This is a genomic window from Streptomyces albidoflavus (assembly GCF_000719955.1).
GTDB classification, from domain to species: Bacteria; Actinomycetota; Actinomycetes; order Streptomycetales; family Streptomycetaceae; genus Streptomyces; species Streptomyces albidoflavus.
On record NZ_JOII01000009.1, the window covers coordinates 114,728 to 169,692 of the forward strand.

Below are 54,965 nucleotides of genomic sequence, written 5' to 3' on the forward strand. Positions count from 1 at the left end.
CCCTGGAGCGGGGCCGTTACCAGGGCACCGACACCTTCCTCGTCGTTCTGCCCGACCACCGCGACAGCGCCCGCGTCACCGCCTACCTGGTCGACGCCGCCTGTGTGGGCGCCGGGAACGAGCCCGGTGACGTGCTGCTGACCCGCACCTACCCCCGGTCCTGACCACCGGCTCTCCGAAGCTCGAAGCCCCGGCGTCCTCCCGGCCGCCGGGGCTTCAGCTGTGCCCCGCCCTCTCCCCGCGTGGGAGGCGGGCGGCGCGGGAATGCACGGCCCGTAGGATCGGTTGGGTGGGGTGAGAGCCCCGGCAGGGATCAGGCCCCTGGCAACGCAGCAGTCCGCAGAGACGAGGAATCAAGCCGTGACCGACGTCCGTAACGTGATCATCATCGGCTCCGGGCCCGCCGGCTACACAGCCGCGCTCTACACCGCACGTGCCTCCCTCAAGCCGCTGGTCTTCGAGGGTGCCGTCACCGCGGGTGGGGCCCTGATGAACACCACCGAGGTGGAGAACTTCCCCGGCTTCCAGGACGGCGTGATGGGCCCCGAGCTCATGGACAACATGCGCGCCCAGGCCGAGCGCTTCGGTGCCGAGCTGGTCCCCGACGACGTCGTCTCGGTCGACCTCTCGGGCGAGATCAAGACGGTCACCAACACCGCCGGCACCGTGCACCGCGCCAAGGCGGTCATCGTCACGACCGGCTCGCAGCACCGCAAGCTGGGCCTGCCCAACGAGGACACCCTCTCCGGGCGCGGTGTCTCCTGGTGCGCCACCTGTGACGGCTTCTTCTTCAAGGACCAGGACATCGCCGTCATCGGCGGCGGCGACACCGCGATGGAGGAGGCCACCTTCCTCTCGCGCTTCGCCAAGTCGGTGACGATCGTCCACCGCCGCGACAGTCTCCGTGCCTCCAAGGCCATGCAGGAGCGCGCCTTCGCCGACCCGAAGATCAAGTTCATCTGGGACAGCGAGGTCGCCGAGATCCACGGCGACCCGAAGCTGACCGGGCTGACCCTGCGCAACCTCAAGACCGGCGACACCGAGCTGCTCTCCGTGACCGGCCTCTTCATCGCCATCGGTCACGACCCGCGCACCGAGCTCTTCAAGGGCCAGCTGGACCTGGACGGCGAGGGTTACCTGAAGGTCGCCGCTCCCTCGACCCGCACCAACATCACGGGCGTCTTCGCCGCCGGTGACGTGGTGGACCACACCTACCGTCAGGCGATCACCGCCGCCGGCACCGGGTGCTCCGCCGCGCTGGACGCCGAGCGCTACCTCGCCGCGCTGGCCGACGCCGAGGGCCAGGAGAAGACCGAGGTCGTCACCGCCTGAGGCTTCGGCCCCATCAGCTTTCTCCCCACACTCCCCCCAAGACTAAGGAGCCCACAGTGGCCGGCACCCTGAAGAACGTGACCGACGCCTCCTTCGAGCAGGACGTGCTCAAGAGCGACAAGCCCGTACTCGTCGACTTCTGGGCGGCCTGGTGCGGCCCGTGCCGTCAGATCGCCCCTTCGCTGGAGGCCATCGCCGCCGAGCACGGTGAGCAGATCGAGGTCGTGAAGCTGAACATCGACGAGAACCCGGAGACCGCCGCCAAGTACGGCGTCATGTCGATCCCGACCCTCAACGTCTACCAGGGCGGCGAGGTCGCCAAGACGATCGTCGGCGCCAAGCCGAAGGCCGCCATCGTGCGCGACCTGGACGAGTTCATCGGTGAGGGCGCCAAGGGCTGAGCCCAGGCGCGGCCGACGATGTTTCACGTGAAACATCGCCCCGATGCCGCCTCAATGTTTCACGTGAAACATGGCCACCCCCTCGGGGTGGCCATGTTTCGTTTCCGCCGCGCGCTCGCACCCCGACCGCGCGCTCCCTACAAGGGGCGCGGTACCGGGTCCTTCTTCACGGCGCCGAGCAGGCGGTCGAGCGCCTGCTCCATGTCCTCTTTCCAGGAGAGGGTCGCCCGCAGCTCCAGCCGCAGCCGCGGATGACGACGGTGTGGCCGCACCGTCTTGAAGCCCACGGCGAGGAGATGGTCGGCGGGAAGCAGACAGGCGGCGTCACGCCACCTCGCGTCGCCGAACGCCTCGATCGCCTTGAAGTCGCGCCGCAGCAGATCCTTCGCCACGGTCTGCACAAGGACCCGCCCCAGCCCCTGCCCCCGGTACTCGGGAAGCAGCCAGCCCGTCATCAGCTGGACCGCGTCCGGCGCCACGGGGCTGGTGGGGAAGGCGAGCGAGCGCGGGACGTAGGCCGCCGGAGCGTAGAGGGCGAAGCCGGCCGGGACGTCGTCCACGTAGGCGATGCGGCCGCAGGAGCCCCATTCCAGCAGAACGGCCGAGATCCACGCTTCCTTCTCCGCCTCCGCCCGGCCCTCCCGGACCGCGGCCTCACCGCGGACCGGGTCGAGTTCCCAGAAGACGCAGGAGCGGCAGCGTGCGGGGAGCGCTCCGAGGTTGTCCAGGGTGATCGGTGCGAGGCGTCGCCCCATGGTGGCCGCTCCTCTCGGAAAGCACCCGGGTGCATCGGTGCCCTGTGCATCGTAGTCACCGGACTTCTGCAGATCCGGGGAGCGGAAACAGAGAGCGGGCCGTGTTCCGGTCGGTTCCGGAACACGGCCCGCTCACGGCCGGAGGAGGGCGGTCAGCCGGCGTCCGGGGTGTCGTCCCCGTCCTCGGCGTCATCGGCCTCGGCGCTCCGGAGCACCGGGCCCTCCTCGGGAGCCAGCGACTGGAGGATGCGCTGGAGGTCGTCCATCGAGGCGAACTCGACGACGATCTTCCCCTTCTTCTGCCCCAGGTCGACCTTGACCCGCGTCTCGAACCGGTCCGAAAGCCGAGTGGAAAGTTCGCTCAGGGCGGGGGAGAGGCGGGAGCCGGCACGCGGACCCTTGGAGCGGGCGGGCGACGCCTGCCGGGACCCCATCAGCGTGACGACCTCTTCGACCGAACGGACCGAGAGCCCCTCGGCGACGATCCGCAGGGCGAGCCGCTCCTGCTCCTCCGAGTCCTCGACCGAGAGCAGCGCCCGTGCGTGACCGGCGGTCAGCACCCCGGCCGCGACCCGGCGCTGGACCGCGGGAGCCAGCTTCAGCAGACGCAGCGTGTTGGACACCTGGGGCCGCGAGCGGCCGATCCGGTCGGCCAGCTGGTCGTGGGTGCAGTTGAAGTCCTGGAGCAGCTGGTCGTAGGCGGCGGCCTCCTCCAGCGGGTTGAGCTGGGCGCGGTGGAGGTTCTCCAGCAGCGCGTCGAGGAGGAGCTTTTCGTCCTCGGTGGCCCGCACGATGGCGGGGATGGCCTCCAGGCCCGCCTCGCGGCAGGCGCGCCACCGGCGCTCGCCCATGATCAGCTCGTACCGGCCGGGGCTCAGCTGGCGGACCACGACCGGCTGGAGGAGGCCGACCTCCTTGATGGAGGTGACCAGTTCGGCGAGGGCGTCCTCGTCGAAGATCTCCCGGGGCTGGCGCGGGTTGGGGGTGATGGAGTCGAGCGGCAGCTCGGCGAAGTGCGCGCCGACCGGGCTCGGGGGCAGCGCCTCCGCCGTGGAACGCGTCGATGTTTCACGTGAAACATTGCCGCTCGGCATCCCCGTCACCTTGGCCGCGGCGATGCCGCGTTCCGCGGTGAGGACCGGTGCGGCCCCGGACACCGAACCTCCGGGGGCCGGTACGGACTTCTCCGGTGTAGGCGCTGCGGGAATCAAGGCTCCCAGGCCCCGCCCCAGGCCCCTCCGTCGCTCGCTCACTGCATTCCCTCCGCCATGTTCTGCTGCTCGTGGGGCGCGGCCAACTGGTGCTGGTGCGCCTCGTAGTGGATTCCGACTCCGCGCAGGGCGATCTCCCGTGCCGCCTCGAAGTACGAGAGCGCGCCGCTCGACCCCGGGTCGTAGGTGAGCACGGTCTGGCCGTAGCTGGGAGCTTCGGAGATGCGGACGGAGCGGGGGATGCTCGTCCGGAGAACTTCCTTGCCGAAGTGGCTGCGCACCTCTTCGGCGACCTGCGAGGCGAGCCGCGTCCTGCCGTCGTACATGGTGAGCAGGATCGTGGAGACGTGGAGCGCCGGGTTGAGGTGACCCCGGACCAGTTCGACGTTGCGGAGGAGCTGGCCCAGCCCTTCCAGGGCGTAGTACTCGCACTGGATGGGGATCAGCACCTCGGCTCCGGCCACCAGGGCGTTGACCGTGAGCAGGCCGAGCGAGGGCGGGCAGTCGATCAGGACGTAGTCGAGCGGCTGCTCGTACGACTTGATGGCGCGCTCCAGGCGGCTCTCCCGGGCGACCAGCGAGACCAGCTCGATCTCCGCACCGGCGAGGTCGATGGTGGCCGGTGCGCAGAAGAGCCCCTCGACGTCCGGTACGGGCTGGACCACCTCGGAGAGCGGGCGGCTGTCGACCAGCACGTCGTAGATCGACGGCACTTCGGCGTGGTGGTCGATCCCCAGCGCGGTGGAGGCGTTGCCCTGCGGGTCGAGGTCGATGACCAGGACCCGGTTCCCGTGCAGCGCCAGCGAGGCCGCAAGGTTGACGGTCGTGGTCGTCTTGCCCACGCCGCCCTTCTGGTTGGCCACCACCATGACCCGGGTCTGTTCGGGGCGTGGCAGACCTTCTCCGGCACGGCCCAACGCCTGCACTCCCAGATGGGCGGTGTGAGCGATGGGGGTGTCGTCCATCGGCGGCGGTGTTTCACGTGAAACATCCGCCCCCACTGTTTCGACACGGGGACCGGGGACCGGATCGGTCATCGGTCCCGCGATGTTGGCGTCGGACCGCAAGGATTCACTCTCCTCGACTTCAGACTCGCAATGAACAGAGCGTGCCATGGTTTCGGGTGCGGGAACCAGCGGGGCCCGGTGTTCTGTGGATGAATCCGCCTCTGTGGACAACTTCGTGACCCGTCCGAGAGGTTTCCGGTCGCGGGGAGTGGCGGCAGCGCGGCCGCGGCTGATGATTCCTTGCAGCGGTGAGCGACGTTTCACGTGAAACACGATGGCTCACCACGTCCGAGGGGTCCGCCCGACACTCCGCGCCACGCCCGCCCGTGGCCCCAACGAGCCGGGACCGGCAGCCACCTGGCTGCCGCCACCTCCACGCACGAGGGGCCGGCCCCTGTGACGGGACCGGCCCCTCGGTGAAAGGACGCGGGTGTCTCAGCGCCTCCGGCGCGCCCGCGCGGCCTTGGCCTTCTTGGTGGCGAAGCGGACGCCGCCCGGGCTCTCCCCCACCTCGACACGCACCACGGTCGAGAGGGGGTCGACGACGCCCTCGCCGACCTGGACGACGGAGGTGCTGACCGCCCCGAGCTTGCTCAGCGCGGCCGAGGCCGCCTTCACTTCCTCCTCGGCCGTGTCCCCCTTGAGCGCCAGCATCTCGCCGTAGGGCCGCAGCAGGGGCACGCCCCAGCCGGCGAGCCGCTCCAGCGGGGCGACCGCGCGGGCGGTGACGACGTGCACCGGCGGCAGTTTGCCGAGGACCTCCTCGGCACGCCCGCGGACGACCGTGACGTGGTCGAGGCCGAGCAGCTCGACCACCTCGGTGAGGAAGGTGGTCCGCCGCAGCAGCGGCTCCAGCAGCGTGATGGTGAGGTCGGGGCGGACCAGCGCCAGCGGGATCCCCGGCAGTCCGGCGCCCGAGCCGACGTCGCAGACGGAGACGCCCTCGTCGATCGCCTCGGAGAGCACGGCGCAGTTGAGCAGATGGCGTTCCCAGAGGCGCGGCACCTCCCGGGGACCGATGAGCCCACGCCGCACCCCCGCGTCGGCCAGCAGCTCCGCGTACCGGACGGCATCCGGGAAACGCTCGCCGAACACCTCCCTGGCCACTGCGGGCGCCTCGGGGAGTTCCGCTGCCTCCGTCACGGGGACCGTCCTTCCGTACCGCGAACTCGAACGTACTGATGTCTGACGAACAAAGGGGCGCCCAGAGCGCGAACCCCCTGTCCTGGGAGAACGCTAGCGGCAAGATCCCGCACCGTGCAGCCCGGCCAGGAGGAATGCGCCACACTCTCACCGCCGCCCCGACCAGGACCGGCCCCGCCTGTTCGCACAGACGGGGCCGGGAAGCGGACGCCCACGGGCGTCCCGAGGTCAGGCGGGGAGGACGACGACGAAGCGCTGCGGCTCCTCGCCCTCGGACTCGCTGCGCAGTCCCGCGGCCTTGACGGCGTCGTGGACGACCTTGCGCTCGAACGGCGTCATCGGGTCGAGGCGGACCGCCTCGCCGGTGCTCCGCGCGTCGGCCGCGGCCTTGGCGCCGATCTCGGAGAGCTCCTCGCGCTTCTTGGCGCGGTAGCCGGCGATGTCCAGCATGAGGCGGCTGCGGTCGCCGGTCTCGCGGTGCACCGCGAGACGGGTCAGCTCCTGAAGCGCCTCCAGGACCTCACCGTCACGGCCGACGAGCTTCTGGAGATCGCGGCTACCGGAGTCGCTGATGATCGAGACAGCGGCCCGATCGGCCTCCACGTCCATGTCGATGTCGCCGTCGAGATCGGCGATGTCGAGCAGCCCCTCCAGGTAGTCGGCGGCGATCTCGCCCTCCTGCTCCAGGTGGGACAGCTCGTCGCCGGCCTTGGCGGCGGTGGTGCCTTCCGTCACGGGATGGACTCCTCTACTTCTTGGACGGGTGCTTGGGCTTCTGGCCCTTGCGTCCGGACTTGGCTTGGCCTGTGGAGCCGGACTTGCCCGCCTGGCGGCCGGAGGACGTGTCCTCGCTCCCGCCCTGCGACTTCTCCAGCGAGGTGGTGGATTCGCCGGCGGCGCGGCCCGAGGAGGCCCGGGTGCGCTGGCCGGGGCGCTGCGGAGTGGTGGGCTGCGCCTGGCGCTGGGACTTGCTCTGCCGCTTCGGCTGCTGGCGGCGCGGCTGGGCCGGTGCCTCCTCGGCCGGCTCGCCGTCCTCCTCCACCACGGCGGTCCCGCTCTTCGGCCCGATGGTGCCGTCCGCCTGGGCGGCGAGACCGGCCTTGGTCAGCCCGTTGATGAACTTGCGCTCGTACTCGTTGCGGTCGCGGCCCTTGGCGACGATGGCCTTGACGAGGTTCCGCTCGCGCTTGTTGCGGACCTTCGGGTTCATCGTGATCCGCTTGAGGAAGCGCTCCAGGAAGGCGGCCTGCGCCTTGCTGCCGGGGGTCGGGTTCTGGCGGATGACGTACATCTGCTGGCCCATGGTCCACATGTTGGTGGTCAGCCAGTAGACGAGGACACCGACGGGGAAGTTGATGCCGAAGACGGCGAACATGATCGGGAAGACGTACATCAGCATCTTCTGCTGCTGCATGAACGGGGTCTTCACCGTGGTGTCGACGTTCTTCGTCATCAGCTGGCGCTGGGTGAAGAACTGCGAGGCCGACATCAGGACGATCATGACCGCGGTGACGATGTGCACGTTGGTCGTGGACGAGCCGAGGGCCTCGATCTTGTCCGCGTTGTCGGTGAACTTCGCGGCCAGCGGGGCGCCGACGATGTGCGCCTTCTGCGCGCTGGCGAGGAGCGCCTCGTCGATGAAGCCGATGGTCTTGTTCGACGCGATGCTGTTGAGCACGTGGTAGAGCGCGAAGAAGAACGGCGACTGCAGAAGGATGGGAAGACACGAGGCCAGCGGGTTGGTGCCCGCGTCCTTGTAGAGCTTCATCATCTCTTCGGACTGGCGCTGCTTGTCGTTCTTGTAGCGCTCCTGGATCTTCTTCATCTCGGGCTGCAGCGTCTGCATCGCCCGGGTGGCCTTGATCTGCTTCACGAAGAGCGGGATCAGGCAGATACGGATCAGGATCACGAGGGAGACGATGGACAGTCCCCACGCCCAGCCCGTGTCATCGCCGAAGAGGGCTCCGTACAACTTGTGGAACTGGACGATCACCCATGACACAGGTGTCGTGATGAAACTGAAGAGACTGGCGATCGTATCCACTGATCAGGCTCCTTGAGCATGGGGCGAGGTCTCGGCGGCCGGGCTCGGGGCCGGCTGGGGGCCCGTCGTGGAGGAGGACGTGTCGCCGCTCCCTCCGGAAGGGGCGTCGGCGTTTCCGCCCTTGCTGGTGCCCCTGTCTCGCCAGGCGTTGCGCAGCATTTCGTGCCACCGCGGTCGCTTGCGCGGCGGCACATGGTCGACACCGCCGAGGGACCACGGATTGCACCGCAGGATCCGCCAGGCGGTGAGCGCCGTTCCCTTGATCGCTCCGTGCCGGTCGATGGCGCCGTAGCCGTAGTGGGAACACGACGGGTAGTACTTGCACACCGGGCCGAGCAGCGGACTGATCGTCCACTGGTACAACTTGATCAAAGCGAGCAGCGGATACTTCATCGCGCACCCCCTCCCAGGAGCCGCTCCAGGGCGGCGTCCAGGTCTCGGGCCAGCTGTGCGTGGTCTGCGTCACCGGCTGGGGGCAACGCGCGGACGACGACCAGACTGCCCTCGGGCAGCCTGGAGAGTCGTTCCCGCATGAGGTGGCGAAGCTTCCGCTTCACCGCGGTACGGACGACGGCACCGCCGACAGCTTTGCTCACGACGAAACCCGCACGGGTCGGGGGAGACTCCTCCCCTGACGCGTGCGGGTCCGTGACACCGCTGCGGAGATGGACGACGAGGGCCGGGCGACCGGCCCGACGTCCTCGGCGTACCGCGGTCGCGAAGTCCTCGCGCCGCCTCAGCCGATTCTCGGAGGGCAGCACGACACGACCTGTACGCGATCAGGCGGACAGGCGGGCGCGACCCTTGCCACGGCGGGACGCGAGAATCGCGCGGCCGGCACGGGTACGCATACGCAGGCGGAAACCGTGGGTCTTGGCGCGACGACGGTTGTTCGGCTGGAAGGTGCGCTTGCTCACTCGGGGGCTCCAGAAATGATGAGGTAGTTGCGGGATGCCTTGGCTGTCACCGTGCGCCCACGAGTAGCTCGCTTACGCCCGAGTGCAACCGCTCCACGATCACCCAGGGTGATCTATGCCCATCGGAGGCAGGCGGCAGCAGCCATCGACAACTCGACCTGGTCACGGTACGCGCGGCTGCGCCATTCGGTCAAACCAGCTCCGGCAGGGGACACTGTGCACAGGCTGTGGACAACGACTTGTACCGCAGTGGTCACGCTGACTACCGTGGCCAGACTCCGGATTCGTGGGCTTCCCCCCTGATCCGCCCCGATCCCGCCCGGATCGGACCACACCGACCCGTCCCAGAACCACTCCTTCGTGGGACCCGTGAGAGAGCGTGCCCTGTGGCTGATGTACCCGCCGATCTTGCCGCAGTCTGGCCGCGCGTACTGGAGCACCTCCTCGGGGACGGGCGCGGGCAGGGTGTCGAGGCCAAGGACGAGCAGTGGGTCCGGCGCTGCCAGCCGCTGGCGCTGGTCGCCGACACGGCGTTGCTCGCGGTGCCGAACGAGTTCGCCAAGGGGGTCCTGGAGGGCCGGCTCGCCCCGGTGGTGAGCGAGACGCTGAGCCGGGAGTGCGGCCGCCCGATCCGGATCGCCATCACGGTCGACCCGACGATGGGCGACCCCGCTCCCCCGCAGCGCTACCCGGAGCCCCCGTCCCGCCCCGCCCAGGAGCGCGGCTACGGCTACCCCCCGTACGGCGCGGCCGGCGAGCGGCGCGTCGAGGAGCCCGAGCCCGAGGAGCAGCAGCCGCCCCGCGAGGAGGAGCGCCGCCCCGGCGCGTTCCCCTTCCCCCAGGACCACGGCCGCTACGAGTACGAACAGGAACCCCTCGGCGGCGAACGCTACGAGGCCGGCCGCTACGACCAGGACCGCCACACCGCCGAGCCGTACCCCCAGGAGCAGGGCTACCCCCAGGAGCAGTACGGGGACGGCTACGGCCAGGACCGTTACGACGGGCAGCGCGGCCAGGAGCAGGGCGGCGGGGAGCTGCGGGACCGGGACGAGGAGCGCCGGGGCCGCGACGGTCTGCCGCAGGCCCGTCCCGCCTACCCGGAGTTCCAGCGTCCGCGGCCCGAGCCGGGTGGCTGGCCGCGCGCCCAGGACGACTACTGGCAGCAGCCCCGCCTCGGCTACCCGGAGCGGGACTCCTACACCGGGCCCTCGCACAGCGGTTCCGGCCAGCACGACTTCCGGCCCTCGGGGTCCGAGCGCGGGGACTACGGGCGGCGCGAGCCGCTGGACGACGGGCACGACCCGCGCGGTCCCCGTGAGGGGCGCGGCGCGCACGGCGGCCACGGGGTGCACAGCGGCGGGCCGGTCGGTTCGGCGCTCCCCGCCTCCAGCGGCGCGCCCGGTCCGCTGGCGGCCCAGCCGGCACCGGCGACCGGGCCCGGCGAGCCGACGGCGCGGCTGAACCCGAAGTACCTCTTCGACACCTTCGTCATCGGCGCCTCCAACCGTTTCGCGCACGCGGCCGCCGTCGCGGTCGCCGAGGCGCCGGCCAAGGCGTACAACCCGCTCTTCGTCTACGGGGAGTCGGGGCTCGGCAAGACGCATCTGCTGCACGCCATCGGGCATTACGCGCGGAGCCTCTATCCGGGGACGCGGGTGCGGTACGTCAGCTCGGAGGAGTTCACCAACGAGTTCATCAACTCGATCCGTGACGGCAAGGGCGACAGCTTCCGCAAGCGGTACCGCGAGATGGACATCCTGCTCGTCGACGACATCCAGTTCCTGGCGGACAAGGAGTCGACGCAGGAGGAGTTCTTCCACACCTTCAACACCCTGCACAACGCCAACAAGCAGATCGTGCTCTCCTCGGACCGGCCGCCCAAGCAGCTGGTGACGCTGGAGGACCGGCTGCGGAACCGGTTCGAGTGGGGGCTGATCACCGACGTCCAGCCGCCCGAGCTGGAGACGCGGATCGCGATCCTGCGCAAGAAGGCGGTCCAGGAGCAGCTCAACGCGCCGCCGGAGGTCCTGGAGTTCATCGCCTCGCGCATCTCGCGGAACATCCGCGAGCTGGAGGGCGCGCTGATCCGGGTGACGGCCTTCGCCTCGCTCAACCGGCAGCCGGTCGACCTCGGCCTCACCGAGATCGTGCTCAAGGACCTGATCCCCGGCGGCGAGGACGCGGCCCCGGAGATCACCGCCACCGCCATCATGGCCGCCACCGCCGACTACTTCGGGCTGACCGTCGAGGACCTCTGCGGCTCCTCGCGCAGCCGCGTGCTGGTGACGGCCCGGCAGATCGCCATGTACCTCTGCCGGGAGCTGACCGATCTGTCGCTGCCTAAGATCGGGGCGCAGTTCGGCGGGCGCGACCACACCACGGTCATGCACGCCGACCGCAAGATCCGCGCCCTGATGGCGGAGCGCCGCTCGATCTACAACCAGGTCACGGAGCTGACCAACCGCATCAAGAACGGCTGACCGGCCGCACGCGCCCTTCTCCTTATTACTAGGGCCTGTACCGCCGTCCCGGCTCTCCCCGGCCCCGTCCGCGCCTGTCCCCAGGCCGTGGACGGGGCTTCGTCGTGGACGGGGCTTCGTCGTGGGCGGTGTGCGTCCGGAAGAGGGCTCCCACGGCCCCGAATCCGCCTCCGGGGAGCCCTTCTCGCCCCTCCCGGGACGCCGTCCGCCTCGGTTTTCGCGACTCGGTCCCGCGCCCGTCGTTCGAATAGTGATCTGTGCGGGGGAGTTCTCCACAGATTCGTCAGGTTCATGGCGTCCACAGCTTGGGGACTGGGGAGTTGTCCAGATCCTGTCCACAGGCGGCCCGAGTGAGAGATCATCAGTCCAGGTCGGAAGGGTGGGGATTAGTGGACAGAAGATATCCACAGGCTGTGGATCATTTTTCGTCCACAGGGAGGTGTTGACGGTTGTCCACCGGCGGCCCACAGGCAGGCCGGTGTTGTGCACAGCTTTCGCGGGCTTTCCCACAGGGCTGTCCACTGTTCGGCAACCCAACGCGCCCACTCACCAGTCGGAGTGAACCGCGTCACACGAAGTTGCCGAAGTGCCCTGTGGGGAACTCGTCCAAACCTGGGGACGCAGCTGGGGAGAACTCACCCTCCGCTGTGGACCGTGTGTGGGTAACTTCGGGCCGTCCACAGGAACCCCCGGTTGTCCACCGGCTCCATGCACAGGACCGGTGGACAAAAAACCGCCTCCGACCTGCGAAGACGGGGTTATCCACGGAATCCACAGGCCCTACTACTACGTCCATGAGTAGAGAGCTAGGAATCCGTTTCGAAGTGGGTGCTGTGCACAACTCGGCCCGAGCGCCGATCCGGGCCGATCTCGCGATTTGACCCGGGGCCGCACGGACTGTCGGTGGTGTGCGTCAGACTGGTGCACGGCGGCAGGACGCCGGGACGGCATCGACGAGGCAGCGGCACCTGAGCCGGAAGCACTCACCGACTCCTCCTCCGGTACCCACCGCCGCCGACTTCATCCGTGGCCCGCCCGCCGCGGAGAGCGGCCGGGCCCCGCCCGCCGCAGCAGGACCAGCAAGACGACCAGACAGACGACGGCCAGCAGGGCGAGAGCAGCCAGCAAGCGCAGGAGGCGGCTTACGGTGAAGATCCGGGTGGAACGCGACGTACTCGCGGAGGCAGTGGCCTGGGCGGCCCGCTCCCTCCCGGCCCGGCCGCCGGCCCCGGTTCTCGCGGGCCTGCTGCTGAAGGCGGAGGACGGCGCCCTCTCCCTGTCGAGCTTCGACTACGAGGTCTCGGCGCGGGTCTCCGTCGAGGCCGAGACCGAGGAGGAGGGCACCGTCCTCGTCTCCGGCCGGCTCCTCGCCGACATCTGCCGCGCCCTCCCCAACCGCCCGGTGGAGATTTCCACAGACGGTGTACGGGCGACGGTGAACTGCGGCTCCTCGCGCTTCACCCTCCACACCCTGCCGGTGGAGGAGTACCCGGCGCTGCCGCAGATGCCGACCGCCACGGGCACCGTCCCCGGCGACGTCTTCGCCTCGGCCGCCGCCCAGGTCGCCATCGCCGCGGGCCGTGACGACACCCTCCCGGTGCTCACCGGTGTCCGCGTCGAGATCGAGGGCGACACCGTCACCCTCGCCTCCACCGACCGCTACCGCTTCGCGGTCCGCGAGTTCCTGTGGAAGCCCGAGGACCCGGAGACCTCCGCCGTCGCCCTGGTCCCCGCCAAGACCCTGCTCGACACCGCCAAGGCCCTGACCAGCGGCGACAGCGTCACCATCGCGCTGGCCGGCTCCGGTGCGGGCGAGGGGCTCATCGGCTTCGAGGGCGCCGGCCGCCGCACCACCACCCGGCTGCTCGAAGGCGACCTGCCGAAGTACCGCACGCTCTTCCCGACCGAGTTCAACTCCGTCGCGGTGATCGAGACGGCGCCCTTCGTGGAGGCCGTCAAGCGCGTCTCCCTGGTGGCCGAGCGGAACACCCCGGTCCGCCTCAGCTTCGAGGCCGGCGTGCTCACCCTGGAGGCCGGCTCCAGCGACGACGCACAGGCTGTGGAGAGGGTCGACGCCCAGCTGGAGGGCGACGACATCTCGATCGCCTTCAACCCGACCTTCCTGCTGGACGGCCTCTCCGCGATCGACTCGCCCGCCGCCCAGCTCTCCTTCACCACCTCGACCAAGCCGGCCCTGCTCAGCGGCAAGCCCGCCGTCGACGCCGAGGCGGACGAGGCGTACAAGTACCTGATCATGCCCGTACGACTGAGCGGCTGAGCCCACAGGTGTGCGGCGGGGGACGGCAGTAGGCTCGGGCAGCGTCACGCAATGCCCGAACGCAGCGAAGGAACACTGATGGAGCTCGGTCTCGTCGGCCTCGGCAAGATGGGCGGCAACATGCGCGAGCGCATCCGCCGCGCAGGCCACACCGTCATCGGATACGACCGCAACCCCGATCTGGCGGACGTCCAGAGCCTGGAAGAGCTGGTGGGCCGCCTCAAGGGCCCGCGCGTCGTCTGGGTGATGGTCCCGGCCGGTGCCGCCACCCAGGCGACCATCGATGAGCTGTCCGAGCTCCTGGAGCCCGGCGACATCGTGGTCGACGGCGGGAACAGCCGCTGGACCGACGACGAGAAGCACGCCGTGCAGCTCGGCATCAAGGACATCGGCTTCGTCGACTGCGGCGTCTCCGGCGGCGTCTGGGGCCTGGAGAACGGCTACGCCCTGATGTACGGCGGCACCGAGGAGAACGTCGCCAAGGTCCAGCCGGTCTTCGACGCGCTCAAGCCCGAGGGCGAGTTCGGCTCGGTCCACGCGGGCAAGGTCGGCGCCGGCCACTTCGCCAAGATGGTCCACAACGGCATCGAGTACGCCATGATGCAGGCGTTCGCCGAGGGCTGGGAGCTGCTGGAGAAGGCCGACTCGGTCACCGACGTCCGGGAGATCTTCCGCTCCTGGCAGGAGGGGACCGTCATCCGCTCCTGGCTGCTCGACCTCGCGGTCAACGCGCTCGACGAGGACGAGCACCTGGAGCAGCTGCGCGGCTGGGCCGCCGACTCCGGGGAGGGCCGGTGGACGGTCGAGGCCGCCATCGACAACGCCGTGCCGCTCCCCGCCATCACCGCCTCGCTCTTCGCCCGCTTCTCGTCCCGCCAGGACGACTCGCCGCAGATGAAGATGATCGCCGCGCTGCGCAACCAGTTCGGCGGCCACGCGGTCGAGGCGAAGAAGTAACCCAGTACACCTCCGGGGAGGTCGGCTTCCGTCCATGCACGTCTCGCACCTGTCGTTGGCCGACTTCCGCAGTTACGCCCGGGCCGACCTCGCGCTCGACCCGGGCGTCACCGCCTTCGTCGGACCCAACGGCCAGGGCAAGACCAACCTGGTCGAGGCCGTCGGCTACCTCGCCACCCTCTCCAGCCACCGGGTCTCCTCGGACCAGCCCCTGGTCCGGGCCGGGGCGGAGCGGGCGGTGATCCGCGCCGCCGTCGAGCACGGCGAGCGGCGCCGCACCATCGAGCTGGAGCTCAACCCGGGCAAGGCCAACCGCGCCCGGATCAACCGCTCCTCGCAGGTCAAGCCGCGCGACGTGCTCGGCATCGTGCGCACCGTGCTCTTCGCCCCCGAGGACCTCGCCCTGGTCAAGGGCGACCCGGGCGAGCGCCGCCGCTTCCTCGACGAGCTGGTCACCGCCCGCAGCCCCCGGATGGCCGGGGTCCGCTCCGACTACGACCGGGTCCTCAAGCAGCGCAACACCCTGCTGAAGACCGCCGCGCTCGCCCGCCGCCACGGCGGCCGGACCATGGACCTCTCCACCCTCGACGTCTGGGACCAGCACCTCGCCCGGGCCGGCGCCGAACTGCTCGCCCAGCGCCTCGACCTCATCGCCACCCTCCAGCCGCTCACCGACAAGGCGTACGAGCAGCTGGCCCCCGGCGGCGGCCCGGTCCACCTGGAGTACAAGCCCTCGGCGGCCGGCACCGGCACCACCCGCGAGGAGCTGCACGGCTCGCTCCTGGAGGCCCTGGCCGAGGTCCGCAAGCAGGAGATCGAGCGCGGCGTCACCCTCGTCGGCCCGCACCGCGACGACCTCCTCCTGCGCCTCGGCGACCTCCCCGCCAAGGGGTACGCCTCGCACGGCGAGTCCTGGTCGCTGGCGCTCGCCCTGCGCCTGGCCAGCTACGACCTGCTGCGCACCGAGGGCGGCGAGGCGACCGGCGAGCCGGTGCTCGTCCTCGACGACGTCTTCGCCGAGCTGGACGCGCGGCGCCGGGAGCGCCTGGCCGAGCTGGTCGCCCCGGGCGAGCAGGTCCTGGTGACCGCCGCCGTCGACGAGGACGTCCCGCCGGTCCTCGCGGGCGCCCGCTTCCGCGTCACCCGGGGCGAGGTGGCGCGGGTATGACCGACCCCGAGAAGGGCGCCCAGCCGGCCGGTGTCGACCTTGCCCGGGTGGCGCTGCGCGCCGCCCGCGAGCAGGCCCGGGCCCAGGGCGCGGCGGCCCAGCAGAAGAAGCAGGCCCGGCGCGGCGGCGTACGCTCCGGGGCGCGGGCGGACGGGCGCGATCCGCTGCCGCTGGCCTCGGCGATCACCCGGCTGATGACCGAGCGGGGCTGGGAGAAGCCGGCCGCGGTCGGCGGTGTCATGGGCCGCTGGCCGCAGATCGTCGGCCCGGACCTGGCCAACCACTGCGTGCCCGAGCGGTACGACGAGGAGGCCCGGGTCCTGACCGTGCGCTGCGACTCGACGCCCTGGGCGACCCAGGTCCGCCTGCTCGCCCCCCAGCTGGTGGCCCGCCTCAACAAGGACATCGGCCCCGGCACCGTCACCTTCCTCAAGGTCATGGGCCCCGCCGGCCCCTCCCGCCGGTACGGCCCGCTCCGGGCCCCGGGGAGCAAGGGGCCCGGGGACACGTACGGGTGACCGGGGGCTGAACGTTCCCCGGCCCGGGACCCTGTCCGCCGGCATGTGAGCTTGTGCACGCCGCTGCCCGGTGAGGCGCCCGCCCGGCGCTCCCCGGGGCGGCGGCGGTGGCCCGTCTCCGGGAGCCCCGGCCGTCACTCGCGCCCCCCGCACCCCGCCCCCCGTACTCCTCGCGGCGTGCGAAAGCCCCTTCCGCCACCCCCGGAAACCGCCTCCCACCAGGGCTTTCTCCCTCCTGTCCGGGGGCACCCGAACGACCCCCGCGCACCCCCGGTCCGCAGGTTGACGCGACGGAGCCACCCCGAAGCGCTGAGTGCCACTGTGAGCCTCCTGAAGCCCTGGGCCGCATATGGGGAGTCGAAAGTGGGCGGTTCAGTGCCGCAGATGCGAACTCAGGTACCGGCAAGGCCCCATTACCGTCGGCGCTAGCGGTAGACTGGGCTCGATTCGCGCCTCCTTCACCGGGAGGCCGGACAGAGACGCACCGCAGGCCCCACCCGGGTGCCGGACAGCGCGCCTCGCCCCAGCAACCGCTGACCGAGACCGAACGACGCAGCCGCATCCCGGCTCTCCGGGGATCAAGGCTTGAGCTGTGCCAGAAAGGGCGCTTCGTGGCCGATTCCGGCAACCCCAACGAGAACATCCCGTCCACCGGCCCGGGCGAGGAGGACGCGTCCGGCACCCCGCAGACAGCGGAGTCGGTCATCGCGGCACCCGAGGGCGCGGCGATCGAGGCGCCCGTGTCGTACGACGCCAGTGCGATCACGGTCCTGGAGGGCCTGGACGCGGTCCGCAAGCGGCCCGGCATGTACATCGGCTCGACCGGTGAGCGCGGCCTGCACCACATGGTCCAGGAGGTCGTCGACAACTCCGTCGACGAGGCGCTGGCCGGCCACGCGGACTTCATCGATGTGACGATCCTGGCCGACGGCGGCGTCCGCGTCATCGACAACGGCCGTGGCATCCCGGTCGGCATCGTCCCCTCCGAGGGGAAGCCGGCCGTCGAGGTGGTCCTCACCGTGCTGCACGCGGGCGGCAAGTTCGGTGGCGGCGGCTACGCGGTCTCCGGCGGTCTGCACGGCGTCGGCGTCTCCGTGGTCAACGCGCTCTCGACGCGCGTCGCCGTGGAGATCCGCACCGACGGCCACCACTGGTCCCAGAGCTACGAGCGCGGCGTCCCGACCGCGCCGCTCGCCCAGGGCGAGGCCACCGAGGAGACCGGTACCTCGGTCACCTTCTGGGCCGACTCCTCGATCTTCGAGACCACCGACTACTCCTTCGAGACGCTCTCCCGGCGCTTCCAGGAGATGGCCTTCCTCAACAAGGGCCTCACCATCAAGCTCACCGACGAGCGCGCCTCCGCCAAGGCGACCGCCGGCGCCGACTCGGACGAGGCCACGGCGGGCGAGCCCGAGGAGCCGCGCACCGTCACGTACCACTACGAAGGCGGCATCGTCGACTTCGTGACGTACCTCAACTCCCGCAAGGGCGAGGTCATCCACCCGACGGTGATCGACATCGAGGCGGAGGACAAGGACCGGCTCCTCTCCGTCGAGGTCGCCATGCAGTGGAACGGCGGGTACAGCGAGGGGGTCTACTCCTTCGCCAACACCATCCACACCCACGAGGGCGGCACCCACGAGGAGGGCTTCCGCGGCGCGCTGACCACCCTGGTCAACAAGTACGCCCGGGACCGCAAGCTGCTGCGCGACAAGGACGACAACCTCACCGGCGACGACATCCGCGAGGGCCTGACGGCGATCATCTCCGTCAAGCTCGGCGAGCCGCAGTTCGAGGGCCAGACCAAGACCAAGCTGGGCAACACCGAGGCCAAGACCTTCGTGCAGAAGGTGGTCTACGAGCACCTGGCCGACTGGTTCGACCGGAACCCGAACGAGGCCGCGGACATCATCCGCAAGGGCATCGCCGCCGCCACCGCCCGTGTGGCGGCCCGCAAGGCGCGCGACCTGACCCGCCGCAAGGGCCTGCTGGAGACCGCCTCGCTCCCCGGCAAGCTCTCGGACTGCCAGTCGAACGATCCGACCAAATGCGAGATCTTCATCGTCGAGGGCGACTCGGCCGGCGGCTCCGCCAAGTCCGGCCGTGACCCGATGTACCAGGCCATCCTGCCGATCCGCGGCAAGATCCTGAACGTCGAGAAGGCCCGTATCGACAAGATCCTGCACAACCAGGAGATCCAGGCGCTCATCTCGGCCTTCGGCACCGGGGTCCACGAGGACTTCGACATCGAGAAGCTCCGCTACCACAAGATCATCCTGATGGCCGACGCCGACGTCGACGGCCAGCACATCAACACCCTGCTGCTGACCTTCCTCTTCCGCTTCATGCGGCCGCTGGTCGAGGCGGGCCACGTCTTCCTCTCCCGCCCGCCGCTGTACAAGATCAAGTGGACCCGGGACGATTTCCAGTACGCCTACTCCGACCGCGAGCGCGACGCGCTGATCGCCCTCGGCCGCGAGCAGGGCAAGCGCATCCGCGACGACTCGGTCCAGCGCTTCAAGGGTCTCGGTGAGATGAACGCCGAGGAGCTGCGCATCACCACGATGGACCAGGAGCACCGCGTCCTCGGCCAGGTCACCCTGGACGACGCCGCCCAGGCCGACGACCTCTTCTCCGTCCTCATGGGTGAGGACGTCGAGGCCCGCCGCCAGTTCATCCAGCGCAACGCCAAGGACGTCCGCTTCCTCGACATCTGACGGCGCCGCCGCCTCCGCCCGCCGGGGCGGGGGCGGCGCCACGACTTCGTCCTCGTAACCGAACCGCCCGCCCCGTCCACCGCGGCGGCCGGCTGCGGGGGATTCGCTCCCGAAGGGAACCAGCACGGCCATGGCCGACGAGAACAACCCCAGCACTCCCGAGATCGAGATCGACGCCGAGGGCCTCCCGCTGGCCATGCGGGTCGAGCCCGTCGGGCTCGAGACCGAGATGCAGCGCTCGTACCTCGACTACGCGATGTCCGTCATCGTCTCGCGCGCCCTGCCCGACGTCCGCGACGGCCTGAAGCCGGTCCACCGGCGCGTGCTGTACGCGATGTACGACGGCGGCTACCGGCCCGAGAAGGGCTTCTACAAGTGCGCCCGCGTCGTCGGCGACGTGATGGGCAACTACCACCCGCACGGCGACTCCTCGATCTACGACGCCCTGGTCCGCCTCGCGCAGCCCTGGTCGATGCGGATGCCGCTGGTCGACTCGAACGGCAACTTCGGCTCCCCGGGCAACGACCCGGCCGCCGCCATGCGGTACACCGAGTGCAAGATGGCGCCGCTGTCGATGGAGATGGTCCGCGACATCGACGAGGAGACCGTCGACTTCACGGACAACTACGACGGCCGCTCCAAGGAGCCCTCGGTCCTCCCGGCCCGCTTCCCCAACCTGCTGATCAACGGCTCGGCGGGCATCGCGGTCGGCATGGCCACCAACATCCCGCCGCACAACCTCCGCGAGGTCGCGGCCGGCGCCCAGTGGTACCTGGAGAACCCGGAGGCCGACCCGGACACCCTGCTGGACGCGCTGATCGAGCGGATCAAGGGCCCCGACTTCCCGACCGGCGCCCTGGTCGTCGGCCGCAAGGGCATCGAGGAGGCGTACCGGACCGGGCGCGGCTCCATCACGATGCGCGCGGTGGTCGAGGTCGAGGAGATCCAGAACCGCCAGTGCCTGGTCGTCACCGAGCTGCCCTACCAGGTCAACCCGGACAACCTCGCGCAGAAGATCGCCGACCTGGTGAAGGACGCCCGGATCGGCGGCATCGCCGACGTCCGCGACGAGACCTCCTCGCGGACCGGCCAGCGCCTGGTCATCGTCCTCAAGCGGGACGCGGTCGCCAAGGTCGTCCTCAACAACCTCTACAAGCACACCGATCTGCAGACCAACTTCGGCGCCAACATGCTGGCCCTGGTCGACGGCGTGCCGCGCACCCTCTCGCTCGACGCCTTCATCCGGCACTGGGTCGCCCACCAGATCGAGGTCATCGTCCGGCGGACCCGCTTCCGGCTGCGCAAGGCCGAGGAGCGCGCGCACATCCTGCGCGGTCTGCTGAAGGCGCTGGACGCGATCGACGAGGTCATCGCGCTGATCCGGGCCAGCCAGACCGTCGACGTCGCCCGCGGCGGCCTGATGGAGCTGCTGGAGATCGACGAGATCCAGGCCAACGCGATCCTGGAGATGCAGCTCCGCCGGCTCGCCGCCCTGGAGCGCCAGAAGATCGTCGCCGAACACGACGACCTGCAGGCCAAGATCGACGAGTACAACGCGATCCTCGCCTCGCCGGAGCGGCAGCGGCAGATCATCAGCGAGGAACTGGCCGCGATCGTCGACAAGTTCGGCGAGGACCGGCGTTCGGCGCTGGTGCCCTTCGACGGGGACATGTCCATCGAGGACCTGATCGCCGAGGAGGACATCGTCGTCACGATCACCCGTGGCGGCTACGTCAAGCGCACCAAGACCGACGACTACCGCTCGCAGAAGCGCGGCGGCAAGGGCGTGCGGGGCACGAAGCTCAAGGAAGACGACATCGTCGACCACTTCTTCGTCTCCACCACCCACCACTGGCTGCTCTTCTTCACCAACAAGGGCCGCGTCTACCGCGCCAAGGCGTACGAGCTGCCCGACGTCGGCCGGGACGCCCGCGGCCAGCACGTCGCCAACCTCCTCGCCTTCCAGCCGGACGAGTCCATCGCGCAGATCCTCGCCATCCGCGACTACGACGCGGCGCCGTACCTGGTGCTCGGCACCAAGGGCGGACTGGTCAAGAAGACGCCCTTGAAGGATTACGACTCGCCCCGTTCCGGCGGTGTCATCGCGATCAACCTCCGCGAGACCCCGGACGGTTCGGACGACGAGCTGATCGGCGCCGAGCTGGTCTCGGCCGATGACGACCTGCTGCTGATCAGCAAGAAGGCCCAGTCCATCCGCTTCACCGCGACCGACGAGTCGCTGCGCCCGATGGGCCGTGCCACCTCCGGTGTGAAGGGGATGAGCTTCCGCGAGGGCGACGAGCTGCTCTCGATGAACGTCGTCCGCCCGGGTACCTTCGTCTTCACCGCCACGGACGGCGGGTACGCGAAGCGCACAGGCGTCGACGAGTACCGCGTGCAGGGCCGTGGCGGACTCGGCATCAAGGCTGCGAAGATCGTCGAGGACCGCGGAGAGCTGGTCGGCGCGCTGGTGGTCGAGGAGACCGACGAGATCCTCGCCATCACGCTCGGCGGCGGTGTGATCCGCACGCGCGTCAACGAGATCAGGGAGACCGGCCGTGACACCATGGGCGTCCAGCTGATCAACCTGGGCAAGCGCGATGCCGTGGTGGGCATCGCCCGCAACGCCGAGGCCGGCCGCGAGGCCGAGGAGGTCGACGGTGACCTCCCCGCCGACGGAGCCGACGGCGAGGCGGCCAGTGGTACGGACGGGGACACCCAGTCCCCGGCCGAGGGCACCGAGCCCTCGGCGGAGTAGCACGAGGAGAGAGTCAACGTGAGCGGAGCCACGGGCGCCGGAGCGAGTGGACCCGGAAACGGCGTTCGTGGCTCCGCCACGCACCAGGCCGAGGCCGGAGGCACCGCCTCCGCCGGTGGGGGGAGAACCGTGACGGACACGCGCGAGCCCGATTCCCTGGGGGCCCAGCCCTACCCGGGCACCCAGGGCGGCGGCCGGCAGTACCAGGGGTACGACCAGTACGAGGCGGGTCCGCTGCCCGGCGAGCGCCCCGGCGCCGACGCGGGGCCGGCGCAGCCCTACACCCCGCCGCAGGCGTACGCGACGCCCGAGCAGGCGGGTGTGCGGCGGCCCCGGACGGGGGCGCGCACCCAGCCGCGTACCCGCAAGGCGCGGCTGCGGGTGGCCAAGGCCGACCCGTGGTCGGTGATGAAGGTGAGCTTCCTGCTCTCCATCGCGCTCGGCATCTGCACGATCGTGGCGGCGGCGGTGCTGTGGATGGTCATGGACGCCATGGGCGTCTTCTCCACGGTCGGCGGCACCATCGCCGAGGCGACCGGGTCGAGCGAGTCCAACGGCTTCGACCTCCAGTCGTTCCTCTCGCTCCCCCGGGTGCTGATGTTCACCTCGATCATCGCGGTGATCGACGTGGTCCTGGCGACGGCCCTGGCCACGCTGGGCGCCTTCATCTACAACCTCTCCGCCGGCTTCGTCGGCGGGGTCGAGCTGACGCTCGCCGAGGACGAATGAGCGGTGGCCCCTGCTGGGGCCGCTGAACACCGCCGAGGGCGGGACCGGATTCCGGTCCCGCCCTTCGCGCTGCCGGGGGCCTGGCGCGGTGCCCGGGCATCCGCCGAGGTGGGCGGAGTCCCGGGGCGCCGGGGTGGTGGACAACCGATTTTGGGACTGGCCCCGAGGTGCGCTAATCTTCAGGGGTCAGCGCGCGGAGCGAGAGCCCGCAGAGCGCGGCGGGGCTATAGCTCAGTTGGTTAGAGCGCATCCCTGATAAGGATGAGGCCACAGGTTCAAATCCTGTTAGCCCCACAGACATGAAGGCCCCCACCGGGAACGGTGGGGGCCTTCGGCGTGTGGGACGGGGCGGAGAGTGGCAGGCCGAGGGGGAGGACACAGCCATGACGGATGAGCCGGGACGGCCTCTCGGCGAGCTGCGTAAGGGCGAGGCGGTGCGGGCGACGGTCACCAGTCACCAGCCGTGGGGCTTCACCGTCAGGCTCGACGCGTACGAGCCCGTGGGCGCCTCGCTGGACATGATCCGCCGGGGAGCCGAGCCGGGGGTGGAGCGGCTGGCGCGGCAGCTGCCGCCGGTGGGGGCCACCGTCGACCTGGTCGTGGGCGAGGTGCGCGACTGGCACCACGAGCCGTGGATGTGGATCGACCTCACGGCGCCCGGCACGGCCGAGGAGTGAGCGTGCCCCGGGTGGCGCCGTGCGGGAGCGCCCTCGCTCCGGGTTGCGGGCCGGGCGAGGGCGTGGCAGCGGTGTCGGGCGGCAGCCGGGCGCGGGCAGCGAAAAGGCCCGAAGGCGGGTGCCTTCGGGCCTGGGGCTGCGGGTGCGGGTCCGTCACGGTGGGTTCTCGTGGTCGGAGCCGCGGACCGGGGTGGCGAGGGACTCGGCGGCGCGGTCGGTCATGTCGGAGGGCTCGCGGTCGGCGTCGGCCGGGGTGACCACGGCGTCGGCGACGGTGGAGCGGCAGGTGGGCGAGGAGCCGTGGGCCTCGGCGGTGATGCGCTGCTTCATGGTGGGCGGCATCGAACGGTCGAGGCCGAGCGACCACTGGGGCGCCGTTCCGGTCAGATCGACGGGTGCGGAGCAGGGCGCCGCCGGCGTCTGCTGCGGGGCGCTCTGCGGGCGGGGCTCGGGCTGCGGCTGGGCCTGCGGCGCCGTGGCCGAGGCGGGGGCGCTGAAGCCGAGCGCGGCGAAGAGGGAGAGGAAGGCACCGACGAGAACGGTCCACAGGTGGGCGGCCTTGGAAGCCATCAGGATCACCACTTTCAGGTGGGGCGATTTGCGTACTTCCTCATCATGTGGATCGGCGGCCCGTGGCGTGGGATCGACGCTCGGGACGCGGCGATATTCCGATGAACACCACCCGGACGGGGGCATCGGGGCAAAAGCGGCCCAGATCACACCGGAAATGATCGCCGGAGGTCATCGGCGGTCGTCCGGCCGTTCCCGGAGTCCCCCGCGGCGCCAAGGGAGTTGAGGTGCGCGGGGAGAGGGGAACAGGTCACCGATCGATATCGGTCGGTGTGTATAGTCGGCCGTCAGAGGTCTCCTACGTCAACGAAAGACGAGGTCGCGCGGTGAAGAAGCTTCTCCTGGTCGCACTGGCCGCCATCGGCGGGCTCCTCGTGTACCGCCAGATCCAGGCGGATCGCGCCGAGCAGGATCTGTGGACGGAGGCGACCGACTCCGTGCCCACGGGTTCGTGAGAATCGACGGTCCTTCACTGACCCCGGCCGCATCGCGGCCGGGGTTTTGTGTGTCCGGGGGCGGGCGGGGGCCGGTCCGGGATGCGGGCGGCGCGGCTCTGGCGTAGGGCGCCCGTTGTTGCGGTTCCGTGACGGGCCGGGCCCTTGAGTTCGCCCTCGCAAATCAATAGCTTGCGTGAGCAAAGAAGCCGGTGGGGTGACGGCGCGGGCCCCGGCCCGCGCGGGACAGGGGGAACGGTGAAGGCTCGGCTCGGCCGCCGGACGGCGGCGGTACTCCTTGCCGGGGTGGTCGGCGCCCTGGCCACGGGCCCGCCCGCCACCGCCGAACCGGCCCCCGGGGCCGGTGGCCTCGTCATGGTCCTCGACTCCTCCGGCTCCATGGCCGACCAGGCGGGCGGCGGACGTACCCGGATCGAGGCGGCCCGGGACGCGGTCGGCACCGTGGTCGACAGCCTTCCCGACGGCTACCCGACCGGGCTGAGGGTCTACGGCGCCGACCGGACGAGCGGCTGCACGGACACCCGGCTCGCCCGGCCCGTCGAGCCGCTGGACCGGGACGCCATGAAGAAGGCGGTGGCCGGCGTCGAGCCCAAGGGCGACACCCCGATCGGGCTCTCCCTCCGCAAGGCCGTCGCCGACCTGCCCGAGCCGGAGTCGGGCGCGGTCGGCCGCCGCACCGTGCTGCTCATCTCCGACGGGGAGGACAACTGCGGTTCCCCGCCGCCCTGCGAGGCCGCCGAGGAGCTGGCCGAGTCCGGTCTCGACCTTCGGATCGACGCCATCGGCTTCCAGGTGAAGGGCAAGGCCCGCGCGGAGCTGACCTGCGTCGCGGAGGCCGGACACGGCGCCTACTACGACGCGCCGGACGCCGAGGCCCTCGCCCGCCAGTTGCAGCGCGCCGCCGAACTCTCCGCCGGGGGCTACCAGTTCAAGGGCGAGCCGATCGAGGGCGCGGCCTCGGCGAAGGGGGCTCCCACGGTCGGGCCCGGCCAGTACCTCGACTCCATCGGCCCGGGGGAGACCCGCTGGTACGCCGCCGGACTGGACGCGACCGGCACCGCCGACTTCGGCGTGACGGCCGTACCGCAGCCGGGGGTTCCGGTCGGGTACTCCGACGGGCTGGAGCTGCGGGTGCACACCTCCGGTCAGTTCCCGACGGTCTGCGACAGCACCCGGGCCACCTTCCGCCAGGACGAGGGCGCCCTGCCGGTCAGCGGCGCCGTCAGCCGCGTCCCGACCGCGAAGGCCAACGCCGCCTGCGACAAGGCCGGCACGTACCACCTGGAGGTCGAGCGGGTCTCCGCCAAGGGCTCCGACCAGGCGCGGTGGCCGCTGGAGCTGCGGATGGCGGTCGAGGAGCCGCTCGCCGCGGGGACCGTACCGGCCCAGTCCGCCACGGAGTTCGGGGAGATCTCCAAGGACCGGGTGCCGCGCGTCGACGGCCCGGCGAAGGCCGTCACCGGCGGTACCGGCTTCAACGACGCGGTACGGATCGGCGAGGGTGTCTGGAAGGACGGGCTGCTGCCCGCGCAGACCCGCTGGTACAAGGTGAAGGCCGGCTGGGGCCAGCAGCTCCGCTACACCGTCGACTTCGGCAACGAGCCGACCGTCGACCACGACGACCTGGTCATCCGCCGCTCCTTCGTCTCCACCTCGCTCTACGCGCCCTCGCGGGCGCCGGTCGGCACGGGCACGGAGTTCAGCGACTACCAGGGGTACTTCGGCAAGCCGTCCGTCCTCGACCACGGCACCGTTCCGGTGACCTGGACCAACCGCTGGGAGCCGGCCGCCCACGTCAAGCCGGTGCGCGCGGCCGGGGACTACTACCTCGCCATCTCGCTCGGGCCGAACACCGCGACGTTCGCGGAGAATCCGGCGGTCGGCGTGGTGCTCCGCGTCGAGGTGGCCGGCACCGAACTGGCCGGGCCCCAGAAGGACGCCCCGGCCGCGGCCGACACCCCCGACGAGGCTCCCGCCGCCGGTGCCGGGGCCGAGGAGGCGCCGCCGGTGAAGGACACGGCCGCCGCCGAGGAGGCAGGATGGCCCTCGCCGTGGGTGCTCGCGGCGGCGGGCGGCGCACTGGCGCTGCTCGTGGTGGCGGCCGCGGCCCTGGTCGCCCGGCGCCGTGCCGGGCGGGGCGCGGGCGGTCCGACGAGGGGTGGCACAGCATGAGAGGGCGCGGTCTCGGCGCGGCGGGTCTGGCGCTGGCGGCGGCGGTGCTGGGCACGGCCCCGGCGCAGGCGGAGGGCGGCACCTCCCCGTACGTCTTCGCCGACGGGGCCGCGCGGGTGGCCGGGGAGGTGAGCAGCACCGACGCGCACACCCTGGCGGCCGGGCGGCCCTACCGCTCGCAGATCGGCCCGGGCGAGGAGCTGTACTACGCCGTCGACCTGGACGCCACCTCGTACGCGTACGCCTCGGCGGTCGCGGTGCCGAAGTCCGGGGCGAAGGTGGGCACGCGGGACCGGCTCACCGTGACCCTGCGGGACCGGCGCGACAACCAGTGCGGCACGGGGGACACGCGGTTCGGCTCGGCCGCCTACCCGCGCCCGCTGGCCGCGCAGGCGGTACGCGCCGTCAAGCCGGACGGCGGAACCTGTCAGGAGGCCGGACCGTACTTCCTGGTCGTCGAGCGGGAGACCGGCGGGACATCAGCGCAGGAGCCCTGGGAGCTCGAACTGCGGCTGCTCACCGAGCCCGCGGTCCAGGGCAAGGGCGGCCCCACCGAGGCGCCCTCGCCGAGCCCCACCGACGCCCCGGCCGACGTGCCCGGCGGCGAACCCGTCGCCCGGCCCGGCGGCACCGGCTTCAACGACGCCGTCGCCCTGGGCGACGGCAGCTTCAAGACCCGCCTGAAACCGGGCGGGACGACCTTCTACCGGGTGCCCGTCGACTGGGGCCAGCGGCTCTACGTCGAACCGGAACTCGGCAGCGCCACCACCGACAAGTCCATGGCCTACGTCTCCTCCGCCCTGGAGACGGCCCTCTACAACCCGGCCTTCGGCCCCGTCGACGACGGCTCCCTGCTCTTCAACGGCAGCCCCCAGACCCTCGCGTCCGAACCGCTCCAGCCGGTCGCGTACGAGAACCGCCACGCCTCCGCCCCCTCCGTCAAGGGCGCGCGCTTCGCGGGCTGGTACTACGTGCAGCTCACCCTCTCCCCGAAGATGGCCGAGGTCTTCCGGGGCGACGACTTCGGGGTCACGCTCCGGGTCCGGGTGCAGGGGGAGCCGGTCGCCGGGCCCCGGTACGCCGGGGACGCCGGGCCCTTCCAGGTCGGCGACCGGGAACGGGAGGCCGCCGAGGCGGGCCGCAGCGACGCCGAGGTGGCGCGCGGCGAGACGATGGCCGTGGTCGCCGTCTCCGGGATCGGCACCGGCACCGTGCTCCTGGTGGGGCTCGGCGTGTGGTTCTGGGTGGCGCGACGCGGTGCGGCCGGGAGCCGGGTCAGGTCTGGGTGAGGGCCCAGAAGCCGACGGCCAGACAGACCAGGGCGACCAGGAGCACCGGTACGGCGATCTTCGGCGACGGGCCGGGGCGCGTCGGCGTCGCGGCCGGAGCCTGCGGGTACGGCGCGGGAGAGCCGGGCGGCGGGTAGCCGTAGCCCTGCGGCGGGGCCTGCGGGTAGCCGTAGCCGGGCTGGGCCGGGAACGGGGGCTGCTGCCCGGGGTGCGGCTGGCCGGGCGCCGTGTACGGGCGGGTGTCGGCGTACACCGGCGCGGGGGCCGCCGGGGGTGCCGTGGGGGCGGGCTGGTGGACCGAGGCGGTGGGCGCCTGGGCCGGGACGAACGTGGGGTCCTGAGCCGGGGGCGCGGGCGGGGCGAGGGGGAAACCGTCGGTGGAGGGCCGCTCCGGTGCGGCGGCGGGATTCGTCGCTCCGGGGGTCTGAGTCTGGGCCTGGGCCTGGTCTGCGGCCTCGCTCGCCTTGGCCTCGGGCCCGTCGGGACCGAACCCCGGCGGCAGCGGGCCGATCTGGTCGAAGACCTCGACCGGCTCCTCCTCGGCCCCCGGCCCGGGCAGCAGCTCGGACGCCGAGGCGAGGGCCTTGCGGGCGCCGGTGGCGGTGCGGAAACGGGCCTGCGGATCGGGCTGGAGGAGGGTGGCGACGACCTGCCAGAGCGGCTCGGGGATCCCTTCGGGGGCGCTCGGCGTCCCGTGGGCCGCGAAGTGCTCCACCAGCGCCTGGGAGTCGGGCTTGCGGCCCTGGAGGAGGTAGAGCGCGACCAGGCCGACCGCGAACAGGTCGGCGGTGAAGTCGGGTTCCGCCCCCAGCAGTTGCTCGGGAGCGAAGTAACCCGGGGTGCCGACGACGTAGTTGGTCTCGGTGAGACGCGGTTCGCCCTGGCGCATGGAGATGCCGAAGTCCGACAGGCGCAGGTGCGGGCGGCCCGAACCGGTGGCCTCCAGAAGGATGTTGGCCGGCTTGATGTCCCGGTGGATCACGCCCTCGGCGTGCACGGCGGCGAGACCCGCGAGCAGCTGGTCGAGGAGGAGGGCGACGAAGTGCGACGGCAACGCCCCGTAGTCCCCGATGAGATGGGCGAGCGAGCCGCCGCCGACCAGGTCCATGGTGAACAGGACCTGGTCGTCGTCGGCCGCCCAGCTGGCCGGGGCGAGCACGTGCGGATGGTCGATCCGCAGCGCCTGCTCACGCACGAACCGCAGCAGGGTGTGGGCATCGCTCTGCTGGAGCACCTTGGCCGCCACGTACCGCCGCCTGCGGTGGTCCCAGGCGCGCCAGACGGCGCCGACCCCGCCCCGCCCGATCGGATCGGCCAGTTCGTACCGGCCCGCGAAGACCTCACCCATGGTGCGCCATGCTCCCCGTGCGTCCGTGCGACTCGTCCGCCGGCCGGTGGCCGTCAGTTCTGGTGCGACTCGTAGTGGGCGACCGCCTCGGCGGTGCGCCCGGCGCCGTACACCCGCAGGAACTCTGCCAGTTCCGGGTGGGTGGGGGCGAGGGTGTCGGCGGCGTCGATGATGTCCCCGGCCGCCGCGACCGACCGCAGCAGCGACTGGATCTCGCGCACCACGCGCTTGACCGTGGGGGCGCCGGAGCCGGTCGCGGTCTGCCCGGTCTGGGAGAGGACCGAGCCGCCCTGCGACTTCTTGATCTCGTCCATCCGCGCGCTCGCCTCCCCCGCGCTGACGCTGCCGTCGGCGACCTGGCCGGCGAGATCCTGGAGCAGCTGCACCCGCTGGACCACCGCCGGGTTGCCGATCTTGGCGCGCTGCCCGCTCATCAGCTGGGAGAGCATCGGGGCGGAGAGCCCGAGGACGGAGGCGAGCCGGGCCTGGTTGAGCCCGAGGTCGTCGATGAGCCGCCGGAACAGCGCCCCCAGCGGCTCCCCGTACCAGTTCCGCTGGAGCTCCCGCGCTCTGGCGGTCGCTTCCTGCTGCGCTGCGTCCATGCCCACTCCCCTTCGCTGCTGCGAACCTCGCCAGCATCTTACGGAGCGTGGTCTGCGCCCGGGAGTCCCTCTTCACCGCCTTCCTCGCCCGTACGGCACATCCGGCTCGACAGGGCCGCGAGACCAGGGAGCGAACTGTTTTGGCGAGATCGACCGGGGAACCGGTACTCTTGGTGCCGGTCGACGCCGACGGGTGCCTCCCGCACACGTCCCGTCCCCCGGGGCCTTAGCTCAGTTGGTAGAGCGCTGTCTTTGCATGGCAGATGTCAGGAGTTCGACTCTCCTAGGCTCCACTCCCCAAGAGGGCCCCCGACCTGCGGAAACGCGGGTCGGGGGCCCTCTTCTCGTGCATCCGGGCAACACCGTGCCCACGCCGGTCCGTCGTGGCGTCGGTGCTATCGGGCGAGGAGTGCGCTGACGGTCTTGCCGCCGCCTGCCCGGGGGCTGACAGCGGTGGCCCGGCTCAGGCTTTTGACCATGGGCCATCCGAACCCTCCGGTCCGGCCCGTCAGGTCGGGGGTGCGCATGCGCGGCGCGCGAGGGCTGCGGTCGTGTACGGCCACCTCGATGCCGTCCGGGTGTGCGGTGAGGTCCAGCCTGCACGTCCCCCCGCCGTGGCGCAGAGCGTTGGTGACGAGTTCGGAGACGACCAGGACCGCCGCGTCGGCCGCCTCGGGCGTGACGGACGGCTCCAGATTGCCGACGAAGGTCCGGGTGGTTCCGCGTGCGTCGGCGGCGGTGGACGCCTCGGTGTGCACAGCGTCGACCTCGGCGCTCATCGTGTCCATGGGTCCCCCTGGTCCTGGGTCGGGCTGCTGCCGACTCCTGCGGTGTTCCTTCTCGTGCCCTGGTGCGCTGCTCGGCAACCGAGCTGACGACAGACTTCCACAGTCGGACGGGGCTGATTACCTCACTGCGAGACACGCGGAAATCTATGACCGCCACAGTAGACATTCGGTCGTGTGGTGGTTATGGTTTTTCCCGTAGCCGAGATCGACCAAGGCTGGCAGAGACGAACTGCCAGGCAGCAGTACCGCAGCTCTGTACGCAGGACGGTGCGGGGGCGGAGTTCCGAAGCCAGCGTTGTTGCAGGAAGGCGACGGGACTGGCCCCCGCACCAGGCGGCCCGCATCACCCAGGGGCTGCCGCGGAAACGCCGCGCTTCTGAGCGGCGGCAGCAGACGCAGTGCGCAATACCTCGGTGAAGGCGCCGGCTGCGGGCGCGCGCACCGAGCGTGACGGCAGTGTGGCTCTGGGCCTGTCCGGCCGGGGCTGCCTGTTGAGGGAGTGGCGCTCCGACAGGCCACGTGCAGTTCGCACCACCGCAGGAAGCAGTAAGCGATCCATCCAGAGGGAAATCGGAGGTTCGAGGCACCATCAGGATCGCCCGGGCGGGTTTCTCGGCCCGGGTACCGCAGGACATCGACAGCGAGGTGGTCTCCGGTCAAGCAACCGCGATCCCCGCAGGCCCGGCAGAATGTTGGCCGGACCGGCGGAAACAGAAGGCCGGCGCAGGATCAAGGCCGGCAGATGGTGTAGTTGTTCCTTCGGGGTCCTGGTGCCACACGGCACCAGGACCCCTCCACGTGTTCCAGAGAGGTGCAATGACAGCAGACGATTCGTTCGGCCGTCTCGACGACGACGACTACCCCGCCTACACGATGGGCCGGGCCGCCGAAATGCTCGGGACCACACAGAGCTTCCTCCGGGCCATCGGAGAAGCCCGCCTGATCACCCCGCTGAGATCCAAGGGCGGACACCGCCGCTACTCCCGCTACCAGTTGCGCATCGCCGCCCGGGCCCGGGAACTCGTCGACCAGGGCACGCCCATCGAAGCGGCCTGCCGCATCATCATCCTCGAGGACCAGCTCGAAGAAGCCCGACGCATCAATGCCGAGTACCGCCGCGCGGCAGCCCCGCCTGCGACCGGTGCCTGATCCGGGGTCGTGGCGACCCGCCACGTTGTCCCTTCTCCGATTCCCCGCATGAACACATGACTGCTGAGAACACCCGTCCGGCGGCACGGAGCCGCGACCGCCGGTATCCCTCCGACGCCCGCCGTGCTCCCGCAGCCGGTGCGCGGCCCGGCGCGCCCACCCCGCCGAGCGGCGGTGAGCCGGAGGACGCGCTGGAGCGGGCGGCCGCCGTGCTGAAGCCAAGAATGCGGGGCTGGTTGCACGCGGGCGTGTTCCCTCTCGCGCTGGCCGGGGGCATTGTCCTGATCACCCTCGCCCGCTCGGCCGCCGCAGTCGACGCCTTCTCGGTCTACGCGCTCTCGGCCTGCCTGTTGTTCGGCACCAGCGCGCTCTACCACAGAGGAACCTGGGGCCCGCGCGGGGAAGCCGTCCTGCGGCGTCTGGATCACGCGAACATCTTCCTGATCATCGCGGGCACCTACACGCCTCTGGCCGTACTGCTGTTGCCGACGGGACAACAGAAGGTGCTGCTGTCGCTGGTCTGGGGCGGAGCCGCAGTCGGCATGGCTTTCCGCGTCCTCTGGATCAACGCCCCGCGCTGGCTCTACACCGTGTGCTACATCGCCCTGGGCTGGGCCGCGGTTTTCTACCTCCCCGACTTCGCACAGGCCGGCGGCACCGCGGTCGTCGCCCTCGTCGTTGCCGGGGGGCTGCTCTACACGGCGGGCGCCACCGTGTACGGCCTCAAGCGCCCCGACCCCTGGCCGCGCTGGTTCGGCTTCCACGAGGTCTTCCACACGCTCACCATCGCCGCCTTCGCCTCGCACTACGCCGCCATCCTCCTGGGAGCCACCTGATCGGGCCGTCCCGCGTCCGGCCCTGTGAAAAGCGCTCGCTTTCGTCGCGGAAACTTCTCTTCACTCGGGGTGCATCGATATCTCTTGCGGCCGGGTCAGGGTTTAGTGTGCCGCGCGAAGAGTGTTTCTACGGGCGCAACCAGAGCGCAAACAGGCCTGCGAGTACTGAACTTTCCGCATGCTACTGTCGACCTCAGTTGCAGTGTGATTGCCGCATTCCAACGCCCCGTCGGGACATCGTCGCGGCGACCCGGTATCCGCGAATCGCGGCGCCGGCGTTCTGCCCCCAGAGGAGAGACGACATGGCGTCCGGCACAGTCAAGTGGTTCCACCCGGCCAGGGGCTTCGGCTTCATCACGCAGGACGGCGGTGGCGCCGACGTGTTCGCCCACTTCTCCAACATCGCCGCCCAGGACTCCCTTGAGCTGCTCGAAGGGCAGAAGGTCACCTTCGACATTGTCATGAGTCCTAAAGGTCCGACGGCCGAGAATATCGTTCCGTCCTGACGCCTGAAAAGCTTTGTACCTGCGGCCCTTATTTCCGGCAGTAGCGACAGGTTCAGCGGAGGCTGCGCGCCTTCGTTTGTGTGCGGCGAATTCGCATGTTCATCGGGCGGCGCCGATCGGCGAAATGCGCCGCATGAATACGTTCCCCGGGTGTTCAGGGAATTCGGTCACGTAGCTGCCCGCTTCAGCGCCGCATGGCTGCTGCCATGGGGCTCATCAGGCGTGCCGCGCTTCGCCCGGTACTGGCTGGCTGGGTTCGTCCTGTGCGGGCGCGATGTTTCACGTGAAACATCGCGCCACCGGTCAGGCGGCCGGGGTCACCGGATCGAGGTGCAGGTCGATGACGGGGCCGAGGCGGGCGGCCAGTTCCTGGGGGGACGTGTCCGGGACGGGGTCCAGGCGGACGAGGTGGCGCGTGAGGGAGAGGCCGATCAGGGTGGTGGCGATCAGGGCGATGCGCAGTTCCACGTCCTCGCCCGTGATGACCTTGCCCAGCGCCTCGCGGATCGATCCCTTCGCGTAGTCGCGCAGGACGGCGGCCGCCGAGCGGTGTGTGGCGGCCGAGCGTAGCGTGGTCATCATGGCGGGACGGGCGGACGCGTCCTCCCAGACCCGCAGGTGGGCCAGCACGATGCGCGAGCCCAGACCGACGCGGTCACCGGCGGCCGCCTCCGCGAGCGCCTCCGGCATCCGCAACGGGATCTCCAGGGCGTTCAGGAAGAGCTTCTCCTTCGTTCCGTAGAAGTGGTGGACCAGTGCTTGGTCGACTCCCGCTGTCTCCGCGATGCGACGCACGCTCGTCGCGTCGTAACCGCGCTCCGCGAAGCACTCCCGTGCGGCGTCCAGGATCTGCTCGCGGGTGCGGTTCTCCCCCGGCCGGCGGCCACCCGGATGGCGCTGCGGCGGTTGCGGCGTTTCCGGGGGCTGCGGTTGCGGCTCGGGCGGCGTGGAGCGCGGGAGGGTCATACGGCCAGGATATAACTCAGCCCCTGGTGAATTCATCGCTTGCTGAGTTGTATGGTGGGCGCGGAGGCGAGCGGTCCGGTGATGTGCCGTCCGCGTCCCGGCCCCTGAGGCCGACGCGCTCCCTCCCCTCCCCTCTTTCTCCCTGTCCCTCTCCGGTTCCGGCGCATGGCCTGGTGGTCAGCTGCGACGTCCCACGAAAGGCCCGGCTCATGGCTTCCACACCTCACGAGAACGAACCCGGCTCCCGGCACCCCGACGGCGGAGCCTCCGTGGCTCCGGCGGACGAGGGGGACCGTGAGGTGCGGGGCGAGGGAGGCGGCTCCGGCAAGGGGGCGGCGAAGAAGCTGCTGCCGGTGGTCCTCGTCCTCACCGGGGTGCTCTCCGCGATGCTGGTCGTCTTCGGCCTCCCCGCGGTGAACGGCGGCCCGCACCACGTGCCCGTGGGCCTGGTGGGTCCGCAGGCCGCCGCGGAGGCGCTCGGCAAGCAGCTCGACCAGCGCCAGCCGGACGGCTGGGAGGTCACCTCCTACCCGAGCACCGACGCCCTGACCCAGGCGATACACGACCGCGACGTGATGGGCGGCTTCGCCCCGGACGGCCAGACCCTCACCGTCTACACGGCGAGCGCCGCGGGCAACCCCAGCTCCGCCGCGATCAACGGCATCGGCAACGCCGTCGCCGCCCAGCAGGGCATGGAGGCGACGACGGAGAACGTGGTGCCCTTCCCCGAGGACGACCCGAACGGCGCCGGGCTGACGGCGGCCGCCCTGCCGATGATCATCGGCGGTGTGCTCCCGGCGGTGGCGATGGTGCGGCTCTTCCCGGGCCACGGCGGGCTGCGGCTCCGCCTCACCGGCGCGGTCCTCTTCGCTCTGGCCGCCGGCTTCGCCCTGGCGGCCATCATCCAGTTCGGCTTCGGCTCGGTCGACGGCACCTACTGGACGACGGCGCTGGGCCTCTCCCTCGGTATGGCGGCGCTGACGCTCCCCTTCCTCGGGCTGGAATCCCTCTTCGGCTTCGTCGGGCTGGGCGCGGGCATCGTCGTGATGATGTTCGTCGGCAACTCCCTCTCGGGGCTGGCGACCGGCGCCCACTGGCTGCCCAACGGCTGGGCCACCCTGGGCCAGCTCATGCCGCCGGGTGCCTCCGGCAGCCTGCTGCGGGCCAACGGCTTCTTCGACGGTACGGGCGCGGGCGGACCGGTGGCCGTCCTCGCGGCCTGGGCCGTGATCGGCCTGCTCCTCATCCTCCTGGCCGACCGGCGAGGAGGACGCGGCACGGAGGAGAAGCAGGCTGAGGTGGCCACCGCCTGATTCTGCGTCTGCCCCGGAGGGCGGCGCGCACGAGGAGGGGCTGGATGTTTCACGTGAAACATCCAGCCCCTCCTCGTTGTCCGGGACCCGGGCGTGCCCAGCACGCACGCGCTCGCATCGGGGCGATGTTTCACGTGAAACATCGCCCCGACGCGAAGCCCGGCGCAGCCGTGAGGGCGGGGTCCGAAGGAGTTCTTCGGACCCCGCCCTCACGGAGCCGGCCTGGCGATGCGTCCCGGGCCGGCCAGTCGGATCAGGCCGACCTCGACCCGCCCTCCTCGTCCAGGCTGTCTGCCTCGGCGTCGGCCTGCTTGGCGCGTACCTCGGGATCGAGGAGGCCCTGGCCGGTGCCGTCCACGGAGGTCAGCGGCGGGCCGTCCGGGACCTCGGTCGGCGCCGGGGGCTCCACCAGCCAGTCCGGGTTGGCCTGCTTGTCCCACCACTTCCAGGCGGCGAGCGCGGCACCCGACACGGCCCCGAGCACCAGGATCGAGACGGCGAACCGCTTGCCGCGACCCTTGCGCTGCTGCTTACGGGCCAGCTTCTCGATCTGCTGGGCGCTCACCTGTCCGCGCAGGGCGGCCAGCGCGGCGGCGGACCGGGCGGCCGCCTCCTCGCGGGCCGGCTGGGCGGCGGCCACGGCCTGCTCCAGCCGCGGCCGGGAGTAGGCGGCGGCCTGGTGGGCGGCCCGCTTGGTGTGCACGGCCGCCTTGTGCGCGACCTCGTCGACCTTGGGCGGGACATGGGCGAGAGCGTGCTCCACATGCGGCGCCAGGTGGGCGTCGTAGCGGAGACGGGCCTGGTCGGCTGCCTGGGCGGCCGCCAGCGAGACCTTGGGTGCGAGCCGGACGCGGGCCTCATGGCTGAGGTGGGCGGCGCGTTCCTTGGCTGTTTCGGCGTAGGGAGCCACCGCCTCCGCGGCGTGCCGCGCGCTCTCCTTCGCCGAGCCGGTCGCGGCGCGCACGCTGTCGATGCGGGTCACGGGTTCCTCCTCCTCGGTGGCGTATGTGAGTGCCTGGGGTATGCCCCAGAAGGCGAATAGTTCACCGAATAGCTCGCCTTTCCACCCTTTTCGCGATGATGCCTTCCCTCAGGGCCCACAGCACACAGGGACAGGCATCCGGGTCATGCTGTGCCGCGATCGGTTCCTCGCGGCGGCCCTCTGCACCGCGCGTGCCCGCTCTTCGGCGGCCCACTCCTGGGGTGTTGCCGCATACGGGGTGCCCCTGGGAGGTAATCGCCCGAATCGGAGGAGTGAAGTGCCCGGCACGTCCGGTCCGTGCGAGGATCGGTGGGTCACAGAGGACAACGGAAGGCAGATCGTGGCTGAGCAGCTTTACGCCACCCTGAAGACCAACCACGGCGACATCAACGTGCGGCTCTTCCCGAACCACGCGCCGAAGACGGTCAAGAACTTCGTCGGGCTCGCCACGGGTGAGCAGGAGTGGACGAACCCGGAGACCGGCCAGAAGACGTCCGACAAACTGTACGACGGCACAGTCTTCCACCGGGTGATCAGCGGCTTCATGCTCCAGGGCGGCGACCCGCTGGGCAACGGCACCGGTGGCCCCGGCTACCAGTTCGCCGACGAGTTCCACCCGGACCTCGCCTTCAACAAGCCCTACCTGCTGGCCATGGCCAACGCCGGCCCGGGCACCAACGGCTCGCAGTTCTTCATCACCGTCGCGCCCACCGCCTGGCTGACCAACAAGCACACCATCTTCGGTGAGGTCGTGGACCCGGCGAGCCAGAAGGTGGTCGACGAGATCGCCGCCGTCCAGACCAACCCGCGCACCGACCGCCCCGTCAACGACGTGGTCATCGAGTCGGTCGTGGTGGAGAACCGCGAGGGCTGATCCCCCACGGTTCACCGCTCGCCGGTGAATCCGCGCAGGGAACCTTTCCGCCCCGCCCATCCGTACAGAGGATGGGCGGGGCGGCGCGTTGACCGCGCGGTCCGGGACGCCGTACGAGGAATGTTGTGAGGGGAAGAGATCCCATGGATCAGGGCCCATCAGGAGCGCCTGGCGCGCGTGACGCCCACAGCCTGCCCGGCTGCTACCGCCACCCGGACCGTGAGACCGGGATCAGCTGCGTCCGCTGCGAGCGGCCCATCTGCCCCGAGTGCATGGTCAGCGCCTCGGTCGGCTTCCAGTGCCCCGACTGCGTCCGCGGCGGCTCGGGCACCGGCTCCTCCGCGGTGAACGCGCCGCGCACCATCGCCGGCGGCACCATCACGGCCGACCCCCGGCTCCTCACCAAGATCCTGCTGGGGATCAACGCCGCCGTCTTCCTCGCCGTCCTGGTGCTGGGCGACGAGTTCGTGGCGCACCTGATGCTGGTCGGCGCCTTCCCGCCGCCGGAGTTCGGCTGGGAGCCGGTCATGGGGGTGGCGGCCGGCGAGTGGTACCGGCTGATCACCTCGGTCTTCGCCCACCAGGAGTTCCTGCACTTCGCCTCCAACATGCTCCTGCTCTGGTGGCTCGGCGGACCGCTGGAGGCAGCCCTCGGACGCGTCCGGTACCTGGCGCTCTACCTGATCTCCGGCCTGGCCGGCGGCGCGCTCACCTACGTCATCGCCGCTCCCCAGCAGCCCTCGCTCGGCGCCTCGGGCGCGGTCTTCGGGCTGATGGGCGCCACCGTCGTCCTGATGCGGCGGCTCAACCAGGACCTGCGTCCCGTCCTCGTCCTGGTCGCGCTGAACCTCGTCTTCACGGTGCTGGCCCCCAGGATCGCCTGGGAGGCGCACGTCGGCGGTCTGGTCGCGGGAGCGATCATCGGCTACGCCATGGTCCACGCGCCGCGCGGGCGCCGGGCGCTGATCCAGTGGGGGACCTGCGGTGCCGTCCTGGTGGTCGTCCTGGTCATGATCGTCGTCCGGACGATGGCGCTGACCTGAGGGCTTGCCGCCCGTAGCAGAGATCTGCGGCCGGTTGTGCACATCGCGGTGTGCACAACCCGTCCGGGGGAGCGACACGCCATAGTTGTACACATGTTCGAATCTCGAGGCGAGGGTTATCCACAGTCTGTGCCGGATCTTGTGCACGGGGTGCGGAACGCCGTCGCCCCTCGCCTCTGACCTGGTGGTTTCCAGGAGGGGCAAGGGGCGAACAGAGGTCCTACGTATCGGCGGCCAGTCATATCGGCGTCAACCGCAGATGAGTTATCCACAGATCTTCCGACCTTTTCCCCAGGTGTGGATAACCCAGTGGATAGCTTGGGGCAGGGCTTGCCTCAGCGGGCCGGAAGTGCTGCGGGCCGGTCGGCTACTTCCACTGGGTGGAGACGCCGAAGCCGGCCGCGATGAAGCCGAAGCCGATGACGATGTTCCAGTTGCCGAAGGCGTCGATCGGCAGGCTGCCGTCCGTCAGGTAGAAGACGACGATCCACGCCAGGCCGATCAGGAACAGGGCGAGCATCACCGGTGCCACCCAGCTGCGACTGGTCAGCTTTATCTCGGTGGACTGCTTCGCCGGGGGCGGCGTGTAATCAGCCTTCTTGCGGATACGTGACTTCGGCACGAGGGTCTCTCCTGTCGATGCGCTGCGTGGCCGCGCAGGGGGACGGGGGCTGGCTCCGGGCGGACGGCCCGGGGCGGTGTGGTCTCCCCCGGCCGTCCGTTAGCGTAGTGCTTCCGTGGTGCCGAAGGAGAGCAAGGGTACGTTGAGCAATTCTGCCGACTCACCCCACGCGGACTCCAGTCCTGACCGTGGGCGATTCCGCTGGCGTCCCGTGCGTCTTCTCACCGTGGGCGTCTTCGCGCTGGCCGGTCTGATCTTCGTGACCAGCTTCAACACGGCGCGGGGGACCAATATCCGGACCGATACCGCGCTGCTGAAGCTCTCGGACCTCATCCGGGACCGCAGCCACAAGAATGGCGAGCTGGACGAGGCCAACAGTGCGCTGCGCAAGAAGGTCGAGGCGCTCGCCGAGCGCGACGACGGCAGCACCGAGGCCGAGGACGCGAAACTCGGCGCCCTGGAGAAGTCCGCCGGGACCAAGCCGATCTCCGGCCCCTCCGTCTCCGTCACCCTGGACGACGCCCCGCCCGACGCCACCGCCAAGCTCCCCGGCTACCCCGAGCCCCACCCGAACGACCTGGTGATCCACCAGCAGGACCTGCAAGCCGTGGTGAACGCCCTCTGGAAGGGCGGCGCCACGGGCATCGAGGTCATGGGCCAGCGGCTGATCTCCACCAGCGCGGTCCGCTGCGTCGGCAACACCCTGATCCTCCAGGGCCGCGTCTACTCCCCGCCGTACAACGTCACCGCCGTCGGCGACCAGGAGAAGCTCAAGCAGGCGCTCGCCGAGTCCCCCGAGATCCAGAACTACATGCTCTACGTCAACGCCTACGGCCTCGGCTGGAAGGTCGAGGACGCCGGGAAGACCAAGCTTGACGGCTACTCCGGCACCGTCGACCTGCACTACGCGAAGCCGGCCTCCTGAAGCAGGCCCCACCCTGCGGGCCCGCTCGATGTTTCACGTGAAACATCGTGGTGGTTTCACGTGAAACATCCCCCGTTTCACGTGAAACATCAGCTCCCCGCGCCCGCCCGGCGATGTGGCAAGTCCCGCAATCCGCCGGGACGCCCCGGGGAGATGGCTGATCCCTTTAGTCTGGTGCAGCAACTACGTGAGTCGGTATGCCCAGCGGTCAACCATCGCGAGCGGCAGGACAAGTGGGGACGGCATGTACGGCTGGATCTGGCGGCATCTGCCGGGCAATGCCTGGGTGAGGGCGTTCATCTCTCTGATTCTCGCCCTCGCTGTGGTCTACGCGCTCTTCGAGTACGTCTTTCCGTGGGCCGAGCCCCTGCTCCCGTTCAACGACGTGACCGTGGACGACGCCCAGGGGGCCCACCGATGAGCGCACGCATTCTGGTCGTCGACAACTACGACAGCTTCGTCTTCAACCTCGTCCAGTACCTCTACCAGCTCGGTGCCGAGTGCGAGGTCGTGCGGAACGACGAGGTGCGGACCTCCCACGCCCAGGACGGCTTCGACGGCGTCCTCCTCTCGCCCGGGCCCGGCGCCCCCGAGCAGGCGGGCGTCTGCATCGAGATGGTCCGCCACTGCGCGGAGACCGGCGTCCCCGTCTTCGGCGTCTGCCTCGGTATGCAGTCGATGGCGGTCGCCTACGGCGGCGTGGTGGACCGGGCGCCGGAACTGCTCCACGGCAAGACCTCCCCGGTCTTCCACGAGGGCCGCGGGGTCTTCGCGGGGCTCCCCTCGCCCTTCATCGCCACCCGGTACCACTCGCTGGCGGCGGAGCCCCTGCGCGTGCCCGAGGAGCTGGAGGTCACCGCCCGCACCGCCGACGGCATCATCATGGGCATCCGCCACCGGACACTGCCCGTCGAGGGCGTCCAGTTCCACCCCGAGTCGGTCCTCACCGAACACGGGCACCTCATGCTCGCCAACTGGCTGGCGGAGTGCGGGGACACCGGGGCCGTCGGCCGGTCGAGCGGGCTCGCGCCGGTGGTGGGCAAGGCCACGGAGTGACCGCACTGCGGCCCGAGCGCGAGTCGGCCGCCGGGGGGCCGGTCGACCCGCTCACGGACCCGCTCCCCGACGTGCTGGCCGGCGGCCACAGCTCCCCGTGGTTCCGCGCCGAACAGCCCCCGCAGCAAGTCCAGGGCCACGACCTCTCCGCGCCCCAGCCTCCCCCCGCCGACCCGTACGCGCAGCTTCCCGCCGACGCCTACGCGGCGCCCCCGCAGGACGACGCCTACGTCGGACATTCCCCGTACGAGGGCGGCCCCGGCTGGACCGCCTCCCCGGAGACCTACCCGGCACCGGAAGTCGCCGAGGAGCCGTACAGGCCCGTTCCGGAGGCTCCCCGGGACGACGAGACGATGGCGCTCCGGGCGGCCGACCCCGCCCGAACGGACGAGGAACGCGACGAGACCCCGCCAGCCACCACCACCGCCGCCGGTGCCGAGGGCGGCCGGGCAGCCCGGCGGAAGGCGGCCAAGCGGAACGCCAGGCCGGGCGGACGCCGGGGCACGGGCCGCCGCCGCGCCGGGGCCCCCGCGCCCGAGGCGTCCGGAACCCCGGGGGGCGGGGGCGAGCCCCCGGAGCGCCCGCGCACCCGCGTCGAGGCGCGCCGGGCCGAGCGGGCCCGGAAGCCGAGCGCCGCCACCGTCGCCAGCCGGGCGGTCGGTGAGCTCTTCATCACCATCGGCGTTCTGATGCTGCTCTTCGTCACCTACCAGCTCTGGTGGACCAACGTCCGCGCCCAGCAGCAGGCCGACGGCGCCGCCCACAACCTCCAGCAGGACTGGGAGCAGGGGAAGCGGAAGCCGGGGGCGTTCCAGGCCGGTCAGGGCTTCGCGATCCTGCACATACCGAAGCTGGACGTCGTCGTCCCGGTCGCCTCCGGCATCGACAAGCAGCGCGTCCTCGACCGCGGCATGGCCGGCCACTACGCGGAGGGCGCCCTGAAGACGGCCCTGCCCAGCGCGAAGGAGGGCAACTTCGCCGTCGCGGGCCACCGGAACACCCACGGCGAGCCCTTCCGGTACATCAATCGGCTCACACCGGGCGACCCGATCGTGGTGGAGACCCAGGACACCTACTACGTGTACGAGATGGCGAGCATCCTGCCGCAGACTCCCCCGTCCAACACGGCCGTCATCGACCCCGTGCCCGCCGGATCGGGGTTCACCGAGCCGGGCCGGTACCTCACGCTCACCACCTGCACCCCGGAATTCACCAGTACGTATCGGATGATCGTCTGGGGCAAGATGGTCGAGGAACGGCCGCGCAGCAAGGGCAAGCCCGATGCGCTCGTCGATTGAGTCGGACCGGACGGACGGGGCAGGGTCAGTGGCAGCGACGAAGACGCAGGACAGGACGGGCGAGGAGTCCGTCACCGCACCGCGCAGACGCAAGCGCGGCATCATCGCGACCACGGTCGGGGTCTTCGGCGAGCTGCTGATCACCGCGGGCGTCGTCCTCGGCCTCTTCGTCGCCTACTCCCTCTGGTGGACCAACGTCGTCGCCGACCGCGAGGCCGGCAAGCAGGGTGACGCGGTGCGCGACCGCTGGGCGGGCGGCCCCGGGGCGCTCGACACCAAGGACGGTGTGGGCTTCCTCCACGTCCCGGCGATGAAGAACGGCGAGGTGCTCGTCAAGAAGGGCACCGAGGGCTCCATCCTCAACAAGGGCGTCGCCGGCTACTACACGGACCCGGTGAAGTCGGCGCTCCCCTCCGACGACAAGGGCAACTTCACCCTGGCGGCCCACCGCGACGGCCACGGTGCCAAGTTCCACAACATCGACAAGATCAAGAAGGGCGACCCGATCGTCTTCGAGACGAAGGACTCCTGGTACGTCTACAAGACGTTCGCGATCCTCCCCGAGACCTCGAAGTACAACGTGGAGGTCCTGGACGCCGTCCCGAAGGAGTCCGGCGCCGAGAAGCCCGGCCGGTACATCACCCTCACCACCTGCACGCCGGTGTACACCTCGGACTACCGCTACATCGTCTGGGGCGAACTGGACCGCGTCGAGAAGGTCGACAACCAGCGCACCCCGCCGGCCGAACTGGGCTAGCCCCCCCGGCGGGCCATGCGCTCCCGCCCCCGCCCACGACGAAGCCCCGGCACCGATCATCCGGTGCCGGGGCTTCACGTGTTCGTGCCTGCCGTGCGGGAGGTCAGTCCCGGCCGCGGCCGCCGCCGAAGATGCCGCCGCCGTCCTCGCCGGGCGGGCCGACCGTGGTCAGGTTGACCGCGGTGCCCTTCGGGACCTCGGCGTCCTCACCCGGGTCCAGCGCGGCGACGAGGGCGTTGTCGTCGGGCGAGCCGGAGACGTTGCCGACCGTCAGGCCCGCGTCGGTCAGGGCCTTCTTCACGTCGCCGAGCTTCTGGCCGCGCAGGCCGCCCGGAACCTTGACCTTCTCGGCCGCCTTGGCGATCTTCAGGGTGACCGTGGAGCCCGGCTGGACCTGAGCCTGGGCCGCGGGGGTCTGGGAGAAGACCTTGCCGGCCTCCGCCTCGTTCTCCTCCTCGACGCAGTTGGCCTTGAGGTCGCTGCCCTCCAGCTGCGAGGTGGCCTCCTCACAGCTCTTGCCGCTCACGTCCGGCACCGCCGTCATCGCCTTCTCCTTGGCGACGGTCAGCGTGATCGTGGTGCCCTTCTCGACCTCGGAGTCCCGGTCGGGGTCCTGGCCGATCACCGTGCCGGGCGTCTGGTCCGACTCCTCGGCCTTCTGCTCGATGTCGGTGAAGCCCTTCGCCTTGAGCTGCTCCTCGGCCTTCTCGAAGGAGAGCCCCTGGACGTCCGGGACGGTGATCTTCGGGGCGCCGGTGGAGACGACGACACTGACCGTGCTGCCCCGCTCGACCTTGGCGCCGTCGCCGCCGCCCGGTTCGGGGTCCTGGCTGCAGATGTGCTTGGCGGGCTGGTCCTCGCACTCCTCGCGGGCGGAGACGTTCAGCTCCAGGTCGACGTTGCCGGCCTTCTTCTTGGCCTCGGAGAGGGTGCTCCCGACGAGGTTGGGGACGGAGACCTTGTTGTCGCCCCCGCCACCGCCGAAGAGCGACTTCCCGATGAAGATGGCGCCGATCAGCACCAGGATGCCCGCGGCGATCAGCAGGATGGTCGAGGTGTTGGTGTTCTTCTTCGGCTGCTGGCGCCGGCGCCCCGGCCGGTCGTCGTAGCCGTAGCCGCCTTCGTCCGGGTTGACCGGCGGGAGCATGGAGGTGGCCGCCGAGCCGTCCTGCGGGCGCATCGCCGTGGTCGGCTGGTCGTCCGGGTAGCCGCCGTAACCGACCGCGCCCATGGCGGCGGTGGCGCCGACCGGCTGGCCGTCGAGGCACGCCTCGATGTCGGCCCGCATCTCGTCGGCTGACTGATAGCGGTAGTCCGGGTCCTTGACCAGGGCCTTCAGGACGATCGCGTCCATCTCGGGCGTGATCTCGGGATCGAAGACGCTCGGCGCCTGGGCCTCTTCGCGCACGTGCTGGTAGGCGACGGCGACCGGGGAGTCCCCGACGAAGGGCGGCCGGACGGTGAGCAGCTCGTAGAGCAGGCAGCCCGTGGAGTACAGGTCGGAACGGGCGTCGACCTGCTCGCCCTTGGCCTGCTCCGGGGAGAGGTACTGGGCGGTGCCGATGACGGCGGAGGTCTGCGTCATCGTCATGCCGGAGTCGCCCATGGCCCGCGCGATGCCGAAGTCCATGACCTTGACCTGGCCGTTGCGGGTCAGCATCACGTTGGCCGGCTTGATGTCGCGGTGGACGATGCCGGCCCGGTGCGAGTACTCCAGCGCCTGGAGGATGCCGATCGTCATCTCCATGGAGCGCTCCGGCAGCAGCTTGCGGCCGGAGTGCAGCAGTTCACGGAGGGTGGAGCCGTCGACGTACTCCATGACGATGTACGGGATCGAGACCCCGTCGACGTAGTCCTCGCCGGTGTCGTAGACGGCGACGATCGCCGGGTGGTTGAGCGAGGCGGCCGACTGGGCCTCACGGCGGAACCGGGCCTGGAAGGACGGGTCGCGGGCGAGGTCGGCCCGGAGCGTCTTCACGGCGACGGTCCGGCCGAGACGCGTGTCGTGGGCGAGGTACACCTCGGCCATGCCACCACGGCCGAGCACCGAGCCCAGCTCGTACCGGCCGCCCAGGCGACGCGGCTCTTCCATAGCTACCTACCAGCTCTCTCCGTCGGTCCCGACCGCACCCGTGTGTGGTCCGGCGGTGTGCTGCCCGGCCATACGGTACCCGCCCCGCACAGGCCGTTCCGGCCCTGGCCGTGAGCTGATACCTGACCGGTATCCCCGCGCGTGAAGATCCACAACTTCCGGACCGTGACGGGGTTCATAGCCGGCTGCGGGCTCACTTCTTGTTGTTGACGACCGCCTCCATGACGGACTTGGCGATCGGCGCGGCGAGGCCGCCACCCGAGATGTCCTGGCGGTCGGCGCTGCCGTCCTCGACGACCACCGCGACCGCCACCGGGGAGCCCTCGGCCGTCTTGGCGTAGGAGATGAACCAGGCGTACGGCTTCTCGCTGTTGTCCACACCGTGCTGGGCGGTACCGGTCTTGCCGCCGACGGTGACGCCCGGGATGCGCGCGTTGGAGCCCGTGCCGTCGTTGACGACCGTCTCCATCATCTGCTGGAGCTTCTGCGCGTTCTCCTTGGAGAGCGGCTCGCTCATCTTCTTCGGCTCGTGCGTCTCGATGGTGTCGAGCCCCGGCGCCTGCAGCTGACTGACCATGTACGGCTCCATGAGGACACCGTCGTTGGCGATGGCCGAGGTGACCATGGCCATCTGGAGCGGGGTGGCGGCGGTGTCGAACTGGCCGATGGAGGAGAGCGCGGTCTGCGACTTGTCCATCTCCTTGGGGAAGACAGAGGCGTTGGAGCGGACCGGCGTGAACTGCTCCTCGTTGAAGCCGAACTTCTCCGCCGTCTCCAGCATCTTGTCCTTGCCGAGATCGGCGCCGATCTTGCCGAAGACGGTGTTGCAGGAGACCCGCAGCGCGTCGCGGAGAGTCGCGTCCTTGCAAGGGATGTTGCCCTCGTTCGGCAGCGGCGTCGTGGTGCCCGGCATGATCCACGGGAGCGGGGTGTCGGTCTTCGCGTCGATGTCGGTGACCAGCCCGTGCTCCAGGGCGGCCGCCGCCGTGAGGACCTTGAAGGTCGAGCCGGGCGGGTACGTCTCGCGCAGCGCGCGGTTGACGAGCGGCTTGTCCTTGTTCTTGTCGAGCTTGGAGAACTCCTCGCCGTCCTTGTTGGTGATCCCGGCGAAGACTCCGGGGTCGTAGGACGGGGTGGAGGCCAGGGCGAGGATCGCGCCGGTCGACGGGTCGAGCGCGGCGACGGCGCCCTTGCGGTCGCCGAGCCCCTCGAACGCCGCCTTCTGGGCGCTCTCGCTGAGCGTCGTGACGACGTTGCCGCCCTCCTTCTTCTTGCCGGTCAGCATGTCGAGCGTGCGGCGGAAGAAGAGGCGGTCGTCGTTGCCGGTGAGGATGCCGTCCTCGAGGTTCTCGATCTGCGAGGCGCCGACGAGCTGCGAGGCGTACCCGGTGACGGGGGCCCACATCTCGCCGTTCTTGTAGGTGCGCTTGTACTCGTAGTCGGTGCCCTCGGTGGCCTTGGAGCCGGTGATGGACTTGCCGTCGACGATGATGTCGCCGCGCGGCTGGGCGTACCGCTCGATGGAGACGCGGCGGTTCTTCTCGTGCGTGGCCAGGTCGTCGGCCTTCACGTACTGGATCCAGTTGGCCCGCACCAGCAGGGCGAGGACCAGCAGACCGCAGAAGATCGCGATCCGGCGCAGGGGCTTGTTCACGGGCGCACCACCTGGGTCATCTCGGCGTCGGGGGAAGGAGCCGGCGCCGGGGCGGGACGGCGTGCGGTGTCACTGATGCGGATCAGGATGGCGACCAGCGCCCAGTTGGCGAGCACCGACGAACCACCGTACGCGAGGAACGGCATGGTCATACCGGTCAGCGGGATGAGCCCCATCACGCCGCCGGCGACCACGAAGACCTGGAGGGCGAAGGCGCCGGTCAGGCCGATGGCGAAGAGCTTGCCGAAGGGGTCACGGGCGGCCAGCGCGGTGCGGGCACCCCGCTCGATGATCAGCGCGTAGAGGAGGAAGAAGGCCATGACGCCGGCCAGTCCGAGTTCCTCGCCGACGGTGGAGAAGATGAAGTCGGAGTTGGCGGCGAAGCCGATGAGGTCGGAGTCGCCCTGGCCGAGGCCGGTGCCGAGGACGCCGCCCGAGCCGAACGACATGACCGACTGGCCGATCTGCTCGCAGGCGCCGGAGTCGGCGTAGCAGCTGAAGGGGTCGAGCCAGGCGTTGACGCGGGCCTGCACGTGCGAGGCGAAGGAGGCGACGCCGACCGCGCCGGCCGCCGCCATGCCCAGGCCGATGACGATCCAGCTGGTCCGCTCCGTCGCCACGTACAGCATGATCACGAACATGCCGAAGAAGAGGAGCGAGGTGCCGAGGTCGTTCTCGAAGATGAGGACGAGGAGGCTGACCGCCCAGATCATCAGGATCGGGCCGAGGTCGCGGCCACGCGGCAGGTAGAGCCCCATGAAACGGCGGCTGGCCAGCGCCAGCGCGTCCCGCTTCACCATCAGGTACCCGGCGAAGAAGATCGCGATCACGATCTTCGCGAACTCACCGGGCTGAATGGAGAAACCGCCGACGTTGATCCAGATCTTGGCGCCGAAGACGTCCGCGCCGAGTCCCGGCACGAGCGGCAGCAGCAGCAGGATGATCGCGCCGACCATGGAGATGTACGTGTACCGCTGGAGGATGCGGTGGTCCTTGAGGAAGATCACCACGGCCACGAAGAAGGCGATGGCGATCGCGGAGTACATCAGCTGGCTGGGCGCCGAGGGCGAGAAGGTGCCGTACGCCTTCATCGACAGCTGCTGGAGCCGCTCCGACTGGTCCAGGCGCCAGATCAGCACCAGGCCCAGGCCGTTGAGGAGGGTCGCCAGCGGGAGCAGCAGCGGGTCGGCGTAGGGCGCGAAGCGGCGCACCACGATGTGGCCCACGCCGGCCAGCAGGCCGAGGCCGATGCCGTAGCCGATGAGGCCGGTGGGGATCTCGTCGTTGATCGCGAGGCCCACGTTGACGTACGCGAACACGGGGATGACCACCGCGAACACCAGAAGGGCTAGTTCGGTGTTGCGGCGGCTCGGCGCACCGATGGCCCCGATGGTGGAAGTCTGTGTCGTACTACTGCTCATGGCGTGAAAAGGCCCCCAACGGCTGCTTACTGCTTACCGCACAGCGGGACCAGCTTCTGCTCTTCCTCCGAGAGGCTGGGGCCGGGCGTGGGAGTGGCATCGGACTTGTTCTTGCTCTTGGCGTCGTCGGTGAGGTCCTCGGCCGCGTCGGAGTCGCCCTTGCCGGGCTTCGCCTCCTCCTGCTGCTTCTGCGCGGCGGAGCGGCGCTCGGCGTCCTTCTTGCAGGCGGACGCCTGGACACCGAGTTCCTCGACCTTCTCCCTGGCCTCGTCCATGCCGCCCTCGGCGATGGTCGCCTCCACCTGCTTGCGCTGGTAGGGCGGGAGGTACTTGAGTTCGATCTCGGGGTGGTCGCGGTGGACCTTGGAGAGCGACACCCAGGCCAGGTCCTGGTTGATGCCCTGGAAGAGGGCGACGTGGTCGTCCTTGGTTCCCACGTAGTACTGGGTCTGGGTCCAGCGGTAGCCGCCGTAGAGGCCGCCGCCGACGACCGCGAGGACCAGCACCGTGTAGAACGACCGCTTCAGCCAGGCGCGCCCGCGCCGCGGCTTCTCGAAGTCCCCGTCGCCGTACGCGCCGAAGGAGTTCTCCGGGGCGTACTCGGCGGAGGAGCCGCTGCCGGGCGGGCCGAAGGAGCCGCTGGGGGCGGCCGGCCTACGGCCGAGGCCCGCCGCGCGGCCGGCCGGGGTCTCCATGGCACCGCTGTCCTGCTGCTGGTGCTGGTTCTCCGCGACCGCGCCGACCACCACGGGGGTGTCGTTGAGCTGCGTGGTGAGGGTGTCGTTGGAGTCGACGTCGAGGACGTCGGCGACGATGCAGGTGATGTTGTCCGGGCCGCCGCCGCGCAGGGCGAGCTGGATCAGCTCCTGGATGGTCTCCTGCGGGCCCTGGTAGCTGGCGAGGGTCTCCTCCATCGTCTGGTGGGAGACGACGCCGGAGAGGCCGTCGGAGCAGATCAGGTACCGGTCGCCGGCGCGGACCTCGCGGATGGAGAGGTCGGGTTCGACGTGGTCGCCGCTGCCCAGCGCGCGCATCAGCAGCGAACGCTGCGGGTGCGTCGTCGCCTCCTCCTCGGTGATGCGCCCCTCGTCGACGAGGCGCTGCACCCAGGTGTGGTCCTGCGTGATCTGCGTGAGCACGCCGTCCCGCAGCAGGTACGCGCGGGAGTCGCCGACGTGGACGAGGCCCAGGCGCTGGCCGGTCCACAGCAGGGCGGTGAGCGTGGTGCCCATCCCCTCCAGCTGCGGGTCCTCCTCGACCATCACCCGGAGCTGGTCGTTGGCCCGCTGCACGGCGGCGCCCAGCGAGGTCAGGATGTCGGAGCCGGGGATCTCGTCGTCGAGCTCCACGAGGGTCGTGATGACCTCGGAGCTGGCGACCTCGCCCGCGGCCTGGCCGCCCATGCCGTCGGCGATGGCGAGAAGGCGGGGGCCGGCGTAACCGGAGTCCTCGTTCCCCTCCCGGATCATGCCCTTGTGCGACCCCGCGGCGAAGCGCAGTGACAGGCTCATGCGCCGCACCTCGCCTGTCGACGGTTCCGGGTACAGCCGGTCTGATCGAGCCACACTGCCCACCCTCCGGTCGGGAGCGCCTCCTGAATCGGACCCTGACGGTGGATCACGACGGCCCGCTCGCTCCGCTCGCTCATTGTCGTACTACTTCCGCAGCTCGATGACGGTCTTGCCGATACGGATCGGTGCGCCCAGCGGAATCGGGGTCGGGGTGGTGAGCCGGGTCCGGTCGAGGTAGGTGCCGTTGGTCGACCCGAGGTCCTCGACGATCCACTTGCCGTCGTGGTCCGGGTAGATCCTGGCATGCCTGCTGGAGGCGTAGTCGTCGTCCAGCACGATCGTGGAGTCGTGGGCGCGGCCGAGGGAGATCGTCTGCCCCTGGAGGGCGACGGTGGTGCCGGTGAGTGACCCTTCGGACACCACCAGCTTCGTCGGTGCCCCGCGCCGCTGGCGGCCCGATCCGCCCTGGGCGCGCTGCTGCGGCGGCGCGGCCTGCTGGCGTTGTTGCTGCGGACGCGCTTCGGCGGTCCGCCGTGCTCCGCGCTGGGTGACGCGTGTGCCGAACAGGTCGCTCCGGATGACCTGGACGGCCACGATCACGAACAGCCACAGAACGGCCAGGAAACCCAGCCGCATGACCGTCAGGGTCAGCTCTGACATTGCCCCCGCTTCACCCTTCGGCTTGCCGGTAAATGATGGTGGTGTTGCCCACGACGATTCGCGAGCCGTCGCGGAGCGTAGCGCGGGTGGTGTGCTGTCCGTCCACCACGATGCCGTTGGTGGACCCGAGGTCCTGGACCGTGGAGGGCGAACCCGTCCGGATCTCGCAGTGTCTGCGCGAGACTCCGGGGTCGTCGATCCGCACGTCCGCCTCGGTGCTGCGGCCCAGTACGAGGGTGGAGCGGGAGATCTGGTGGCGGTTGCCGTTGATCTCGATCCAGCGGCGCGCGGTGGAGCCCGCGCCGGCCTGCGAGGGACCGCCGCCGTGCGTCCCGGGCGGGGGCCCCGCCGGCATGGGAGGCGGGGAGGCGGGGGGCTGCGGGTAGCCGTAGCCGCTCTGCGGCGGACGGCCGGGAGCGGGGGCCGGGCCGCCGCCCTGCGAGGGCGCCGGGGGGTACGCGTGGCCGCCGGGGGCGGGTGCGCCGCCCGGCGTCTGGGAGGTGCTGGAGGCCAGCGTGCGGCTGCGGACGCGGTACAGGCCCGTGTCGAGGTCGTCGGCCTTCTCCAGGTGGACCTTGATGGGGCCCATGAAGGAGTACCGCTGCTGCTTGGCGTAGTCGCGGACCATGCCGGACAACTCGTCGCCCAGCTGGCCCGAGTACGGGCTGAGCCGCTCGAAGTCCGGGGTGGAGAGCTCGACGATGAAGTCGTTGGGCACGACCGTGCGGTCGCGGTTCCAGATCGTCGCGTTGTTGTCGCACTCGCGCTGGAGCGCGCCGGCGATCTCGACCGGCTGCACCTCGGACTTGAAGACCTTGGCGAAGGTGCCGTTGACCAAACCCTCGAGACGCTGCTCGAAACGCTTCAGGACTCCCATGGGGCACCTCCTCCGTCGTTGGCTTCCTGGTACTGCTTACTGATCGTATCCACGCGCCGGGAAATCGGCTGGTTCCCCCTGTCGGCCCCGCCCACGAGTGTCGCCCCTCACAAGACATGCCCCGTGCACGCCGATTCACGACTCGGGGCGAACCTTCCCGGGGGACCCTGCCACGGCCACGGGTGGCCTTGCCAGGGTCCTGGGTCCCGGCGCCCGCTGCCGGGTGCCGCGAGGCGGGCGCCCACGTCGCGGGCGCGGTCCGGACCCTCTCACGGGCCGGACGTCGTCGCGCCCTCCCGCCCGCGCACCGTGCCTTCCCGCTGCTCTCCCTGTTCAGTGTCGCGTATACGGGACGGAGACGGGAGCGGCCGGCGCCGAATCGTCCCTTCCCGGGCGCGGGCGGGGAGAGGGCGGGGCGGAAGGGTCCTGCGGGAGCGGGGGCGAGCCCTGCGGAGGATCTCGTTCCGGTGGTTCGGCGGGTCGCGGCCGGGCTCGGGGAAAGGGATGTGATTCCACCCTGAACACCGTGCTAATCTTCTGCATGTCGGAAGGCGCCGCGCCCACCAGGGCCGGACCGGAAGGCAACACCCAATGCGCGGGTGGCGGAATAGGCAGACGCGCTGGATTCAGGTTCCAGTGCCCGAAAGGGCGTGGGGGTTCAACTCCCCCCTCGCGCACCATGGAGACCGGGTCTCCATCAGGACGAAAGTTCTGGTGGGGGCCCGGTTTTCGTTGTGCCTGGGGGCGTTGAACCCGGGTGGTGGGGCGCCGGTGGTGCGGGTGGGACGGCTGGCGTGGGGGCGGTGCGCCGCCTTGATCGAGGCCGCGATTCATGTGATGTGACGATTGTCTCAGGGGCGCTGGCCGGTGGCCTGCGGCCGGGGCGGACTTTTCGGCCGGGGTGCGGAAGCGCCCGCGCCCCGGAACGTGCGGCTCCGCCGGTGGCGGGCGCGGGTGTTCCGGGGCGCGGGGCGGGCCGGATGCGGCGTCAGACGGTCGCGGGGGCCTCGGTGAGGCGGGCGGCGAGGGCGCGGGCCTTCTCGCCGGCCTCCTCCAGGGCCTTGGCGCGGGATGCCTCGAAGAGCGGTATCAGCTCGGACATCGCCGGGTTGACCGGGGCAAGCGTCAGCTCCGGGACGATGAAGTCGACCTCGGCGCCGAGCATGCCGGCGACCAGCTTCTCCAGGTAGTTCTGGACGAACTCGAAGCTCTCGCGCGGGGTCCCCTCGGCGTACGAGCCGCCACGGCTGGCCACCACGGTGAAGGGCGTACCCGCCACCGTGCCGGTCTCGCCGCCGGTGCGGCCGACGATGATCACCTGGTCGAGCCAGGCCTTGAGGGTCGAGGGGATCGTGAAGTTGTACATGGGGGCGCCGATCAGCACGGCGTCCGCCGACTCCAGTTCGGTGGCCAGCTCGTCGCGGAGCGCGACCGCCGCCCGCTGCTCCTCGGTGTGCTCGGAGGGGTCGGAGAACCCGGCCGACACCGCGGTGAAGTCGAGGTGCGGCACCGGGTGGGCGCCCAGGTCGCGGTGGACGACCTTCCCGTCCGGGTGAGCCTCGGTCCAGGCCTTGACGAAGGCGGCGGTGACCTCGCGGGAGGCGGAGCCTGCCGGGGAGATGGCGGAGTCGATGTGGAGCAGCGTGGCCATGGGGGTCTCCTGGGGGAGCTGAGGCGGGCCCGGCATGGCGACGTCGATGGCGCCCGGTCCTGCCTGTTGTTTAGTACGCAACTATGGATAACACAGGAGCTTACTTTTTTTCATCCCCTTCCCCGGGCCCAGTACCCTGAGAGGTATGGCGGGCAACGGCAAGGCCACGGGAACGGACGGCGCGCGCAGCGGCGGCGCCGGGAACGACCGAGCGCAAAACGAGGCCGAGGCGGGCGAACGCGCGGAGACCGCGCCCGTGCCGGAGCCCTGCGGCAGGGTCGACCTGGGCATCACCCGGGTCTTCGAACTGCTCGGCAAGCGCTGGACCGGCCCGATCATCGCCGTCCTCATGACCCAGCCCGTCCACTTCGCCGACCTGCGCCGGGCCATCCCCGGCATCAGCGAACGGATGCTCTCCGACCGCCTGAGCGAACTGGCCGCGGCCGGACTCGTCCTGCGCGAGGTCACCGAGGGCCCGCCGCTCCGCGTCTCCTACCGGCTCACCGAATCCGGCGCGGAACTGGGCCCCGCGCTGTCCGCCCTCCGATGCTGGGGCGAGAAGCATTTGCTGGGCGGCGTGGTGGGCGAGCCGGGGGCGGGCTGCTGACGGCCCGAGTCCTTGGCGGGGCGTGGGTTCGCGGTGGGGCGGGTGGGGCTGGGGTGACTCGTGTGGGGGACGGAGTTGTCCACAAACCGGGGTTGTCCACAGGGCTCGGCGGCCTTCTCACGGCGGCGGTACGGTCGCTTTCGCGAGGCAGGGCGTACGCGACGAGTGGGCGGCGGCTTCGCGGTCAGGGCCTTGTCCGGCGTGGTGCGGGCGGGGCGGTCGGGGCGTGCCCGAGGGTGCGGGGTCGAGGGGGAGACGATCAGATGACGGAGACCGTGACGGAGCGGGTGTTGGAGGCCGGGGCGGGCGGGGTGACAGTGCCTGGCGGCGGACAGGCGGGCGGGGCGCCCATGGGGCGGGCCGTGAAGCTGCCCCGGGTGGCCGGGTTCGCGAGCAGGCCGGAGCGGGACGATCCCCGCCGGGCCGGGAAGGCCCTGCGGGAACGGGTCCCGCGCGGCGCCCACGCCGGTCTGGTGATCGACCCGGACCGGCCCGACCCGGTGACGGCCGTCGAGGAGTCCAACCAGGGCCGTCTGCCCGCACTGACCCCGATCCGGGTCGGCAGGATGGCGGCCGGCCCCTTCGCCTTCCTGCGCGGCGCGGCCGGGCTCATGGCCTACGACCTGGCGCGGACTCCGGTGACCGAGGTCGGGGCCCATCTGTGCGGCGACGCGCACGCCGGCAACTTCGGCCTCTACGGCGACGCCCGCGGCGGGCTCGTCATGGACCTCAACGACTTCGACGAGACGGCCTACGGCCCCTGGGAGTGGGACCTGAAGCGGCTCGCGACCTCGCTGGTGCTGGCCGGACGGGAGGCCGGGACGGACGAGGCGGGCTGCCGGGACGCCGCCCGGGACGTGGCCGGAGCCTACCGGCGGACGATGCGGCTGCTGGCCCGGATGCCGGTGGCGGACGCGTGGAACGCCGTGGCCGACGAGGAACTGGTCTCGCACGCCGACGCCAAGGACCTCCTCGGCACCCTCGGCCGGGTGTCGGAGAAGGCCCGGCGCAACACCAGCGCCCGTTTCGCCGCCCGGTCCACCGAGGCCACCGCCGACGGCGGCCGCCGCTTCGTCGGCGCGGCTCCCGTACTGACCGAGATATCCGACGACGAGGCCGCACAGGTCGCCGCCGCGCTCGGCCCCTACCTCGGCACTCTTCCCGGGGACCGGCTCCCTCTGCTCGCCCGGTACGCGGTGCAGGACGTGGCGTTCCGTGTGGTCGGCACCGGGAGTGTCGGCACCCGGTCGTACGTCGTGCTGCTCCTCGACCACCGGGGGGAGCCGCTGGTCCTGCAGGTGAAGGAGGCCAGGCCCTCGGTGCTGGGGCCGCACCTGGGGCGCGCGGGGTTCCCGGTGCCCGAGGCCGGCCACGAGGGGCGGCGGGTGGTGCTTGGGCAGAAGCGGATGCAGGTGGTGAGCGATGTTCTGCTGGGCTGGACTTCGATTGATCAACGGCCCTATCAGGTAAGGCAGTTCAGGAACCGCAAGGGGAGTGTGGACCCCGCTGCGCTTCCGGCTGACCAGGTGGACGACTACGCGCGAATGACCGGGGCGCTGCTGGCCAGGGCGCATGCGCACAGTGCCGATCCGCGGCACATAGCGGGGTACTGCGGCAAGGGGGAGGTGTTCGACGAGGCGGTTGCGGGGTTCGCGGTGGCCTATGCGGATCGGACGGAGGCCGATCATGCGGGGCTGGTGGCGGCGGTGCGGGCGGGGCTGGTGGCGGCGGAGATGGGGGTTTAGGGGGAGCGGGGTGTGGGGTGGGTTGAGGGGTCGCGTGGGGTGGGGTGTGAGCGGGAGGGCTGTCTCTTATACACATCTGACGCTGCCGACGACTCCTTCCGTGT

Annotated in this window: 51 protein-coding genes and 3 tRNA genes (1 of these 54 cut by a window edge); 31 read left to right on the forward strand and 23 right to left on the reverse strand. The window is 70.8% G+C overall.

Going from position 1 to position 54,965, the window contains the following annotated elements; translation table 11 throughout:
* The 3 genes from IF45_RS0113090 to trxA all read left to right on the forward strand — a co-directional run.
* Positions 1-164 carry the 3' portion of an RsmA family anti-sigma factor gene (locus tag IF45_RS0113090; RefSeq protein ID WP_008408272.1) on the forward strand. It extends 877 nt beyond the left edge of the window, so the window shows 164 of its 1,041 coding nt (coding positions 878-1,041); its start codon lies off the left edge, out of view; it ends in the stop codon at positions 162-164.
* A 196-nt stretch (positions 165-360) separates the two neighbouring features.
* Positions 361-1,332 carry a thioredoxin-disulfide reductase gene (gene trxB, locus IF45_RS0113095; protein ID WP_030307518.1) on the forward strand — a complete coding sequence of 324 codons (972 nt, stop codon included), beginning with the start codon at positions 361-363 and terminating at the stop codon, positions 1,330-1,332.
* A 56-nt stretch (positions 1,333-1,388) separates the two neighbouring features.
* Positions 1,389-1,733: a thioredoxin gene (gene trxA, locus IF45_RS0113100; RefSeq protein WP_010644383.1), complete on the forward strand. Its 345-nt coding sequence runs from the start codon at positions 1,389-1,391 to the stop codon at positions 1,731-1,733.
* Between the two features lie 137 nt (positions 1,734-1,870).
* Here trxA and IF45_RS0113105 read toward each other — a convergent pair whose 3' ends face one another.
* The 9 genes from IF45_RS0113105 to rpmH form a co-directional block, all read right to left on the reverse strand.
* Positions 1,871-2,488 (reverse strand): GNAT family N-acetyltransferase, encoded by a 618-nt coding sequence (locus IF45_RS0113105; protein WP_003949382.1) that lies wholly within the window; start codon positions 2,486-2,488, stop codon positions 1,871-1,873.
* Between the two features lie 152 nt (positions 2,489-2,640).
* On the reverse strand, positions 2,641-3,645 hold the full coding sequence (locus IF45_RS0113110) for a ParB/RepB/Spo0J family partition protein (protein WP_003949381.1): 1,005 nt from the start codon (positions 3,643-3,645) through the stop codon (positions 2,641-2,643).
* Positions 3,646-3,737: 92 nt separating this feature from the next.
* Entirely contained in the window at positions 3,738-4,814 is a 1,077-nt protein-coding gene (locus tag IF45_RS0113115; RefSeq protein ID WP_003949380.1) for a ParA family protein, read from the reverse strand.
* Positions 4,815-5,141: 327 nt separating this feature from the next.
* Positions 5,142-5,849, reverse strand: coding sequence for a 16S rRNA (guanine(527)-N(7))-methyltransferase RsmG (gene rsmG, locus IF45_RS0113120; RefSeq protein ID WP_030307521.1), 708 nt, complete (start codon positions 5,847-5,849; stop codon positions 5,142-5,144).
* Between the two features lie 228 nt (positions 5,850-6,077).
* Complete coding sequence (locus IF45_RS0113125) at positions 6,078-6,584, reverse strand: Jag family protein (protein WP_003949378.1); 507 nt, start codon at positions 6,582-6,584, stop codon at positions 6,078-6,080.
* A gap of 13 nt (positions 6,585-6,597) precedes the next feature.
* The gene (gene yidC / locus IF45_RS0113130; protein ID WP_003949377.1) at positions 6,598-7,893 is read right to left on the reverse strand and encodes a membrane protein insertase YidC; all 1,296 of its coding nucleotides are present in this window, start codon (positions 7,891-7,893) and stop codon (positions 6,598-6,600) included.
* A gap of 3 nt (positions 7,894-7,896) precedes the next feature.
* A complete protein-coding gene (gene yidD / locus IF45_RS32315; RefSeq protein ID WP_003949376.1) occupies positions 7,897-8,286 on the reverse strand; it encodes a membrane protein insertion efficiency factor YidD in 390 nt (129 codons plus the stop codon).
* Positions 8,283-8,654 carry a ribonuclease P protein component gene (gene rnpA / locus IF45_RS32320; RefSeq protein WP_003949375.1) on the reverse strand — a complete coding sequence of 124 codons (372 nt, stop codon included), beginning with the start codon at positions 8,652-8,654 and terminating at the stop codon, positions 8,283-8,285. Before rnpA ends, yidD begins: the two co-directional genes overlap by 4 nt.
* An 18-nt stretch (positions 8,655-8,672) precedes the next feature.
* Positions 8,673-8,810 (reverse strand): 50S ribosomal protein L34, encoded by a 138-nt coding sequence (gene rpmH / locus IF45_RS32325; RefSeq protein ID WP_003949374.1) that lies wholly within the window; start codon positions 8,808-8,810, stop codon positions 8,673-8,675.
* 386 nt (positions 8,811-9,196) lie between these two features.
* Between rpmH and dnaA the strand changes: the two genes are divergently transcribed.
* The 10 genes from dnaA to IF45_RS0113180 all read left to right on the forward strand — a co-directional run bounded on the left by dnaA (position 9,197) and on the right by IF45_RS0113180 (position 23,092).
* A complete protein-coding gene (gene dnaA, locus IF45_RS0113135) occupies positions 9,197-11,290 on the forward strand; it encodes a chromosomal replication initiator protein DnaA (RefSeq protein ID WP_030307524.1) in 2,094 nt (697 codons plus the stop codon).
* Positions 11,291-12,437: 1,147 nt separating this feature from the next.
* Positions 12,438-13,568 carry a DNA polymerase III subunit beta gene (gene dnaN / locus IF45_RS0113140; protein ID WP_003949371.1) on the forward strand — a complete coding sequence of 377 codons (1,131 nt, stop codon included), beginning with the start codon at positions 12,438-12,440 and terminating at the stop codon, positions 13,566-13,568.
* Positions 13,569-13,646: 78 nt separating this feature from the next.
* The gene (gene gnd / locus IF45_RS0113145; RefSeq protein ID WP_003949370.1) at positions 13,647-14,525 is read left to right on the forward strand and encodes a phosphogluconate dehydrogenase (NAD(+)-dependent, decarboxylating); all 879 of its coding nucleotides are present in this window, start codon (positions 13,647-13,649) and stop codon (positions 14,523-14,525) included.
* A 34-nt stretch (positions 14,526-14,559) separates the two neighbouring features.
* Positions 14,560-15,693, forward strand: coding sequence for a DNA replication/repair protein RecF (recF, locus tag IF45_RS0113150; protein WP_030307525.1), 1,134 nt, complete (start codon positions 14,560-14,562; stop codon positions 15,691-15,693).
* Entirely contained in the window at positions 15,690-16,211 is a 522-nt protein-coding gene (locus IF45_RS0113155) for a DciA family protein (RefSeq protein ID WP_030307526.1), read from the forward strand. Before recF ends, IF45_RS0113155 begins: the two co-directional genes overlap by 4 nt.
* Positions 16,212-16,822: 611 nt before the next feature.
* Positions 16,823-18,928 (forward strand): DNA topoisomerase (ATP-hydrolyzing) subunit B, encoded by a 2,106-nt coding sequence (gene gyrB / locus IF45_RS0113160; protein ID WP_003949367.1) that lies wholly within the window; start codon positions 16,823-16,825, stop codon positions 18,926-18,928.
* A gap of 130 nt (positions 18,929-19,058) precedes the next feature.
* Entirely contained in the window at positions 19,059-21,686 is a 2,628-nt protein-coding gene (gene gyrA, locus IF45_RS0113165) for a DNA gyrase subunit A (protein ID WP_003949366.1), read from the forward strand.
* A gap of 18 nt (positions 21,687-21,704) precedes the next feature.
* A complete protein-coding gene (locus tag IF45_RS0113170; RefSeq protein WP_008408298.1) occupies positions 21,705-22,415 on the forward strand; it encodes a DUF3566 domain-containing protein in 711 nt (236 codons plus the stop codon).
* A gap of 220 nt (positions 22,416-22,635) precedes the next feature.
* Positions 22,636-22,709 (forward strand) — tRNA-Ile (locus tag IF45_RS0113175).
* Between the two features lie 89 nt (positions 22,710-22,798).
* The gene (locus tag IF45_RS0113180) at positions 22,799-23,092 is read left to right on the forward strand and encodes a hypothetical protein (protein WP_030307527.1); all 294 of its coding nucleotides are present in this window, start codon (positions 22,799-22,801) and stop codon (positions 23,090-23,092) included.
* Between the two features lie 153 nt (positions 23,093-23,245).
* On the opposite strand, the gene IF45_RS0113185 is transcribed toward IF45_RS0113180, so the two are convergent.
* Positions 23,246-23,662, reverse strand: a complete 417-nt coding sequence (locus IF45_RS0113185) for a DUF6344 domain-containing protein (RefSeq protein WP_008408302.1) — start codon at positions 23,660-23,662, stop codon at positions 23,246-23,248.
* A gap of 326 nt (positions 23,663-23,988) precedes the next feature.
* On the opposite strand from IF45_RS0113185, the gene IF45_RS33655 reads away from it, so the two are divergent.
* From IF45_RS33655 to IF45_RS0113200, 3 genes are all read left to right on the forward strand, one after another.
* Positions 23,989-24,117 (forward strand): DLW-39 family protein, encoded by a 129-nt coding sequence (locus IF45_RS33655; protein ID WP_003999697.1) that lies wholly within the window; start codon positions 23,989-23,991, stop codon positions 24,115-24,117.
* A 237-nt stretch (positions 24,118-24,354) separates the two neighbouring features.
* A complete protein-coding gene (locus IF45_RS34265) occupies positions 24,355-26,289 on the forward strand; it encodes a vWA domain-containing protein (protein WP_157846483.1) in 1,935 nt (644 codons plus the stop codon).
* Positions 26,286-27,578: a hypothetical protein gene (locus IF45_RS0113200; protein WP_030307531.1), complete on the forward strand. Its 1,293-nt coding sequence runs from the start codon at positions 26,286-26,288 to the stop codon at positions 27,576-27,578. Before IF45_RS34265 ends, IF45_RS0113200 begins: the two co-directional genes overlap by 4 nt.
* On the opposite strand, the gene IF45_RS0113205 is transcribed toward IF45_RS0113200, so the two are convergent.
* Positions 27,565-28,926: a serine/threonine protein kinase gene (locus IF45_RS0113205; RefSeq protein ID WP_003949359.1), complete on the reverse strand. Its 1,362-nt coding sequence runs from the start codon at positions 28,924-28,926 to the stop codon at positions 27,565-27,567. The genes IF45_RS0113200 and IF45_RS0113205 overlap by 14 nt on opposite strands.
* A gap of 53 nt (positions 28,927-28,979) precedes the next feature.
* A complete protein-coding gene (locus tag IF45_RS0113210; RefSeq protein WP_003949358.1) occupies positions 28,980-29,528 on the reverse strand; it encodes a helix-turn-helix domain-containing protein in 549 nt (182 codons plus the stop codon).
* A gap of 220 nt (positions 29,529-29,748) precedes the next feature.
* Between IF45_RS0113210 and IF45_RS0113215 the strand changes: the two genes are divergently transcribed.
* Positions 29,749-29,821: transfer RNA gene (locus IF45_RS0113215), tRNA-Ala, on the forward strand.
* A gap of 102 nt (positions 29,822-29,923) precedes the next feature.
* Here IF45_RS0113215 and IF45_RS0113220 read toward each other — a convergent pair.
* Positions 29,924-30,316 (reverse strand): ATP-binding protein, encoded by a 393-nt coding sequence (locus tag IF45_RS0113220; RefSeq protein ID WP_003949356.1) that lies wholly within the window; start codon positions 30,314-30,316, stop codon positions 29,924-29,926.
* Between the two features lie 816 nt (positions 30,317-31,132).
* Here IF45_RS0113220 and IF45_RS0113225 point away from each other — a divergent pair.
* The 3 genes from IF45_RS0113225 (at position 31,133) to IF45_RS0113235 (ending at position 32,807) form a co-directional block, all read left to right on the forward strand.
* Positions 31,133-31,465 carry a MerR family transcriptional regulator gene (locus tag IF45_RS0113225; RefSeq protein ID WP_003949355.1) on the forward strand — a complete coding sequence of 111 codons (333 nt, stop codon included), beginning with the start codon at positions 31,133-31,135 and terminating at the stop codon, positions 31,463-31,465.
* A 56-nt stretch (positions 31,466-31,521) separates the two neighbouring features.
* The gene (gene trhA / locus IF45_RS31370; RefSeq protein WP_030307533.1) at positions 31,522-32,301 is read left to right on the forward strand and encodes a PAQR family membrane homeostasis protein TrhA; all 780 of its coding nucleotides are present in this window, start codon (positions 31,522-31,524) and stop codon (positions 32,299-32,301) included.
* A gap of 302 nt (positions 32,302-32,603) precedes the next feature.
* Complete coding sequence (locus IF45_RS0113235) at positions 32,604-32,807, forward strand: cold-shock protein (protein ID WP_008410919.1); 204 nt, start codon at positions 32,604-32,606, stop codon at positions 32,805-32,807.
* Positions 32,808-33,110: 303 nt separating this feature from the next.
* On the opposite strand, the gene IF45_RS0113240 is transcribed toward IF45_RS0113235, so the two are convergent.
* Positions 33,111-33,773, reverse strand: coding sequence for a TetR/AcrR family transcriptional regulator (locus IF45_RS0113240; protein ID WP_030307535.1), 663 nt, complete (start codon positions 33,771-33,773; stop codon positions 33,111-33,113).
* Between the two features lie 209 nt (positions 33,774-33,982).
* On the opposite strand from IF45_RS0113240, the gene IF45_RS0113245 reads away from it, so the two are divergent.
* Complete coding sequence (locus IF45_RS0113245) at positions 33,983-35,086, forward strand: ABC transporter permease (protein ID WP_030307537.1); 1,104 nt, start codon at positions 33,983-33,985, stop codon at positions 35,084-35,086.
* A 253-nt stretch (positions 35,087-35,339) separates the two neighbouring features.
* On the opposite strand, the gene IF45_RS0113250 is transcribed toward IF45_RS0113245, so the two are convergent.
* Complete coding sequence (locus IF45_RS0113250) at positions 35,340-36,068, reverse strand: DUF5324 family protein (protein ID WP_003949350.1); 729 nt, start codon at positions 36,066-36,068, stop codon at positions 35,340-35,342.
* Positions 36,069-36,408: 340 nt separating this feature from the next.
* Between IF45_RS0113250 and IF45_RS0113255 the strand changes: the two genes are divergently transcribed.
* Both IF45_RS0113255 and IF45_RS0113260 read left to right on the forward strand, forming a co-directional pair.
* Positions 36,409-36,942 carry a peptidylprolyl isomerase gene (locus tag IF45_RS0113255; protein ID WP_003949349.1) on the forward strand — a complete coding sequence of 178 codons (534 nt, stop codon included), beginning with the start codon at positions 36,409-36,411 and terminating at the stop codon, positions 36,940-36,942.
* Between the two features lie 143 nt (positions 36,943-37,085).
* Complete coding sequence (locus IF45_RS0113260) at positions 37,086-37,985, forward strand: rhomboid family intramembrane serine protease (protein ID WP_026235273.1); 900 nt, start codon at positions 37,086-37,088, stop codon at positions 37,983-37,985.
* A 367-nt stretch (positions 37,986-38,352) separates the two neighbouring features.
* On the opposite strand, the gene crgA is transcribed toward IF45_RS0113260, so the two are convergent.
* Complete coding sequence (gene crgA / locus IF45_RS0113265; RefSeq protein WP_003949347.1) at positions 38,353-38,607, reverse strand: cell division protein CrgA; 255 nt, start codon at positions 38,605-38,607, stop codon at positions 38,353-38,355.
* A 142-nt stretch (positions 38,608-38,749) separates the two neighbouring features.
* Between crgA and IF45_RS0113270 the strand changes: the two genes are divergently transcribed.
* The 5 genes from IF45_RS0113270 to IF45_RS0113290 all read left to right on the forward strand — a co-directional run bounded on the left by IF45_RS0113270 (position 38,750) and on the right by IF45_RS0113290 (position 42,643).
* Positions 38,750-39,532 (forward strand): DUF881 domain-containing protein, encoded by a 783-nt coding sequence (locus IF45_RS0113270; protein ID WP_174905212.1) that lies wholly within the window; start codon positions 38,750-38,752, stop codon positions 39,530-39,532.
* A 286-nt stretch (positions 39,533-39,818) separates the two neighbouring features.
* Positions 39,819-39,953 (forward strand): hypothetical protein, encoded by a 135-nt coding sequence (locus IF45_RS33890; RefSeq protein ID WP_255246246.1) that lies wholly within the window; start codon positions 39,819-39,821, stop codon positions 39,951-39,953.
* Complete coding sequence (locus tag IF45_RS0113280) at positions 39,950-40,588, forward strand: aminodeoxychorismate/anthranilate synthase component II (protein ID WP_030307542.1); 639 nt, start codon at positions 39,950-39,952, stop codon at positions 40,586-40,588. The genes IF45_RS33890 and IF45_RS0113280 overlap by 4 nt, the downstream gene beginning before the upstream one ends.
* On the forward strand, positions 40,585-41,886 hold the full coding sequence (locus IF45_RS0113285; protein ID WP_030307543.1) for a class E sortase: 1,302 nt from the start codon (positions 40,585-40,587) through the stop codon (positions 41,884-41,886). Before IF45_RS0113280 ends, IF45_RS0113285 begins: the two co-directional genes overlap by 4 nt.
* A gap of 28 nt (positions 41,887-41,914) precedes the next feature.
* A complete protein-coding gene (locus tag IF45_RS0113290) occupies positions 41,915-42,643 on the forward strand; it encodes a class E sortase (RefSeq protein ID WP_010644559.1) in 729 nt (242 codons plus the stop codon).
* A gap of 103 nt (positions 42,644-42,746) precedes the next feature.
* Here IF45_RS0113290 and pknB read toward each other — a convergent pair whose 3' ends face one another.
* The 6 genes from pknB to IF45_RS0113320 all read right to left on the reverse strand — a co-directional run bounded on the left by pknB (position 42,747) and on the right by IF45_RS0113320 (position 50,858).
* Positions 42,747-44,735, reverse strand: a complete 1,989-nt coding sequence (pknB, locus tag IF45_RS0113295) for a Stk1 family PASTA domain-containing Ser/Thr kinase (RefSeq protein ID WP_030307545.1) — start codon at positions 44,733-44,735, stop codon at positions 42,747-42,749.
* A gap of 193 nt (positions 44,736-44,928) precedes the next feature.
* Positions 44,929-46,389 carry a peptidoglycan D,D-transpeptidase FtsI family protein gene (locus tag IF45_RS0113300; protein WP_003949340.1) on the reverse strand — a complete coding sequence of 487 codons (1,461 nt, stop codon included), beginning with the start codon at positions 46,387-46,389 and terminating at the stop codon, positions 44,929-44,931.
* Positions 46,386-47,810 (reverse strand): FtsW/RodA/SpoVE family cell cycle protein, encoded by a 1,425-nt coding sequence (locus tag IF45_RS0113305; RefSeq protein WP_003949339.1) that lies wholly within the window; start codon positions 47,808-47,810, stop codon positions 46,386-46,388. Before IF45_RS0113305 ends, IF45_RS0113300 begins: the two co-directional genes overlap by 4 nt.
* Positions 47,811-47,836: 26 nt before the next feature.
* Entirely contained in the window at positions 47,837-49,321 is a 1,485-nt protein-coding gene (locus IF45_RS0113310; protein ID WP_030307547.1) for a Stp1/IreP family PP2C-type Ser/Thr phosphatase, read from the reverse strand.
* Positions 49,322-49,465: 144 nt separating this feature from the next.
* A complete protein-coding gene (locus tag IF45_RS0113315) occupies positions 49,466-49,981 on the reverse strand; it encodes an FHA domain-containing protein FhaB/FipA (RefSeq protein ID WP_003949337.1) in 516 nt (171 codons plus the stop codon).
* A 10-nt stretch (positions 49,982-49,991) separates the two neighbouring features.
* Positions 49,992-50,858, reverse strand: a complete 867-nt coding sequence (locus tag IF45_RS0113320) for an FHA domain-containing protein (RefSeq protein WP_010644566.1) — start codon at positions 50,856-50,858, stop codon at positions 49,992-49,994.
* A 593-nt stretch (positions 50,859-51,451) separates the two neighbouring features.
* Here IF45_RS0113320 and IF45_RS0113325 point away from each other — a divergent pair.
* A tRNA-Leu gene (locus tag IF45_RS0113325) sits at positions 51,452-51,538 on the forward strand.
* Between the two features lie 308 nt (positions 51,539-51,846).
* On the opposite strand, the gene IF45_RS0113330 is transcribed toward IF45_RS0113325, so the two are convergent.
* Positions 51,847-52,509, reverse strand: coding sequence for an FMN-dependent NADH-azoreductase (locus tag IF45_RS0113330; protein ID WP_003949334.1), 663 nt, complete (start codon positions 52,507-52,509; stop codon positions 51,847-51,849).
* Between the two features lie 145 nt (positions 52,510-52,654).
* Here IF45_RS0113330 and IF45_RS31375 point away from each other — a divergent pair, with 145 nt between their 5' ends.
* Positions 52,655-53,116 carry a winged helix-turn-helix transcriptional regulator gene (locus IF45_RS31375; protein ID WP_008410761.1) on the forward strand — a complete coding sequence of 154 codons (462 nt, stop codon included), beginning with the start codon at positions 52,655-52,657 and terminating at the stop codon, positions 53,114-53,116.
* A gap of 263 nt (positions 53,117-53,379) precedes the next feature.
* Positions 53,380-54,861, forward strand: a complete 1,482-nt coding sequence (locus IF45_RS0113340; protein WP_030307549.1) for a DUF2252 domain-containing protein — start codon at positions 53,380-53,382, stop codon at positions 54,859-54,861.
* The last annotated feature ends 104 nt before the right edge of the window (positions 54,862-54,965 follow it).

Excerpts from the sequence above, each read along its gene's own strand:
- IF45_RS0113105 (WP_003949382.1), bottom strand. The coding sequence starts at position 2,488 with ATGGGGCGACGCCTCGCACCGATCACCCTGGACAACCTCGGAGCGCTC.
- IF45_RS0113115 (WP_003949380.1), bottom strand. The coding sequence starts at position 4,814 with ATGGCACGCTCTGTTCATTGCGAGTCTGAAGTCGAGGAGAGTGAATCC.
- yidD (WP_003949376.1), bottom strand. The coding sequence starts at position 8,286 with ATGAAGTATCCGCTGCTCGCTTTGATCAAGTTGTACCAGTGGACGATC.
- gnd (WP_003949370.1), top strand. The coding sequence starts at position 13,647 with ATGGAGCTCGGTCTCGTCGGCCTCGGCAAGATGGGCGGCAACATGCGC.
- recF (WP_030307525.1), top strand. The coding sequence starts at position 14,560 with ATGCACGTCTCGCACCTGTCGTTGGCCGACTTCCGCAGTTACGCCCGG.
- IF45_RS0113155 (WP_030307526.1), top strand. The coding sequence starts at position 15,690 with ATGACCGACCCCGAGAAGGGCGCCCAGCCGGCCGGTGTCGACCTTGCC.
- gyrA (WP_003949366.1), top strand. The coding sequence starts at position 19,059 with ATGGCCGACGAGAACAACCCCAGCACTCCCGAGATCGAGATCGACGCC.
- IF45_RS0113180 (WP_030307527.1), top strand. The coding sequence starts at position 22,799 with ATGACGGATGAGCCGGGACGGCCTCTCGGCGAGCTGCGTAAGGGCGAG.
- IF45_RS0113185 (WP_008408302.1), bottom strand. The coding sequence starts at position 23,662 with ATGGCTTCCAAGGCCGCCCACCTGTGGACCGTTCTCGTCGGTGCCTTC.
- IF45_RS0113200 (WP_030307531.1), top strand. The coding sequence starts at position 26,286 with ATGAGAGGGCGCGGTCTCGGCGCGGCGGGTCTGGCGCTGGCGGCGGCG.
- IF45_RS0113205 (WP_003949359.1), bottom strand. The coding sequence starts at position 28,926 with ATGGGTGAGGTCTTCGCGGGCCGGTACGAACTGGCCGATCCGATCGGG.
- IF45_RS0113210 (WP_003949358.1), bottom strand. The coding sequence starts at position 29,528 with ATGGACGCAGCGCAGCAGGAAGCGACCGCCAGAGCGCGGGAGCTCCAG.
- IF45_RS0113220 (WP_003949356.1), bottom strand. The coding sequence starts at position 30,316 with ATGGACACGATGAGCGCCGAGGTCGACGCTGTGCACACCGAGGCGTCC.
- IF45_RS0113225 (WP_003949355.1), top strand. The coding sequence starts at position 31,133 with ATGACAGCAGACGATTCGTTCGGCCGTCTCGACGACGACGACTACCCC.
- trhA (WP_030307533.1), top strand. The coding sequence starts at position 31,522 with ATGACTGCTGAGAACACCCGTCCGGCGGCACGGAGCCGCGACCGCCGG.
- IF45_RS0113235 (WP_008410919.1), top strand. The coding sequence starts at position 32,604 with ATGGCGTCCGGCACAGTCAAGTGGTTCCACCCGGCCAGGGGCTTCGGC.
- IF45_RS0113240 (WP_030307535.1), bottom strand. The coding sequence starts at position 33,773 with ATGACCCTCCCGCGCTCCACGCCGCCCGAGCCGCAACCGCAGCCCCCG.
- IF45_RS0113245 (WP_030307537.1), top strand. The coding sequence starts at position 33,983 with ATGGCTTCCACACCTCACGAGAACGAACCCGGCTCCCGGCACCCCGAC.
- IF45_RS0113260 (WP_026235273.1), top strand. The coding sequence starts at position 37,086 with ATGGATCAGGGCCCATCAGGAGCGCCTGGCGCGCGTGACGCCCACAGC.
- IF45_RS0113280 (WP_030307542.1), top strand. The coding sequence starts at position 39,950 with ATGAGCGCACGCATTCTGGTCGTCGACAACTACGACAGCTTCGTCTTC.
- pknB (WP_030307545.1), bottom strand. The coding sequence starts at position 44,735 with ATGGAAGAGCCGCGTCGCCTGGGCGGCCGGTACGAGCTGGGCTCGGTG.
- IF45_RS0113305 (WP_003949339.1), bottom strand. The coding sequence starts at position 47,810 with ATGAGCAGTAGTACGACACAGACTTCCACCATCGGGGCCATCGGTGCG.
- IF45_RS0113310 (WP_030307547.1), bottom strand. The coding sequence starts at position 49,321 with ATGAGCCTGTCACTGCGCTTCGCCGCGGGGTCGCACAAGGGCATGATC.
- IF45_RS0113315 (WP_003949337.1), bottom strand. The coding sequence starts at position 49,981 with ATGTCAGAGCTGACCCTGACGGTCATGCGGCTGGGTTTCCTGGCCGTT.
- IF45_RS0113320 (WP_010644566.1), bottom strand. The coding sequence starts at position 50,858 with ATGGGAGTCCTGAAGCGTTTCGAGCAGCGTCTCGAGGGTTTGGTCAAC.
- IF45_RS0113330 (WP_003949334.1), bottom strand. The coding sequence starts at position 52,509 with ATGGCCACGCTGCTCCACATCGACTCCGCCATCTCCCCGGCAGGCTCC.
- IF45_RS31375 (WP_008410761.1), top strand. The coding sequence starts at position 52,655 with ATGGCGGGCAACGGCAAGGCCACGGGAACGGACGGCGCGCGCAGCGGC.
- IF45_RS0113340 (WP_030307549.1), top strand. The coding sequence starts at position 53,380 with ATGACGGAGACCGTGACGGAGCGGGTGTTGGAGGCCGGGGCGGGCGGG.